This is a genomic window from Sessilibacter sp. MAH1, from assembly GCF_054658315.1.
On record NZ_BAAGIC010000003.1, the window covers coordinates 57672 to 115342 of the forward strand.

The window sequence follows — 57671 nt, forward strand, 5'->3', positions numbered from 1 at the left end:
GCTGCGGCAATTACTGAAATTCCGGGCAGTTCTCTGTGGTTTCAACTGGGTTGGGTTACCTACTCAAACCAAGCCAAAACCCAACAATTGGGTGTAAGTGAAGAAACACTTAACACTCACGGTGCAGTCAGCGAAGCCGTTGTTCAAGAAATGGCGGAGGGTGCATTAAGAGCTTCGGGTGCTGATTTTTCGGTGGCTGTTAGCGGTGTCGCGGGGCCAACCGGCGGCAGTAAAGAAAAACCCATAGGTACAGTTTGGATTGCCTGGAGCTCAAAAAGTAATCGTCAAACTGTTAGTAAACATTTTCAATTTAACGGTGGGCGAGCCGAAGTTCGCCGTCAAGCGACCATGGCCAGCTTGCGTGGTTTGATCGAAATGGTACCGGGTAATGGCTAATGAAAAATACTGTATAAATAAACAATAACTGTTTTCTTATACAGTATCATGTGATAATTTAAAGCAACTGAATTCAGCCGCTTGGGTTCACTTATCGGTGTCATATTTTGTAAGCTACGGCTTTTGATACTCTAACCTTAAAGAACCAACGCAGCTTATGAAACAAAAAAACGTTAAACCCACGAGGATATCAATGGACGCCAATAAAGAGAAAGCACTCGCCGCGGCTTTAAGCCAAATTGAACGACAGTTTGGTAAAGGCACGGTCATGCGCATGGGAGACCGTGAACATCATAATATTCCTTCGGTTTCTACAGGCTCTATTGGTTTAGATTCCGCGCTGGGTATTGGCGGTTTACCAAAGGGACGCATCGTTGAAATTTACGGCCCAGAATCTTCTGGTAAAACCACTTTAACGTTACAAGTCATCGCTGAAGCCCAAAAACAAGGCGGTACTTGTGCTTTCATTGATGCTGAGCACGCGCTGGATCCTATTTACGCTGAAAAGCTCGGGGTTAATGTTGACGATCTTATCGTTTCCCAGCCAGACACCGGTGAACAAGCTTTAGAAGTTGCCGACATGCTGGTTCGCTCCGGTGCTGTTGACGTTCTTGTGGTTGACTCTGTTGCGGCGTTAACGCCAAAGGCTGAAATCGAAGGTGAAATGGGTGATCATCACGTGGGTTTGCAGGCTCGTCTTATGTCGCAAGCCTTGCGTAAAATTACCGGTAATATCAAAAACGCTAACTGTTTGGCTATTTTCATCAACCAAATTCGTATGAAAATTGGTGTGATGTTCGGCTCTCCAGAAACTACCACCGGTGGTAATGCACTGAAGTTTTATGCCTCTATACGGTTAGATATTCGCCGAATCGGCTCGGTAAAAGAAGGCGAAGAAGTCATTGGTAGCGAAACCCGAGTAAAAGTGGTTAAAAACAAAGTTGCTCCGCCGTTTAAACAAGCAGAATTCCAAATCCTTTACGGTCAGGGTATTAACCTGTTGGGTGAAATAATCGACTATGGCGTAAAACTCGGTCTAATCGATAAGTCCGGCGCTTGGTACAGTTATCAAGGCGATAAGATTGGCCAGGGTAAAAATAACTCCATGCGCTTTTTGCGTGAAAATCCAGAGATTGCTAAAACCATTGAGTTACAAATTAGAGAAAAATTATTACCTGAGACAAGCAGAGAAGATGACGCCGTCGAGGTTGATGAAGAGTCTTCTGAAGTTGAAGAATAATATGAAGATTACTGATTGAGTCACCCATGAGTTAATCAGAGTATTTAATAGACTTTCATTAGTAAAAAGCCGACTTTAAATGTCGGCTTTTTTATTGATAAGAAACTCTAGGAACCTCTGATTAACTCATCCTTGATTTAATCAGAGGGAATAAATTGAAAATGTGATTTCCAATTTATTCACAATTTCAATCACTTGCCGTTCTTGAAATTGGCGACACATCCTTGTGTCGCGAGAAACTCTAGGTTAATCAGCGTCTCTCATAAGCAATCGAGCGTTTGAAAAATATGAAGTAGCATGTTTAATTTTGCAATTCGATTCAATCAAGGATAAGTTAGCCAGAAATTCCTATTGTATTAAATTGATTAATTGAGCATCGAATCTCGTGCCCAAAGACCTTAAGCAAACAACAGACTTACCTAAAAAGTTTACCGATTACGCAATTTATTTGTTATCGCGTCGTGATTACTCGACCTCGGAATTAACAAAAAAGCTGCACAATAAGTTTGCGACAGATGATGAGAGTGGGCAAACGACAGAAGACTTTTACAATGCCCTTCAGCATTGCCTCAACAAAGTTATCGAATATGGCTACGTCAATGATGAGCGCTACAGCGAAGCTTTTGTTCGTAGCAGTAGCACAAAATTTCGCGGGCCACTGCGTATTCGTAATGAGCTCAAGCAAAAGGGGCTCGCTAATCATCACATCGCCAGCGCATTAGAGACTGATACTATCGATTGGTTTGAGCTGGCGAAATTAGCGTTTGACCGAAAATTTGGACCAGATAGTAGGGAGCAAATTAAAACGGATCCAAAATTAAAAGCGAAATGTTACCGTTATTTGTCGTACAGAGGTTTTACCTCGGATCAAATCAGCTACGCATTAGATGCAACCGAATAAAATATGCTTTTTTGATATTAGTCGTCTTTAAATTATTGCATTTCGAATAAATAAGTTTTATTCCAATCGTTATTTTACAATCAATATAAAATTTCCCGTCTATAAAAAATATCGTATGTGCAAACATTATTTGCACGTATCTTTAAAATTCTGATAACAACCCGGTATAAAACCAGAGTCAGCCCTCTTTATAAAATTACTAATAATGCCTGAAATTTCCAAATAGAACCTCTGATTAACTCATGAGGGTTAATCAGAGGTTCCTAATTTAATAGGTATTAATGGTTAGTTTAGAGTTTGTACTTCATTAAAGACCCAATTTTTGATCTGTGACAAAAAATACAGTAGTTGGACTTTTAACTAGCCACAGTTACCGTTGTTCAGATATGAGTTTATTTTACAAATATGTTGGTTGCGTTCTTTGTTCAGGTTTTTGGGGTAAAAATATTTAAAGCTGACTAAAGTAATTAAAGTAATTAACGTGACCGGCATGACTATAGTGACATATATTTATTTGAATATTTTTAACTGATTGTAAAATGTGTGAGATTAATCGGAAGCGTATTGAGCTTGTAATAAATGAAGTTTGCCGCCGTAATTTAAGAATTATTTTTTAATGTTTTTAATAGGAAAAATGAACAAGTTAATAATTGTTAATGAAATATCACAAAATAAAATAAAGTTCATTTTTTAAAGTCGAAAATGTAAATTCCAGGGAGATAACAAAATCTCTGGAATATTTATTACAAATTGTTTTTGCTCGCAAGAACATTAAGACGCTAGGTCGGTCTTCGATGTAAGTAAAAAATATGTTGAGTTTTTATGGTAAAAAAACTCTCTCTAAGACTGGTTTTTTCTCCATGCTATAAAAAAGGCTAACCCATAACCCCTTATAACATGATGAGGATTTGGTAATTTAAATCACCGTAACTAATTGAAATTAAAGAAAAAATTAGACATAAGTTTTTCAATTTATTCCCTTCGATTTCATCGTGGAAGAGTAAATCAAAGGTTTCGGTAGTTTGTATATAACATTAAATAAGTGAACGTATTTTTGAACGTTAATTTAATTTGGTAAAAATTAGAAAATTAATAATATGTAACCGAAATTACATAAATTTATGTAAATGAACAGGCTTACAATCTAGGCTGTTATTCCTGTCAGTATTGAGGCTAATCAATGAGTAAATATACTGCGCGCCTTAATCAGCTAGGGTAATAAATCCTCAGTCGATCAATCTCACGAGCATTTAATTCACTTCTTAAGTCTAAATTTCAAATTTAATTTGAAATCAATGGACGCAGTTTTATATTTTTGAATGAATGTTTTTTTTGATGGCTAAGATTGGTTGATTACAATGTGAAGTAATGCTTTCGTATTAATAATAACTTTTATTTTTCATTATTGTGGTTTGTTTTATTTAAATTAAAAAATTCTTTGTGAATTGATTCAAAAAAAATATTTTATTAAGAATACAGAATGTTTTTTATAAATATAATGCGCAACCTAACTGTCAGACAGTTACAAATAGAAGTTTAAATTTTTTCTAACAAAGCATTCTTTTATTTTTGTTCATCTTGTTACTGTAAAGTATCGGTCATAAATTAGTCCTACACTCCGATACAAAAAATAAAACGGTAATAAGTATCTCTGTGCGCAAATAAATCTAAATTTATTTTGATTAAGTGGTCAAAATCGTTTCGGATAATAATAAATAGACTCAAGTTTTATTAAATTAATTAAATAGCTTTGGTCTGTATAAAAATTTAGTTGCACTAACTGTATTGTTTAGCCTTGTATAAAAAATAAATTAAGTCATTTTTAAATTAATCTATTTCAAACAAATAAATCACTACCTGAGTAATGTTTAGGGTTTTAGGGTGTTGCCTTAAATATTGTTTCTCAGCATTTTAATGTTTTACAAATATATTTAAGGAAGAAATATTATGTTAAATAATGTCTGTAATTCTATCGAAAAATTCTTGCCGGCTGTTTCTCGCGTTAAAAAATTTGACGCTGGGGTGAGTAAAATTATCGCGGATGAAATTAAAGAAGCAAATTTAGATTGGAAAAACTTCTCGTACAGTGAGTACGTTTCTGAAGGCGTGCATTCATTGTCTTTGTACAGCAGTAACGGTGACAGCAGTAATACACTTATTAAAGACTGTACACCTGAACCAACGGATGTTTTGGCCAAATTACCAAAAACTGCAAAAATCATTGAAGATCTAGGTCTTGATTTGATGTGGGTTCGTTTAAATTTATTGCGTCCAGGCGCTTGTTTGTGGGAACACCGCGACTATTCAGAGCTAGAAGACAAAAAACGTCTACGTCTACATTTACCTGTGCAAACCAATGACGAGGCGTTTTTAATTTTAGAAGGACGCAAAGTACACATGCATGAAGATGCCTTGTGGAAATTAAATCCGGCAGATTACATACATGGTGCAGTAAATAACGGTTCTGATCGTATTCATATTGTTTTCGACTGCTATGTAAACGAAAATCTAGAAAATATGGTTCGCCAAGAAGTTCTAGACGAAGCTTGGATTCGCGGCATGCAAACGCCTACCGACGACGATTTAAATACCAAATTAGTTTCTGCGTTACGTCTTTATCAACAAGACCGTAAAAAAGAAGCTGAAGAAACGTTATTACGCTCTTTCTATAATTACGACTTCACCGGCAAATCTTCGTTAGATCTTGTTCGTGAAATGTACTATTTAATGGGTGATAAAGACCAAGTTGGAGTGTGGGAAAATCGAATCACACGATTCTTAAAGCAAGAATCTTTTGAGTTTTTAACCCCGGCTAACTAAGTGCTGTTGAGAAATCTACACGATTAAGGAATTACAATGAGCACATCTACAGATAACGCTTCATCTAATCATTACGACGTTATCGTTCTTGGTGTTGGTGGCATGGGCAGTGCCACCATTTGTGAACTTGCAGAACGTGGTTTAAAAGTATTGGGTATTGATCGCTTTTCAATTCCTAACCAAATGGGTTCTTCCCATGGCGCCACGCGTATTATTCGTATGGCCTACTATCAAGAACCTTATTACGTAAAATTGGTTCAACAAGCCTATGATTTGTGGCGAAAATTGGAAGAAAAATCCGGTGAGCATTTGTTGGCAATTACCGGATCAATCGACGCCGGTTACGAAGACAGTGAGATTTTTTTAGGCTCTAAGCGATCTTGCGAAGAACACAATTTACCACACGAGATTTTAAATGCACGCCAAGTTGCGGAAAAATTTCCGGGTTACAACCTTCCTGATGATATCTACTCGGTTTATCAGCCAGATGGCGGTGTATTATTTGCCGAGAAGTGTATCGATGCCTTTATTCGTTTGGCGAAAGAAAACGGCGCTGAAATTCACGATCACGAGCAGGTATTAGATTTCGAATCTAACGACGGTTCGGTAAAAGTGATTACCGACAAAGGTGAATACTTTGCCAATCGTTTAGTAGTAACGGCTGGACCTTGGTTCTTAAAAATTCTAAAAGATTTGCCCAAGGTTGCAACACCTGAACGCCAAGTTGTTGGTTGGTTTGAGCCCAATGATCCCGAAGTGTTTTCGCCGAATCATTTCCCGGTGTTTAATTTAAAAGTTAACGAAGGTCATTATTACGGATTTCCGGTATTTGATCAGACGGGTTTTAAATTTGGTAAAGCGCATCACTTAAAAGAAGTGGTTGATCCCGATAACATGAATCGTGACGTCAGCGAAGCGGATGAGCAATTAACTCGTGAAGGTTTAGTGCGTTTCTTCCCGGAAGCTGCGGGTAAGCTATTGGATAAATCCACGTGCATTTACACCAATACGCCTGATGAGCATTTTGTGATTGATTTATTGCCGGGTACATCCAATGTGTATTTTGCTGGTGGTTTTTCAGGACACGGCTTTAAGTTTTGTTCGGTAATTGGCGATATTATGGCCGACTTGGCTCAGCATGGTAGTACTAAATACGACATCGATCTATTTAAACTAAGCCGCTTTGAGTAACTGTTTTTAGTTTAAAGAGTTAACTAAGCAAAAGATCACAAGCTTAGTTTTTTCTGCTTCAATACACATCGCAAAAGGGATGTTGCGATTGGTAAGGTGTAGTTCGGAAAAACATTTTGATCGTTAAATGTTATTTTTGAGCTTGATATAATGGCTAAAATTATGACTTTTAATTATCAACGTATAAAGCTGAACACGACCACTAAGTTTTCAGTACTGTTCTTTCCAGCTTTATTTGTACTTCTTTGGAGTACAGGTTTTATTGGTGCTAAATACGGTTTGCCTTATGTCGAACCGTTTACTTTTTTATTCATTCGTTTTGGTTTTGCGACCCTATTATTGTGCGCAATTGCTTTGGTAATGGCCTCGCCATGGCCGAATCGCCAACAGCAGGTGTTTAATATTTCGGTTTCGGGATTATTACTGCACGGTTTTTACCTAGGTGGAATTTTCACCGCGATTAGTTTAGGAATGTCTGCGGGCGTCGCTGCATTGATAGTGGGTTTACAGCCAATATGCTCGTGTTTGTTCGCACGTTATTTTTTAAACGAATCCATGTCGCGCTACCAATGGATAGGGTTATGCCTTGGTTTTTGTGGCGTTGGCTTTGTGGTTGCCGAAAAGATATTAGCGATTAATCTCGGTGAGAGTAGCAATCTGACAGCAGCGTTATTGGCCGTATTTGTGAGTTTAATGGGAATCTCATACGGTGTGATTTTTCAGAAGAAATATTGTACCGAAATGCATCCAATTACCGGTACAGCTCTGCAATACGCGACAACATGCATTGTTATGCTCATTTTGGCACTCTCGTTTGAGACAATGCAGGTACAATGGACGGGTGAATTTATTTTTGCTCTATTTTGGTTAGTATTTGTATTATCGTTTGGTTCTATCTTTATTTTAATTTATTTAATTCAAAACAGCTCAGTATCTAGCGTAACCAGCTTGTTTTATATGGTACCGCCTGTTACCGCCATAGAAGAATATTTAATTTACCATCAGCAACTATCAGATGCCGCTATTGCGGGTGTGCTCATTGTTGCTGTAGGTGTTTTTATTACCAATAAAAAATAAGCTAAGATATTTACAAACGCTACAGATTTATACGTTATTGTAGACATTTAACCGAATAGACCGATCAACCCGATTATTCATAAAAGATTTTAGAGACGTTATTATGGAATTAAAAAATAAATCCGCTTTGATTACCGGTTCAACCAGTGGTATCGGTCAAGGTATTGCTTTCGCGTTAGCGGCACAAGGCGTTAACATTATGCTTAACGGTTTTGGCGATGCAGAAGAAATTGAAAAACAGCGCCGTGCGATGGAAACCGAATACGGCGTAACCGTATTGTATTCCAATGCTGATATGACTAAACCCGAAGAAATTCGTGCAATGTGTGAAGTAGCCGTTGCGGAATTTGGTGGTGTCGATATTTTAGTAAATAACGCCGGTATTCAACACGTATCTCCAATTGATGAATTCCCAGAAGATAAATGGAATGCCATTATCGACATTAGCTTAAACTCTAACTTTCATACCTTAAAAGCCCTTGTGCCAAGCATGAAAGCAAAAGGTTGGGGCCGTATTATTAATACCTCATCGGTTCATGGTTTGGTGGCATCACCTTATAAATCTGCTTACAACTCTGCAAAACACGGTGTTATTGGATTAACCAAAACCGTTGCCTTGGAATTGGGCGAATTTGGTATTACCTGTAATGCCATTTGTCCGGGCAGTGTAAATACACCGCTCATGCACAAACAACTTCCCGGTTTAGCAAAAACCTACAACATGACCGAAGAAGAAGCCATTAAAAACGTATTGCTAAAAGCACACGCCATTAAACAACAAGTCAGCATTTCTGATATCGCCGACCTAGTTGTGTTTTTATGTGGTGATTCTGCGAAATTAATTACCGGCTCGTCATTAACAATTGACGGTGGCTGGACTGCGCAATAAAACTTAGGAAGACATTATTTTTATTGTGTTACTAAATGCTTTGCTAACTTAGTTATTCAAGTTGTGTTCGGGTTAAGGTTTTCTAATCTTAACCCGACGTATTCCTTTAAAAAATATAATTTACCGATTTCTGCACTTAATGGGTCTGTAGTTTTCTCTAAGTGTTCCTTTAGTACAATTCCAAAAGATTGAGTTGTTTTCGATTATTGGAGTAAGGATAAGGGTTTCATTTTCTACGGTTGATATTACTGATCCAAACGTAATAATTAACTCTTCACCATTAAATACTGCTTCATGTGATTCATCTATTAGATAAATTTTGTTATAACCCAAATGTGTATTTGAAGCGGGTAGAGTGTCATATTTATCAAAATATTGTTCTATACTTGTGGTCAATACTTGTGATTCCACAATAGTTTGGTCAATTTTTGCTCTTGTTGTGTAGTCTTGATAAGCAGGAAGGGCGACAGCCGCTAGTATGCCGATTATTGCCGTGACCATAAATAAACCAATAACAATAATAATCGCTACCAAGAAACCGCTGTTTTTATCGTTTGGCCCAGCTGGAATCCCTTCGTTATATTTGTCATCCCATTTTTTAGGATTGCATACTAAGAAATAGATAAATTCTACAAGAGCAATTAATCCCGGTATCCATAACCAGCAAAATAGCAGATAAAAAACACCCCACCATTGGCCTAAATAGAATCTGTGTGCACCAAAGCCGCCTAAGAAAAAAGCAAAGATAGCAGCCGTAACTTTATTCTTATACCGTTTTGATCGTTGTGATAACCCGCAATTTGGACACGTAGCAGCTGAAGCATGCATTTCTTTTCCGCAAGCATTGCAAGTTCTTGTTTCGTATGTATTTAAGTTAGAATTTGGTACCTGGTATGGCGATGTCATTGATGTTCCTATCGATATTGAATCAGCTGAAGTTGGATAATTTATAGTGTTTTCAGCGTTGTTGGAATCGCTTCTGCGGATAATTTATTATCAGTTAATATTTAAGGAACCTCTGATTAACTCATCCATGATTTAATCAGAGGACAGAAATTGAAAATGCGATTTCCAATTTCTTCACAATTTCAATTACTTACCGTTCTTGAAATTGGCGACACATCCTTGTGTCGCGAGAAACTCTTAGTTAATCAGAGTTTCCTTAAGTTTATATCGCGGGCTGGTTTTTTTATTCAATAAGTTGTTTTGTCGATTGAAAAATAAAGGGTTTTTCGAAGGAGGTAGGCGTGGAATTTAAAAAATATAGAGTAATTTATAAAAAAACAGGATTGTTATTCGAGATGTAGATCTATCACTTGATGGTTTTGATTTTAGTCATGTTTTTAAATTTATTTCTAGATAATTTCTGAGGCCAAATTATTAGAAAAGTTTAAGCCTTTAAGTTGGTTGTTTTCGATTAAATCTTTAAATGCTTGGTTACAATAGATACTTTCGTAATTATTAAACTGCGATTTAAAAATTAATAACGATTCAACTTTGTTTTTAAGAAAGCCCAGTTTAGTAACTTCAATAAAACCTGTCTCGTCAATATTGCGTTGGCTTTTACTGTTATCTACGTAACTTAAATCGGTTTTTAAATTTACGTGAAATAACCAATAGGGAATGTTTTCGCATAATATCGGTAGCCATTCGGCATACTGTTTTAACGGTTCTTTTAAATGTTTTATCGTTCATGATGAGTTGGTCGGTAAACCAACAGGTAATGTCAGGAATGGCGGTGATATTAGAGTCGCTGTCATTATAAAAACGGATATTTAAAGGCTTCCAGATTACTTGCCAAGATTCTAATTCTTGCTCGTGTTCATCTTGAAATGGGTAATAAGTACCGTGTTTTTCGTAGATTTCTTCCAGAGGAATATCGGCCACCAGAAATTTATGGCGATTAAAACTAAGTTGATAAGTCATGGTTTAAAGTGGAAGTACTTAAGCTGCGCTTTGATTTCGCAATTGCCACAAGGTGTAATCGGATTGCATTTTTGCCCACATCTCGGCACTGCCGGAGCCAACCGTTTCCAATCTTAATGCCATTTCTAAAGACAGCGATGCGCTGCCATTAATTACTTTATTTAATGCACTGCGGCTCACGCCAAGCTTTTTAGCAACATTGGCAATGGAATCGATTTTATTGCCGTCTTCATCTTCAATCAGAAAGGTTTTGATCAGCTCACCTGGGTGTGGTGGGTTGTGCATATTCATGGTTGGGCCTCAGTGATAGTCATCGTAATCAAGAACGTAAACATTGCCATCTTCAAAAATAAAAAATAATCGCCAATTTCCGTTAACTGAAATTGACCAATGATTTGCTAGGTCGCCGCTTAAGGGGTGTAAATTAAAGCCCGGCTGATCAATATCTTCTATACACATAGCGTTATTCAAAATTGCTAGGCGAATTCGTAAGCGATTGGCATGATCTTGACGAATTCCTTGGGTTTTTCCCAGTTCAAAGAATTTTTTTAAACCCTTGTGTTTGAATGATTTGATCATCCCGTCTCCTTACGTTTGCATATTGTAGCGCGATACGCTACAAGTTGAAAGCTGGATTATTTTGAGTTTGATTGTGCTGGGTCGGCAATAGTGGTGTGGTCGGGAGTACGATGGATTTAAGTTCGTAAGGAGTTTCTTAAATAAAAAACCGACACTAGGCCGGTTTTTTATTTTCTGCGTTTTTATCCATTAAAACTTATTGGCAAGCTTCGCAATCTGGGTCGTCCAGTGAGCAGGCTTTGGGTACTTCTGCGGCCTGTGGTTCTTGCGCGGGCTGGCTTGGTGAGGCGCTGGCGCCTGCCGGTGCTGTGCCCGAAGATACGGCGTTTAGGCTGCCAGTATTAACGGTAGATTTCTCGGTGGTGGTTGCCGCTAACGCACGTAGGTAGTAGGTGGTTTTTAGGCCACGGTACCAAGCCATGCGGTAGGTGATGTCGAGTTTTTTACCGCTAGCGCCGGCAATGTATAGGTTCAAGCTTTGGGCTTGGTCGATCCATTTTTGGCGACGGCTGGCAGAATCTACTAACCAACGCGGTTCTACTTCAAAGGCGTTGCGATACAGCGCTTTTAAGTCTTCTGGAATGCGATCAATGGCCTGTACCGAGCCTTCGTAGTATTTCAGGTCGTTAACCATTACGGTGTCCCACAAGCCACGTTCTTTTAGATCGCGAACAAGGTAGGGGTTAACCACGGTGAATTCGCCGGAAAGGTTCGATTTCACGTACAGGTTTTGATACGTCGGCTCAATGGATTGCGACACACCAGTAATGTTGGCGATGGTTGCTGTCGGAGCAATGGCCATAACGTTGGAGTTACGCATACCTTGGGTTTTTACGGTTTCGCGTAAGGTGTCCCAATCTAAGGTGGTGCTGGTATCGACTTCAATAAATTGTTCACCACGGGCGGCAATCAATTTTTGAATAGAGTCGATTGGCAAAATGCCTTGGCTCCACAATGAACCGTCGAAGGTGGAGTAGGTGCCACGTTCGGTTGCCAATTGGCTGGAGGCTTCAATGGCGTAATAGCTGATGGCTTCCATGCTGTTATCAGCAAATTCAACGGCTTCATCCGAGGCATACGACAATCGCATTTTGTAAAGCGCATCTTGGAAGCCCATAACACCCAAACCTACCGGGCGGTGTTTGAAGTTACTGTTCTGCGCGCTGTCTACCGAGTAGTAGTTGATATCGATAACGTTATCGAGCATGCGCACCGCGGTTTTTACGGTGGCTTTGAGTTTTTCGATATCGAGTTTGCCATCAACAATGTGTTGCGCAAGGTTCACAGAACCTAGGTTACACACGGCGATTTCTTCGTCGGCTTTTGTGTTTAGCGTAATTTCGGTACACAGGTTCGATGAGTGCACCACACCAACGTGTTGCTGCGGGCTGCGCAGGTTACATGGGTCTTTAAAGGTGATCCATGGGTGGCCGGTTTCGAACAACATGCCTAGCATTTTGCGCCATAAATCGAGAGCACGAACGGTTTTGCTGAGCTTGATTGCACCGGTTTGTGCTTTGGTTTCGTATGCGCAATAGGCGGTCTCGAAGGCTTCGCCGTAAAGGTCGTGCAAATCAGGTACGTCGTGTGGCGAGAACAGCGTCCATTCTTTGTCTTCGAAGACGCGCTTCATAAACAAATCGGGCACCCAGTTGGCGGTGTTCATGTCGTGGGTACGACGGCGATCGTCACCGGTGTTTTTGCGAAGCTCTAGGAATTCTTCTACGTCTAAATGCCAAGTTTCTAGGTAGGCACATACGGCACCTTTACGCTTACCACCTTGGTTAACGGCAACAGCGGTATCGTTAGCCACTTTTAAGAAAGGCACAACACCTTGTGATTTACCGTTGGTACCTTTGATGTAGGCGCCAAGCGAACGAACGGGTGTCCAGTCGTTACCCAAGCCACCGGCAAATTTAGACAACATGGCGTTATCGCGAATAGCACCGTAAATGCCGTGCAGATCATCGGGAACGGTGGTCAGGTAGCAAGACGATAACTGCGGACGCAAAGTCCCTGAGTTAAACAGTGTTGGTGTTGAACTCATGTAATCGAACGAGCTGAGGAGTTGATAGAACTCAATGGCACGTTCGTTTTTGTTTTCTTCTTCAATGGCAAGACCCATAGCCACACGCATAAAGAATACCTGGGGTAGTTCAATGCGCACGCCATCGCTGTGAATAAAGTAGCGATCGTAGAGGGTTTGCAGACCAAGATAGGTGAATTGGTCGTCGCGGTTGTGATCGAGCGCTTGACCCAGTTTTTCTAGGTCGAAATCCAATAGTTTTGGATTAAGCAACTCAAGCTCAATACCGGCTTTAATGTACGCAGGCAGAGCTTGGGCGTACAAACCTTCCATTTCGTGATGGGTCGCTTGCTGCGCAATTTTCAAGAATGAAAGGGCTTCGGCGCGAAGTTTGTCTAACAATAAACGCGCGGTTACAAAGCTGTAGTTGGGCTCGTTTTCGACCAGCGTACGGGCGGTAATAACCAAAGATGTGTTGACGTCTTCAAGGCTAACACCGCTGTAAAGATTGCGCATGGCACCTTTAAGAATGTCTTCCGGGTTTACTTCAGCAAGACCAGCACAGGCTTCTTCTACCAATGTGCGCACACGCACCATGTTAAGTGCCTGTTCGCTACCGTCTGGCATAACTACCATGATGGTGCCGTAAACGGCATCGGGTTGTGGCTCAGAGGTGGTAGCAGCTTTAGCCGCACGAAGACGTGCGTGCTCTTCACGATAAAGAACGTATGAGCGGGCGATTTTGTGTTCACCGGCGCGCATCAGCATCAGTTCTACTTGATCTTGAATGTCTTCGATGTGCATGGTGCCGCCAGAAGGCATACGTCGAGCGAAGGTTGCTGCAATTTGCGCCGTTAGTGATTTAACGGTTTCGCGAATGCGCGATGACGCCGCAGCGGTGCCACCTTCGACCGCTAAAAACGCCTTGGTCATGGCAACCGAGATTTTACTCTCATCAAAGGGTACTACCGTGCCATTGCGCTTGATTACGCGCATTTGCCCGGGTGCGGTAGCACTTACGTGGCTGGCTCGTTTTTCGGTGGGTGTAGGGGTTTTTGACGAGGTTTTATCGGTTCGGACTTCCGACTCGGTTCGCATGTATGTCTCCGTAGACTGTGTAGCTATTACTGCTTGTGGCTGTAGCTGAGGTATAGATTGAATATTTGTCGACAAGCAAATGGAACGAGCAACTCTTGTGCGGTTACCTAGTTCTGCTTGTTATTGCCAATGCTGTTAAAAACATTGTTAAACGATTTCTACGTATTGAAACTCAACATCTGCGAGTTTTATTTGTATGAATCTAGTCGAGTGCAAGGATGGCGTCATTTTTCTCACATTCAAACATCGTAAGCCGTAACAGAGAATCCCTAACAACCGTAAGTCTTTTGCTTACCTAAAAATTCAAAAGCCCTGATCTCAGAGGTATCAAGGCTTTTGGGCGATTCACGTGTTGGGTTGCCTATTATGTGGCGTTTTTGCGTGTTCGATCTGTAGTTTTTGCCTTAGAACCGGTGCAAATTCGGCACCTTTTGCGGTTATTTTCTGCGACTCTGTGTGTTAACAACATCTTGACAGGAAACCCAACATATAGGGGTTTCGAATTGGCTTTGATACAAGATAATGCGCTTTTGAGCTTTCTGCAAGTTGTGTGACTTGGTGGTTTTTTGTTGATAAGGTGTGGATAAATCAAAAAGTTAGTAATTGCTAACCATGTTTCGATTGATATAACTCTAATTCGTCAAAAACTACTAAAAAATCTGGTTTTATACTTTTTTACACTTAACAGGAGCAATTTTTAGAAGATGTTAACTGTTAGCCAATCTGACAGGTTTTTAATTGGTCAACCTACTCAAAAAAACGGTTAATCAAACAGGAATACAGTTTATTTGGGGAAACCAATGAGGTGTTGCAAATTCAATGAAAGTGGAATTTGCTGGCCAATGGCATAGTCGAGGTGACTTGGAAAACTGGCGAGCAATTTTGAGCCTGAGCCTAAATGCAAGGTGTACAAAGTCGATGTTCCGGCAAAAACCTTACCTGAAACCTGTCCTGCAATTTCGCTGTGTTCATCAAAAATAACATCATCGGGGCGAACCAAGAGATCAACTTCCCCGGAGTGAGGCCAATCATTCACTCCATTTTTGGCAATTAAGCCAAGTTCAGTTTCAATGTGATGCTCACGTAGCCTACCCGACAAAAACACGCCTTGGCCGATAAAGCTCGCCACAAAACGGCTGTTGGGTTGATGATAAAGATTGTAGGGCGAATCCCACTGGTGCAGCTTTCCGCCGTACATCACACCAATGACATCCGAAAACGCAAAGGCTTCTTCTTGGTCGTGGGTTACCATAATCGCAGTAATTTGCTGTTGCTTGAGAATGTTCCGTACCTCAAGCGCGAGTGTTCTGCGCAGTTCGACATCTAGGTTTGAGAAGGGCTCATCAAGTAGTAGCAATGATGGTTTTGCGGCCAGTGCGCGGGCCAATGCCACACGCTGTTGTTGACCACCGGACAATTCATGGGGAAATCGTTCGGCCAATTGTTGCAGCTGAACCAGCGCGAGCATTTCTTCACAGGTCGCCATCTGTTGAGCTTTGGGCTGTTTATGCAGGCCAAAAATAATGTTGTCTTTTACCGATAGGTGAGGGAAGAGCGCGTAGTCTTGGAACACTAAACCGATTTTGCGGTGCTCCGGCGCTAAGGTGGTTAGGGCGCTTGATAGCATCTGTTGTGATAAGCGAATTTCGCCGGCGTGGAGGTTATGAAATCCAGCAATGGCACGCAGTACCGTAGTTTTACCGCAGCCGCTTGGGCCTAATAAACAGGCTATTTCGCCTTCGTTTAGTGTCAGGTCGAGGTTTTCAACCACCTGTGTGTCTGAGGTTTTGCCTTGCGCTGGGTATTGGCAGGCGATGGACTTTAATTCTAAAAAACTCATCAGACAAAAGGCCTTCTAATCGAAATTCCAGACATGGCAGGATACTTCAAAGTCATGTTGCTATCATCCACCTTTTTCTTGCTTTTACCTATTATCAAGCTTTGAGCCAATTATTTGATTTACAACGATAATCTTTGGTCTTGCCTAACCAATGTATCCGTCTTTGACGGTTGCTGATGAGGATTATTAAAAAGCTATGGCTAAAAGGCCGTATTTTAAAAGAAGTGATTGTTAAAAACTTGATCGTTAAAAAACCATAGCATGGTCGATTAAATAACGGCCATTGATGTTGACCAAGACAATCTCGGCCACGTATTCACCTTGAGCTTTGGAGCAAAACTGTTTCCAGATAACAGCAGCAGAGTTGGGCCTTCTTAGTATTGCCAAAGGTTCGCGATGTAACCATTGGCCCTTCTCTGATTGATACTTGGTGCAAACTCTAAGCAGGTGTTCTGGCGTCACTATGGCTTTGGCTCGCTCGGTAAAATTGCGAACGTGTTTTGGATGGTCAATGTCGGTGGAGGCTCGCATAAGATTATCCATAATTGGATTAGCGATATCCCAAAGCTCTTGTTCGCTTTTCTCCATAAAGTTAACGGACATTTGGGCCTCCAGTTTTGTATGTTTTTAAAAGTTGTGTAAAAGAAAAAGGCCTGCATGGCAGACCTTTTTTAAGTTTGTTTACCGTTAAGCCTTTACCTGCGGTTAATAGCCTTTTTACGCTTGATTAACGAGGTATTCCATTAGGGCTTTTTGCGAGTGAAGGCGGTTTTCTGCCTCATCCCATACGACTGAGCTTTTGGCATCTAGCATGGTTTCGCTGATCTCCATACCGCGATAAGCAGGCAAACAATGCATAAACAGTGCGTCATCGTTGGCGAAAGTCATTAACTCTTCAGTAACTTTGTAGCTCGCAAAAATTTGCTGACGTTTACGCTTTTCTTCTTCTTGTCCCATAGAGGCCCAAGTATCGGTAACAACCAACGATGCGCCTTTTACCGCTTCGATAGGATCGCGCACAATATCAACGCGATCGCTGTTTTCAAGCAACATAGAGCGTGTTGGCTCGTAGCCTTCGGGACAGGCGATTTTAAGATGAAAGTCCCAAATTCTGGCCGCATTGATGTACGACTGGCACATATTGTTGCCGTCACCAACCCAAGTTACGGTTTTGCCTTGAATGCTGCCTCTGTGTTCGCGAAAGGTCTGCATGTCGGCAAGTAGCTGACATGGGTGGAAATCATCGGTCAAGGCGTTAATTACCGGTACTGACGAGTTGCGAGCAAAGGCTTCTAGCATGGCATGGTTAAAGGTTCGAACCATAATGATGTCGACCATGCTAGAGATCACGCGCGCGGTATCTTCAACCGGTTCACCGCGGCCCATTTGCGTATCGTTGGACGATAAGAAAATGGCGTGGCCGCCGAGCTGTGCCATACCGGCTTCAAAAGAAACGCGAGTTCGGGTTGATGATTTTTCAAAGATCATTCCTAACACTTTGCGTTTTAGTGTTTTTTTGCTGGTACCGGCTTTGTGTTGTGCTTTGAGTTCAATGCCTCGGTCGATAATCGAGTTCAATTCGTCAGTGGTTAAATCACTAAGCTGTAGAAAATGTTTCATAGTTACATCCCGGGTCTAGGCAGGCTTCCCTGCTGATGCTTAAGCTAAGATTTCTACCCGGCGGTACGCCTTTTAACGTTGCAATGGTGTTCGCAGCGAAATAAAGGGTTTTATCCAGTACGGATTATTGTCTGGATTCATGGCTTGCCAGTCGGTCTACTGGCTCAACTCTTCAATGGCAGAATTCAGCGCCTAAGCAATTTCTAAAGGCCTGTTGTTCAAAACAGGCCGTCTAATGGATTGAGTTACAGTGCTTTAATAATCTCAGCAAGAATTGAGACAGTTTGCTCAGCTTGGTCAAAGGTTGTCACCAGTGGCGGTAGTAATCGGATCACACTGCCGGAGGTTACGTTTACGATCAAACCCTTGTCTTTTGCTTGAGCAACAATGGTTGATGCCGGTTGACTCAATTCAATGCCAATCAATAAACCTTTGCCCCGAATTTCTTTCACCTGGCTTAGGCCGCTGAGCTCTTCGTTGAAGCGTTGTAAATAGAATTCACCCAGTTTTTCGGCATGGGCAAGCAAATCATCTTCAACAATGTGTTGAACAACGCGATCGGCAACGTGGGTACAAAACGGATTGCCGCCAAAGGTTGAGCCATGATTACCTGGTTGAAACACCTCAGCCGCTTTACCCTTAGCTAAACATGCGCCAATAGGTAAGCCGTTGCCCAAACCTTTCGCCGTAGTTACAACATCAGGGGTTATGCCGTTCCACTGGTAGCTAAAAAAGCGGCCGGTGCGGCCATTCCCGGTTTGAATTTCGTCCAAAATCAATAACAAATCGTGCTCATCACACAGACTTCTCAATTCATTGAGATAGTTATCTGCCGGAATATTAATGCCACCTTCGCCCTGAATAGGCTCAACCATAACGGCAACAACGCGTGGGTTGCATTTGATGATGGTTTTTAGGGTGGCAACGTCGTTGTAGGGCGCGTGAATAAAGCCCGATAAAAACGGCGCAAATCCGTCTTTGACCTTACTGTTACCGGTAGCCGTTAGCGTGGCCATGGTTCGACCATGAAAGCTGCCGTTAAAGGTGACGATAATTGGGTCTAGAACGCCTTTTTTGTTGGCGTACTTGCGCGCGATTTTAATAGCGGCTTCGTTAGCTTCTGCACCTGAGTTCGAAAAGAACACCTTGTCCATACCGGAAATTTCGCGTAAGCGTCGACCAAGCCGTTCCTGTGGTTCAATTTGAAACAGGTTAGAAATGTGTAGCAATGTGTTGGCTTGTTCGGTGATGGCTTCAGTGACGCCTGGGTGTTTGTGGCCGAGACCGCAAACTGCAATTCCACTGAGCGCATCGAGATATTGGTTACCTTCGTCGTCCCAAAGATAGCAGCCGTCGCCTTTTACGAGCTTGGCAATTCTTGGGCCGTAGGTATCCATTAACGCGCTTTGATCCATGGCGGTATTTTTGAACCTCAGATTAAGATTAGTATTTGACCCAATTGGGTCGTAGTTGCCGTTTTACATTCGATTGTTTGCACGAAAACGGCATTTTCCTCGCTTAAATCGCGAAAAACTGGCAATACTAGACGATTAAGAGCGCTTGGCAAAGCTCGACCTATGTCTAGAAACACATTTTCGTCATTCTTGTCGCGAAATCATTGAGATTACTCATCTAAGATGTCGATTTCGTGGCATACCGTGCCATATTCATCGACAAAATTTCATGTTCGGTAAAGGTAAACTGAAAACAAAGCTTAGCATTCAAGACAAGGCGCTCCTTTATTGTTGGTAGGGTTTCCAAGATCAGTCACATTTTTGTGATGAATAAGGCAGGTATTGAACTTGAAAGGCGTAATTGCAGGCTAAAAATCTCGATCTAACGTATTCAACCTCAACAACACGGATCTTGCTTGGCTTTGCGAGAGACTGATGTGTAGAATGCCGAACTAAGAGTCATTGCAAGTGACAACACTAATCATTTGATACCTCTACAGAGGAGAAGCTATCGTGGATATTATGGAGACCATTAAGTCTCAGATCGAAGAGAATCCAATTATTCTTTACATGAAAGGCTCACCAAGCGCGCCGCAGTGCGGTTTCTCAATGCGTGCTTCGCAAGCTTTGATGGAGTGCGGACAACGTTTTGCTTATGTCGATATTCTGAGCAATCCTGAAATTCGTACCAATCTTCCAACCTATGCTAACTGGCCAACCTTCCCACAGCTATGGGTTAAAGGTGAGCTTATTGGCGGCTGTGACATCATCACCGAGATGCATGAAAAAGGTGAGTTGAAATCATTGGTTGATGAGGCTGCTCCTCAAGCTGCTGAATAAAATCGACCCGTTTGTAGATTTACGCCTGAGCCATAATTTTTAAAACCCTGTTTTTACAGGAACTCTGTTTTTATAGGAAACTCTGATTAGTCCAGAGCTTCCAGCATCACAAGGACGTGTTGTCAATTTCAAAAATGGTAAGTCACTGAAGTTGTGAAGAAATTGGAAATCGTATTTGCAATTTCTGTCCTCTGATGAATTCATGGATGAGTTAATCAGAGGTTCTTATAGAATTATGGCTCGGTGTTTAAATGAGTAGGTTTTTCGTGGTTCATTTGAATATAAACTCTTTAATTGAACTCCGTCATTGAACCTATTATTTGTTAGAGCAAATCTTTCGTTGTTAACATTGAGTCAGTCTCGTGCTGCTACGCACGTCGATGGTTACTTCAACAATATCAATCTTTAGCCTCTGTGTTATCGTTTATTCAATCTATCGTATTTTGAATTAACCACATCAACTAGGGTTTATTGAGCATGCTTGAATCCTTAAAAATAGGATTGCTCAGTCCTTTTCAATCAATTGCAGATTCCGGCAGTCGAGTATTTTGGCTATTTTTACTGGCCAATGTGGTTATTGCTGTTGTTTTTCTGGCACTTCGTTTTCGTCAATTTCAAAAAGAATCCATCGCTCATCAAGAGTTTTCTTTTGGTCGGTATTTTGTGGGCTTCTTTTCTGCGGCACACTGGCGCACTAAATCCAGTCTTGTTGATGTAAGTTATTGGCTAACCAACAGCGTTATTAAATACACGGCATTAGTGCCGGTAGTATTTTCTTATGCAACCGGAACCCTTTGGGTTGATGATCATTTAAGAGCTTGGTTTGTTTCGCCAGGCTGGCAGGTAGCGCCTGGATTTTTAGCGCTTTTATATACGCTGGTATTTTTTATTATCGATGATTTAAGCCGATTTTTATTGCACCGGGCTTTGCATTTGTCGCCGATGTTATGGCGATTTCACAAGGTTCATCACAGTGCTACCAATTTAACGCCCATTACTTTGTATCGTGTACATCCGGTCGAAATGATGTTGTATTTTTTCCGTGCTTTGTTGGTTTATGTTGTTATTACCGGCGTTTTTTTATTTTTGTTTTCAGGCAAGCTAACGGGTGTAACTCTATTAGGCAGTAATGCTTGTATTGTTATTTTTAACTTAGTAGGCGCGAATTTGCGCCACAGTCATATTCCGTTGGGATTCGGTTTTTTCGAAAAATGGTTTATCAGCCCGTTGCAACATCAGGTTCATCATTCTAGTGAGCCTGAGCATTTTGATAAAAACTTTGGATCTGTTTTGGCAATATGGGATCGGTTTTTTAACAGTTGGTATTCAAGCCAGAATATCTCGAAAACCAAAGCCCTATCGTTTGGCTTAGGTGAAAACTCGCCATTGTTAACGGTGGAGTCTGATTTTATTTCTTCTCCACAGGCTAACGATTTTCCCCTGCAAAACGCCTATAAATCCGAATAAATTGTGATATTTAGCATATTCCTGATCGGCTTAGGTTTTTTTGAGCTGTTTTTACGCTTGAGCGTTTCACCGATTTTTAGGCAAGATTCGCCACTTTAATACAGCAGTTTTTAGAGCCGGCGGTGATGGTAGCGACGGTCATTTGGGGGAGGTTGGATACTTTAACAGCTCGGATTTCTCCGAGCTGAAAGAGCGGGTTAGGGATTTGCCCATTGGGAGCGGGATAACCCTATGCCTTGAGATTAAAAGACGTAAGTTACCGCAGTATAAACAAAGGTGGAGTCGTTTTTATCGTTGTTTTCCAATACGTCACCGGCGTTTAAGTACGCGCCGGTTAAATCCACTTTGATTTTTTTATTGCTAGAAGTCCACTGCCAGCGAGCTTCTAACTGAGTACCAATGTAAGTATCGGAGTTATCGGCGTTAGCTGGAATTCTCGCACCAGAGAAGGCATCGGTTTCTTCGGCAAGCCAAAATCCACGTAAACCCACTAAAACCTTGGTTTGTGACGTTGGTTTTAGATTGAGTTTAACTCCCGGAGTACTGATGTTGCTTCTGATGAACGGGCCAAACACAGCCGTTGGGCCGTAATCAAAACGGCGAGAACCAAATAAGGTATCAAAGCGTTCACTGTCTAGATCGTTAGGATCTTCGTCGCCACTGGCGTAGTCATAAATAAACGACAGCTTTGGTGAGTATTTAGCGTCAAAACTGTAGCCTGTTTCTAAGTGAACAAAGTAGGCTTGTTGATCTAAATCGGTGGTAGAACTTGATGAACTGCGTGTGTCGCCCCATTGATAAGCAACTTCTGCGTCGTAATACCATTCGCTGGTTTTGGCTTTAGTCCACCAGTGTGTGCCTACAGTGGTTAGGTCACGATTGTTGGTAGCTTGGTTGATGTCGTCATCTTCTTTAAGATCAAACACATACCATTCGTTGTTGATTTTGGTTGTTTTCGGCGAAAGATAAACACCCCAAAAATCGACCTCATCAAACGCTTGATCAGTTTTAGGATCGTTGTCTAATGGGTCGCCATCAATACGACGTTGTACTGGATTGGTGTAAAAAGCTCTAAACGCTAATTTAGAATTATTGTAATGCCAGTCAATACCATTGTAGCTGTTGATCGTATTGCGAGTACCGTTGCGAGAAACAAAACGACGGGTACCGATATCCATTGTAAAGCGACCGACGCGAACATAGCTTTCGATGTTTTTATCGGTATCGGCAAACAAATCGACTTTGGCGTAAAGCTGCAAAACATCCAGTGGGTTGTTGGTACTGGTGCTTAAAGGAGAGCCTTCGTCGGCGATATCGAACAACTCACGAGCGTCAATAAGCTCGCCAACAAGATTCACTTTACCGAGATCTGCATCGGCTTTTAGCAAGGTGCGTAGGAATAAGCCTTGGTCACTACCATCGGTACCGACACGAAACTGCTCATCGAGATGCTCAAATCTCAACCGAGATTCGCCTGAAATTTTTAACCACTCTGGTGTAATGGATTGCTCGGCTTGAGCATTAAAACCCATAGAGCATGCGATAATTGAAGATAATAAAAGTGAAGGTTTGAGATGTCGTTTCATAAGGGTTTCTTAATTATAAATTCGAATTTTCATATTTACGTTGCGGGTTAGGAGTATTTTAATTAAAAAACAATTTTAATTAAATCGTTGACACGGTTATGTCGTTAATTCGTTAACTTTATGGGCTTCGTTGAAAATAATACGCTTTTGGGTATGAGTTATTAGTCGCCTAACAAACTCTGTATGCAGTATTCATTGTGTCGTTTCTGTAAGCCCTTATCACGATCAAGGCTGTTAAGGTTATATAGGGGCCTCTGATTAAATCATGGTGTAGTTACCGGAGGTTTCTATGGCTTTTTTATCGATTAACTAACAGCTGTCCTTAACTACATTTTGCATAAATCCAACAATGTCTAATTCTAATATTACGTTTGATGTGTCGTTACATCGATTTTTTAAATGTTGTCTCTTTAGATAATTTTTTAAACCAAGTTGATCCTATTTAACAGCGTGTTTTCCCATTTGTTTGTTTACAACAGATCATTAAACGTTGACATTAGCGTGTTTTTATCAAGAAGACCTGTTCTCGGTCATCAACTCTTAATTACTCAACATCTAGGTGAAGTTCGGCTGAGTTAATTCGGCCAGCAAATAAGTGCTCACTCTTTTTGAAATTACTTTTTCATCATTCTCAAAGATAAGGTAAAAATATTCCATAACAATAAACCTTGATTCTTACCGGGTATTATTGGCAGGCAAGTGCTTTCAAATGAACCACAGCCAACTTTTATCGCGCATAGATTTTTAGCATGATTGCTGGCGACTATAGGAACCTCTGATTAAGTCACGGATGAGTTAATCAGAGGTTCCTATAGAAAACCCTGAGGTAATCAGGGATTCCTATGAAAATATAAATTAATGAACTTGATTTTACCTTTTTAGATGTCTGATTTAGAAATCACGTTATCAATATAGAGTTTTCTTAGACAGAGGTGGGTGTCATCAATTTCAAGAACGATGAATAATTGAAATTGCAACGTAATTGAAAGTCATGTTATTAATTTTTGTGCTTTGATTTAATTCGGGCGGAGTTATTCAGAAGTTTTGCTAAATAAAGCACGATTGCGTGATTTATTTAGTTATCTTTTTAAATCTCGAAAGGGTGTCCTAGTGAATTCGCCTTTGATTTAGTCTTAGGGTAGGTATTGATCGTGACATTCTAGGTTTCTTTTTCTTGTGAATTAAGGGTGCTTTATTACTCTGATATTCCAAAGAAGCGCCTTTAGATTTATGGTTAATTCGTCCTCAATTTCTGGAAAGATTTATCGGCATCAATTTTTTCTATAGTTACGCCTGATAGGAAAAAGATTTCACGGTGATAGTTTTTTGTTTGTGGTCATAGCTCAATATGAGCAGCTTGAGCTGCTTTTGAGTGGTGGGCAAAAATTTTAAATGTATTTTGAGTGTGCTTAATGTTCAGACGGAGATTTATTTGATTATAAGCGCATGTTCCTTAGCGGATGTTCTCTGTGCAGATTTTTAGGGTGATTTATGTTTCTTTGTTGATAAAAATAGGCAGTTTTTAAAAGATACAATTTTTAAGATGGCGTGGCTATTTTTTAAATTAAGAGTTTTTGTGAAATGCAATAGAATTTTGCAATTAGTATTCTATGAGCGTTATTTAAATTATTTAAAATGAGCGTTTTATTAGTTCGATAAATACAAATAAAATTTATTTTTACCCCAAAAGTTATAAGTAAAAAAGCGTTAAGAAGTTAAAATTTAAGTCTATTTATTCCCCGAATAATTTTTTTTCCCGCCATTTAATCAGCGATTTTTTCCTCTTTATTGATTAAATAAATGTACCGGTATGAATAAATTTATATTTGACGAGATTGCTTTGTTGTTTTGTTGATCGAAGTGGTGAAATTAGTACGAAATTGATCCATTATAAGTATAACTATTTAATTTATTTATATGTGTGTTGAGCTAGTTGATCGATTAAATCAATTTAACCGGTGAGATCAACGAACTTCATAAAACTGCGTTATTCTCTGGACGCTGCAAAAGTGAAAGAACCTAATCGATTTGATTATGACCGATAGGCAGTAGCTTATGGCAACGTTTTTAGCGTTGTTTTATGAATAAATCTTAATCTGACTACTTAGGATTTATTGGGTGTCTTTGGGTGTTTTAATTCGTGACTGAATTAAAATTCAGCACTCATAACCTACTGTTTCATTTTTGAGTAAATCATTATGAGATTAACAAGGATAATATCACTCATCTCGTCGTGACTTTTAAACTCTGCATGTTGACGGATTCAACGATGCAGAGTTCTAAAGGCGACTCCCACCGACTGATCGCACAGATCTTAGGGTTAAATGTATCGACAAAGGGCATTTTAGGGGGTCGCTGATTAAGCAACGTAATTTCCATTTTTTCACAATTTCAATCATTGCCGTTCTTGAGATTGGTGACTCATCCTTGTGTCGCGCGAAGTTTTACAATAAATCAGAGTTTTCGTTAAATAAATTCTGTGGACGAACTTTAATCGCCATCGTTATCGTTGAATCCAATCGGCAGTTCTAGGTTGGTAACTACCTTATTTTTTATGAGCGTTTTAACGGCATTAACTCTTTGCTGGATTTGTTTAAGCTCTTCGGCTTGTTCGGATAGATGTTCGGCAAGTGGCTTATCAAGATTGTGAGTGAGGTTAATCGCTTCTTCTAACCCTAACGCAATTTCCTGTGATAATTGCGGCATGCCTTTTTCAGACAAGTAGTTTTTGAGCCCACCGTTATTAAATAAATTCAATACTGCTGATAAGCTCGCTTGAATATTTTCTGCGGAATGCTTTGATCGCCAAGATTCTAAAAAGTAAAAATTCGCCTGTGTATAGTTGTTTGTACTACCAATAGGTGAGCCAATTTTTTGATTGGCAACTTCTTCAAGAGTCAATAACACGCTGTCAAATATGTTTCCAATTGAGGTATCGGCATTCCACGTTTCACTGCCATCCCCAATAAAACTTGGTTCGTATGATGTCCAAGAGCTTTCAATTTTTACGGCATTTGTTTGGATATTTTGCGCTACAAGTTTTGTCAGTTGGCAGTGTTTTGTTCGCAGTTCTGGCTGATTCGAGAGTTCTGAAAAGCGCTCGTCATACAATAGATATTCCAAGGCGCTGATGCCTTGTGTTACAACACTTGCACCCTGTAGGTTTTCTTCGGTGATTTCTTGTTTGAATAATCCCAATGTTTTTGACGCCACAAGGTTTTTCTTGTCTGGCCAAAATTGAAGTTTCCAATCAATACGTTCGTCAGTCACTGGGCCGAAATGAATCGCTTTTGCTGCTTGCCAAGCGTTCATTGTGTTTTGCCACTGTGCTTGAATATCTGCTTGTTGTTGCTCAGAAATACCTGCGTCGCAGGTCCAATTTTCTGTGGATTTTGCGAGACTTTCGGTTTGAAGCGTAAATTCGTGATAAGTGGGTTTGATAAATTGATTGTTCATTGAATTTATCAGTAACTGATCAGGATTTACCGCTGTATCGCTACAGGCGACGAGAGCAATTACTGAAGACGCGATAAAAATTCGATTGAGTTGCTTCATAGTGTTTCAGAGTCAATAAGGGTAATTCATTAAATTCTCGGCGGAATCATTTTTGGTAGAGCCATTTTTGGTAGAGTCTCTGTTGGAAGAGCTACTATCAAATTTCTCTAGAAAAATTCGTACCGCCGTTAGGTTTTGAGTTGCGCTTAACTACAGGAAACTCTGATTAACCTAGAGTTTCTCGCGACACAAGGATGTGTCGCCAATTTCAAGAACGGTAAGTGATTGAAATTGTGAAGAAATTGGAAATCACATTTTCAATTTCTGCCCTCTGATTAAATCAAGGATGAGTTAATCAGAGGTTCCTACAAACTGTTTAAAAACGCTAATAACTGTTTTCTTTCGTTGGCCGGTAAGTTCACAAAAGCCTGTTGGCTAGTTTGAGCTTCGCCGCCGTGCCAAACGATGGCTTCGGTGAGATTTCTGGCTCTACCGTCGTGGAGGAAACCAAACTCACTGTTTACCGTGCTGGTTAAGCCAATTCCCCACAGTGGAGCTGTTCGCCATTCAGTGCCACTAGCATTAAATTCACTGCGATGGTCGGCCAGACCTTCTCCCATGTCATGCAACAACAAATCGGTAAAAGGGTAAATAGTTTGGTTACTAAGCCAAGGCATATCGGGTACTTCTGGGGTTTGCCAGGATACCTTGTGACAATCGGCGCAGCCGATGGTTTGGAATATTTCAGCGCCCGCGGTTATCGTGGCTTCGTCGTTAATTCTTCGTAAAGGAACAGCAAGATTGGCGGTGTAGAAGGTTACTCGATCTAAGATTTTATCGCTGACTTCTGGTGCCCCACCGTTAATCGCCGATGTGCAGTCGGTTTGAGATTGTGTGCAGTCGTCGTGAGCAACAATTGAGCTGGTTAAACCCATGTCGCCGGAAAACGCAGATGCATTTTGCTGTTTCAGATTAGGTTGTCCGGCTTTCCAGCCGAATCGTCCTAAATCTTGGGACTGCGTCGCTAGATTCCAAACGGTGTTTGCTTTACCTGAGATACCATCTTTGTCTAGGTCATCTGGATCGGCGTTTGCCAGAATTTGTTCATTCGATAAAGCCGCGAGATAACCCAAACCAATCATCGCTGGTGCAATACGAACAGACGTTTGTAGGTTGTCGAGAGGCGCGTCGTAAATGGCGTTTTCGATAACAGCGATGGGTTTTCTGAGTTCAACTTTTTCATCACCCGATAATGTCTGCGTTTGATATTGGTATTTAAAACTCAGTTTTGCTTCGGGCTCTAATCCTGGAATCGCCATGTCTTGTAACTGTTCACCAAGAATCGGATGAGTAAGCACCGAGTGTTTTGGATCAGATGATGGGCCAATACTTAATCGAACCAAGAGTGATACGTGATTATCGTCATCACTTGCCGGTAAATGGCCGCGACCGTCTTTAATATGGCAATTTTGGCAGGCATTGGTATTAAAGTAAGGACCTAAGCCATCGCGTGCGGTTGTTGAGGAAGGTGCGGTAACCCAAGGATTTCTAAAAAAGCTGTTGCCGACGCTGAAATTGAGCCGCTCGGTAAGCGGCATACTAGCGGATGGTAATGAGAATGCATTGGTGGTGGTGTTTGCCACGGCATTGGCGCCGCCAATATTTTCTGGAATTTCAACGATGACACGTTGTTTTGTTGTTTGTTGATTGTCTTGAGGTGAAAAAATATCGCATGCCGAAACAATCGTCATTACAGCAATGCTAACACCTAGGGTAGTTGTGCGACGGATTACGCTACTCATGTTCTTGCCTTGATTTGTTCATCTGCAAATTCAGATTGTTCGCTATTTTACAGATTTTCCGTTGATGCGAATCAATATCATATGAAAGAAATTCTAAATAATAAATTTATTCTTTCTGAGTTGCTACACGGCTGCATAGATTTCTAGATTTGTGCCACTGGTCCGTAGTGAGGCGCGCTGCTTTGGTGTACCTGCGATTTTGCTACAGGAGCCTCTGATTAACGCATGAGTGAATCAATAAGAGCGCAAAAATTAAAAATACGATTTGCAATTTCTTAATAATTTCAATGGCTTATTGTTGTTTGGCGTCAAGGAGCATCCTTATTTCCTCTGGAAGCTCCGTTTGAGTTTTTGGTATACGTTAAATTGAGTGGATTGCGATGGGGTTACCGAATTTCGCCTAATTCACAAGCACAACCTTTATGCTTATCAATTAGGCGATTCGGAGAAGATTATTCAGCGGCTAAATCGGGGTTTAAATTGTCAATACCAAGCGTCGCTGCGACCTGTTCAATTAAGGCAGTCTCTTGTGCTAAAGACGCAATGGCGTTGTTGATTAATGCCACACCGCGATCGTTGCCTTCGGCAATCATTTGATCAAACTTCATCGGTGATGTTTTATCTTCCGCCGCGTTAACCATGGCTTGAAACTTCGCTTGAGTATCGGAGAGTTGATGTTGCATCTTTTGGGCGAGGTCTGGATTTTTCTGGGCGACAAGTTCCGCAAGCGAATCTGTAGAAAAGAGCTGTCCGGTCGAACGTTGATATTCGCCGGTGTAAACATTCACGATGGCTTTTGCGTTGTCGAAGTAACCGTTGTGCGTATTGTCGCTGAAGCAATCGTTCTCATCTTCAGGCGAGTTGGCCTCAAGGGCAACTCGCATTCGGTCACCAGCTAATTCTCCAAATGCCAAAGATCCCATGCCGAACAGAATTCGTGACAAGGCTTCATTGGTGGATAAACTTACAAATGCGGCTCTGTAATTATCTTGTTTGGGCGCCCATTGCTCTTCTAAATAAGCGATGTCAGAGACCAAAAGATTTGTCGCTGCTAAAAGATAATCACGTCGGCGATCACAATTGCCATTGGTACAGGCGTCACCAATTATAAAGTCAGTGTAAGGCCGCTCGCCCGCACCCAATTCAGTACCGTATAAATCTTGACCCCACAGCAAAAACTCTATGGCGTGATAGCCGGTTGCAACATTCGCCTCAGAGCCGCCAAACTCGTTTAATTGCTCAAGAAGTTCCGGAGATAACACCGATAGATCGTATTCTTTGGCACCTAACGTTAATGACTTCGAAGCAATGATGTTGGCCGTAGCGCCCGAATTACCTAGCTCGCCAAGATACGAGTCATCGACGTAATCAATAAATCCTTCGTCCAACGGCCAAGAATTTAGACGCAGGTCTTTCTCATCGACAACGGAATGTCCAAATCGAAAGGCTTCAGATTGTTGGTACGGACGTCTGGCTGCGATCCATGCTTTTTGGGCAGCGACTAATTTGTCATGGGATGGATCTGCTAAAAAAGTCTCGATGGAATTCTGTAATTGTTGGGCCGTTAAGAGAGTGTCTTCATAAATAGTATGGGCAAGATCGGCATAACCATTCACAACATCTTTTTCTGTAACTGCCTCTGTGGCAGCGGAAACGCTAACTAAAGAGATAAGACTCAAGCCTACTAACATATTTCTCATAACAGTCCTCAAATAGAGCTTGGATCCGTCTATTTCCAAAAACTCGGTAAAACCTATTGGCTAATTTTTTACGAAAATTCAGACACGATAATAAAGTTAGTAATAATTATTATCAAATAGAAGCGTTACTACTGGGAGTTTTACCAGCTAATTGGCTGATTTTTAGTGTAAAAAGTAAACGATCGTAAAATTGATTTTCGATTGCTGGAGTGTCTGTGGAATAAAAGACACAATAGTCCAAACCAAAGTGATTAAAAAGATTGTTCGTGCATTTTCTTGACCTAAAACAGGGCAAATAGATGCATCAATTGTTTAGAAGGGTTAATTTCGACCGAGTGTATTCGTAATTGGTTCAATATTGAAATATATAGACTGGCTTTTTATGAATAAAAATAATTACAAATTATGCATATCACTGAGTCGACAAAACGTATATGTATCTTAAGAAAATTACGCTAACAATATTGGATCTATTTAAAAGGACTGTTTGCCATATTTTGTAAAAACACCCATTGTGAGTGTTTGAGAGTTTATGAAATAGAGCGAGTTTGTAATTAACAATAAATCTTATTCAAATAAATGGAATTGCCTAAGACTACTTTATTTATTGAATTAGCTACGGATGTGTATTTTTGAACAGACATTTTTGACAAGCAATTTTACGGTGGAAAGTGCGTAAATTGCTTAAGTTTGTTCCGGTGGCTTGATTGATCTGAATAATCAAGTTTGCGTATTTATGAATTAACGATATTGAGAATAACCTGCCAATCTATCAAAAGTTAAAAACATTGTTCACGGAATACTATTTTTTGATTGCGTTTTAAGTTTATTCTTAATGCAAACAAATGGACGGTAACAATGAGTGTAACCTTATCAAATTGAATTGTATGGATCAAAGAGAGTTGTATGGTATTTAGTAACAAAGTTACTGATTTGACTGTCTCGAATGTCGTTTGGTTCTGTGTTAGTGAAGTTTATTTTCAAATGTAAGTTTTCATTATTAGAGCAGCTTTTATCGCATCGCTAAAACCATGCAAGTAGGGCTTTAATTGCATCGACCATGATTGAATTTTATCGAGACTGTATTTTTTTAAATCTTGAAATTACATCGTGTTAAACAGAGTAAAAAATTACAGGTAGTTATTCTGTTTTAGCTGGTCTCAGATATCAATGACAATAATTGTTAAAAATATAACGCTAAGAAGCCGTTATTTTTAGGTACGGAATTTAGTATTTGTTGATCATTTGTTGAAATATGCCGTCGCTCAAGATGTGGTAAAAGTCGCATTATTTTGAGTAATTGAATGTAAGAGTGTTATCGGCAAAATTCGATGCGCACCGTATTGAAATATAATTTTAACTAATATTCAAATTAATATAAAAAAATATCTTCTAAGTAGTTAGTGTTTTAAAAAGTAGTGCTTCTTTAATCATATGTTGTGTGGCAGTGGTATAGAATTATTGACTAATCAACTTTCACTAGCAATTTGCAATGTAATAAAAATTACAAGTTTAGAGTTATTGATATGACAGATACGGACAGGTCCGAAGGGAATAACCTGAAAATTGGATTGTTAGAAGACGATGTTGCTCAGGCGGAGTTGCTTAAGCAATGGTTGTCGAATGATGGATATCAGGTTTTTCATGCCGATAGAGTGAGCAGCTTTATTGAATTAATGGAAAATCAACCATTAGATATGGCAATTTTAGACTGGCAATTGCCTGATGCAACCGGGCTTGATGCATTGCGATGGATTCGTGAGCATCAGTCATTGGAGTTGCCTGTTATTTTTTCTACCCAACGTGACAGTGAAGACGACGTTGTTGAAGCTTTGAAGGCCGGAGCTGACGATTATTTGATTAAACCGCCTCGCCAAGGCGAGATGTTAGCTCGTGTTGCGGCAATTAGCCGACGTGCAGGTCTGAAAACCGATGATCATTTTATTCGTCTGGCGCACGTCACGATTGATACGCGTAACAAACAAGTTTTTGTGGATGATCAAGAAGTAAAAATGACTCGCAAAGATTATCAATTGGCCGTGTGTGTCATCCGTAATCAAGGTAAGTTACTGTCGAGAGAGTTTTTGTTAAAAGAGGTTTGGGGAGTTGATGCAAATCTCAATACGCGTACCGTGGATATGCACATCAGTCGTATGCGCAGGAACTTGAAAATAGAACCTTCTTGCGGCTTTTGTATAAAAACTGTTTATCAACACGGATATCGATTAGAAAAAGTAGAGGCATAGTGCCTCTACTTTGATACGTAATTTATCGTTAGTTTTTTTAACCGCAGTTTTTCAATGGCAGTGTTTGTTGGCTGGTTTTTATTGGCTAGTTTTTATTGATATTTCATAGCATTTTAATTTCCGTAGTTTTTGTAAGGAAAAGAGTTGGGTTAGCTAAAATTTTTTGATTGAAATTACTCCTTTCCGCATGTGTGTTTACACACAATTCTTATTTTCAAACAGATAGTTATCAATTCCCCAGCGTGCTTATCATAATGTAATGAATTTTTTGCTTAACGATTTTAAAAATCGTAGATTTAACGACGTTTTTATCAGATTTTTGCTTAAACGTTGATATTTTAAATCGAGAAAATACGGTCATTAAAGTCTGTGGTGCAATGTTTAAGGTGTTATTTCTTATAGGGTGAAAACATACAAAGAGGCTGGGTCATTGAGTGCCGTATTTTAAGTGTTTAGTCTTCAAGCTAGGGTGATAGTGGGTTGGTCTGCGGTCGGCGGGAAATTTCTGGTGGACTCCTCCAGAACTTAATCAAAGGGCAGAAATAGTCGGTGCGATACTCAATTTCTTCACAATTTCAATCACTTGCCTTTCTTGAAATGGGTGGTCTATCCATCTGTCACAGATAACTCTAGGTTAATTAGCATTGCCTGTTCTGAATCAAGGGACACAAATTGCAAGTGTCATCTAATATCGCTGTGTAATTTCAGTGACTTATTTTGTAGTTAAATACCTATTTCGAAATATCTAGGTTTGTCGCTGCTCATAAACTGTTAGAATGGCAGTTGCTTATGAGCTGAATATTTTTATTGTGAATACAGATGTATTGGTCATTTAAATAACGCTCTGTCGTTGTAAAGACCAGAAGTTGGAGAGGGTAGAGGTCGTTAGTGGTTGTGTTTAAAACTCCGCTTTTGAATAAATTTGCGGGAGGGTTACGCAAAGATTCTGGGCTGTCTTCTTATTATATCTTGCGGCTAATACGTGCGAACCAGTGCGAATCTATAAAAATAATTGCTTCACGTTAGGGAGTTAAATTTGATAATGCGGAATGTATTTTTGACCAGCATTTTAACGTTGGCTTTTGTGTCAATGTCGGCTAAAGCTGAAAAAGATTGGTTATACAGCGTAAGACCGGGGGATAACCTTTGGAATTTGTGCGCTCAATACACCACCCGTGCAGATTGTTGGTTGAAACTGGGTAATTACAACTCCGTCATCTATCCCCGGCAGCTCCCTCCCGGTCTAATTATTCGCTTTCCAATCTCGTGGCTGAAGGATGTTCCCAAAACAACTACGTTAAGTTATTACTCTGGTGAGGTTTGGAGCTACACCGATGACCCCAATGATCTATCGATTATCGAATTGGGTGAAAAGTTGGCTTTGGGAACAACGGTTATTACTGGGGAAAATAGCTATGCAACCTTGCGTTTTGATGACGGTACTTTGCTGCAAATAGAGCCAAACAGTAAGCTTTTGATCGAGTCTCAATCAGGATATTCTCCAACTGACTCGTATCGATCAGAAATCTTTTTAAATTCGGGTGCTGTTAAAACTCGCGTTCCTGAAAGACAACCGAAAAGCCGCTTTCAAATTCGTACACCTTCGGCGATTGCCGCGGTAAGAGGTACGGAATATCGATTGGTATCAAGATCTGCCGATTCTGATCAAGAAGATAAAAATATTTCCATTACTGAAGTGACTGAAGGTGTTGTTGCGGTGAGTGCCAACACTTCTGAGGTTGATGTCAAAAAAGGTTTTTCCGTTAAAACCGAACAAGGTAAGGCTCCGTCTGCGCCCAAGCCCTTATTAGTTGCGCCGTCTTGGCATGAGTTGGTAAAAACCGTACAAACTGTGCCTGTGAGCTTGGCATGGGTTGATGTTGCCGATGCTACTGCCTACAAGTTAGATGTCTTAAAAGATAATGACCAAGGTGAGGTTATTGAGAGTATTGAGCTTGCTGGTGTGCAGTACACTGATGCGGCTCTTGCATATTCCGAAGGCTGTTTTCGATTTCAGTTGAAGGCTATTGATCAAGAAGGAATTCAGGGGCTGCCGCAAAATATTCGTGTGTGTTTAACAGAGAAGGTTGATGCACCGGTGGTTGCTCGCGCAAAATCAGTGGCAAAACCCGAAAACGATATTGTTCTTCAATGGCAGGGCTCTGAGCAAGCGCAGAGCTACATTGTTGAGGTTTCTCGCACGGCAGATTTTATCGAGGTTACCGAATCCTATGTGGTGACTGAGCCAAATTTAATGCTTACCTGGCACAGTGATTATGATCAGGGTTTTTATTATCGTATTAAAGCGGTTTCCGGTGATGGCATTAACAGCGAATTTTCGCAGACCGGCCAATTGGTCATTGACCGCCTACCAGGAAAAGCATTAACGGCGTGGTCTGTTTTTTGGGTTTTAATTCTTGCGCTTTAAACCTTCCAATATTCTGCTAGAACGCCTGCTCTTTGCAGGCGCTATGTCATTTTTTGCCATAGTGATCTCAATATGGCGATGGGGTTATTCCGTCGATCAAGCCATCTACGATGCGCTCATAACTACATTTCCTGTGCAGCCCGATCCAGAATTACTCATTGTCGCTATTGATGAACGGAGTTTGCTGGAGTTAGGTCGCTGGCCTTGGCCGAGGCGCGCCCACGCTCAACTGGTGGATCGCCTTCACGAGGCCGGTGCTAAGGCAATTGCCTTTGATGTTGTCTTTCCCGAGAGCGATCAATTTGACGTTGGTGGTGATGCTGCTTTTGCCGAATCTATAAAAAGAATGGGTAAGGTAGCGTTATCTGTACATATGGAACAAACCTATTTGGGTGGTCAAGTATTGGAGATTCTTCCGACTCCCGAATTAGCTTCCGCAACCGAATATTTGGGGCATGTGCATGTTGAATACGATGTTGACGGCGTTTGTCGGGCTGTTTTTTTAAAAGAGGGCTTAGGCCAAGCCTATTGGCCGCATTTAATGCAAGTACTGTTAAATATGGTTGAAGAATCCGACGGTGGCTCATTGCCAGGATTGACCGGCGGTTCAGGGAGCTCTTCCTCTTTTATTATTGAAAGAGATTTTTATAATTTAATTCCGTTATCTGGGCCGCCACCGGCCATTGAAACGGTATCGTTTACGGATGTCATTCAAGGACGTGTGCCGGCTCGAAATTTAAAAGATAAGATTATTATTGTGGGTGCAACCGCAAGAGGGTTGGGCGATATCGTTGCTACGTCATACGGAACTATGGACGGTGTTGAGTTTAATGCTAACGTATTTAACAGTCTGCGATCACGTACCACAATTACACCTGTGTCTGCGGGTATTCATTGGTTTTTGTCGGGTCTAAGTGTTTTTTTATTGATTGTCTTAGCGGCTAAGTCGACACCGCGACAGTATTTAATCTTAACGGTTTTTTATGTTGTTGGTTTCTTAGGGGTAATTTGTACGGCCATTTTTACGGTGCGAATTTGGTTTGCACCACTGAGTGTTATTATTCCTCTATTATTGTTTTATCCCTTGTGGAGTTGGCGACGATTAGAGCAGGCAATTGGTTTTTTACGACGTGAATTGATCCGAGTTCAAACTGAGAAAACACCTATCCATAAAACGCAACGACCTCTAACACAGCGTCTTCAATTTGTTGCGAGTATTGTTGGTATCCAGCAGTGGCACATCGAATCACCGGAGTCTGATTTCTCGACAACAACTAACGGAGAAGACATCGCTGGCGATGACACTTACGATGGCGATCGTCACGTTAAACCCATTATCGTTTCTGAAGGTAATACTTTTCATAAAGTAAGAGTTTCGTGGCAAGAACCATCAACTCTTGAGCGTCACAAGGCCGCTTTATGGCGAAGTGCCATTGATCATAATTCCAACTTTTTAGCATCTAAAAGTCCTAAGCCTGCCGAGTTAGTTACTGCAACAATTTCGAGTTTGAGAGAGGCTACCCATCAATCCGAGGTAAATAGGTTATTTACCAATCGGTGCTTAGATCTGTTACAAGATGCCATTGTGGTGGCGAATATTTATGGCGATTTAATTTTCCAAAATCATCTGGCGTCTTCGTTGTTTTCAAACATAGTGGGTGAGTCGTCAACGATCCTAGATTTACTTAAACCGCTAAAAATTGATCAGCCCTGGTTGGAGTTGATTCGCAAATCTGTTTTGAATGGAGAGGTCATTTCGGTAGAGGCCTCTTTTGTTGATACCGAACGCGAGTTTTTTTGCCAATTGTCTGCAATGTCTTGGCAAAGTGATCAGATCGATACGCTACTATTCACCTTCACAGACATTACCGCTATCAAAGAAAACGAGAAAGCTCGTAATGAGGCGTTACACTTTTTATCCCATGACTTGCGATCTCCAGTCGTTTCTATCTTGGCGCTTATACAGCAATATCGAAATTCGCTAGGCAGCCAAAACCCAAGTGGTGTTAAGTCAGTAGACAGTCTATTGGATGACATTCAAGCCTATGCCGAAAAAAATCTCGCTTTTGCTGAAAGCTTTTTGCAGCTAGCACGAGCCGAAATTAGCAGTGATGCCAATTTTAACTTGTGTGACCTCCATGCGGTAATTGATAACGCTACCTTAATGATTCGTCATTTTGCCCAAAGTAAACAGATCAAAATATCCGTGGAGCGAACCATGGATGATCTATGGGTGTGGGGTGATGGCGAGTTATTGGAAAGGCTTTTGATTAACCTGTTGAGTAATGCCATTAAATACAGCCCGGAGAATTCAAACGTTGTTTTAAGAGTGTCGATAGCCCGTGACCAAGTGTTTGTAAAAGTTATTGACGAAGGAATTGGTATAAAACAGGATGAGTTAGAAAATGTCTTCAAAAAATTTCGCCGGGCTTCTAATACAAACACAGTTATTGGCGCTGGCTTAGGTTTACATTTTGTTGATATTGTCGCAAAAAAACACGGTGGGCATGTTAGTGTCACTAGCGAAATAAATCGCGGTAGCACATTTACGGTAGCGCTGCCTCTCTATCAAGACGAATTAGAATAATTGCTTGTTTGGTTATTCACTTTAAGCGTATCTCTGTCTTACCAATCCCGAAAGTGCTTCAATTTTTAGCAAAGATAAAATCTGGTCTCCCGCAGTTTTTGGCTAACCTTCCGGAGTGCTTGATAGAATCGCTGACAATTAGATTCGTTCAGAAATTGAAAATGCGATTTCCGCTTAGATTACTGATTCAACCATCTGGCGCGGTTGGCAATCTGCTTTTATGTCTCTAGAATTTTTAGGCGAAGAGAAGTTCTTTCAAATCCCATTAAGGGAACCTCTGATTAACTCATCCATGATTTAATCAGAGGACAGAAATTGAAAATGCGATTTCCAATTTCTTCACAATTTCAATCACTTACAGTTCTTGAAATTGGCGACACATCCTTGTGTCGCGAGAAACTCTGGTTAATCAGAGTTTCCTAAGATTTATTGCTCTGAAACTTGTAAGTTATTGTAAATATTTCAAGCAAATTAAGGGCGCAATCTAAAATTCGATAATTTGATATGGATATTTCTTGATATGTTTTAATTTTTTACGGTGTTTTACAACTTATTGCGAAATAAATACATGACACTGATGAAGATATAAACGAAAATAGCACCATCTAAGCAATACTTTCTAATAACTAACTGTTGGTCTGATCTTTGTATTCCTTAAAACTGTACCTGCTTTGTTTGGTTGCCTACTTTATTGATCGACTCGGTACGTCTGAGTCTGTAAATAGTGGTGATCGAGTCCAGAGCTGGCAAAAATAATTTTATTGCACTTGTTCGTAACTTAACCTAAAGGCATAAAGTGCACATGGCCTTAGATCGAGTTCGATTATTTTTGTAATTAACACAGATTTGGTTTTTAAAAACTATACAAAAAGTAAGTCAATCAACCGTTTTTCAACCCGTTATTTTCAGTAACGCGTGAGATTAAATTAATTAAAAGAGTAAGATTTCAGGAGTGATTTGTGATCAAGAAACATTTTTTAGCAAACTCAATTAAAGCTGCTATTGCTTCTACCGTTTTTGCGACCGCTGCGGTTTATGCCGATGACTACAACGAAGGCCTTACCTTCACCCCAGGCTTAGGTTACTATTTCTTCGACTCAAGCAACGAATTAGAAGACGATAGCTTGTACTCGATTTCAGTGGGATACCAGTTTAATAATCCTTGGGCAATCGAATTTGTTTATTTAAATGCCGATACCGAATCAGACATTCCGTTTATTGGCGATGTTGACGTCGATCAGTTCCGTCTTGACGGGTTGTATCATTTTGCGCGCAATGGCAACTGGCAACCATACTTGGCTGGCGGTATTGGTGACATCGATTTCGATGCAACTCGCTTTAATGTTTCTGAAGACGATACAACTCTAAACTTCGGTGGCGGTGTTAAATACTATCTTACCGATGCAATCGCGCTTCGCCCGGACGTACGTGTAATTCACGGTATTGATGAAAACTTCCAAGATGTTGCCTTTACACTTGGGCTTAATTTCTTGTTAGGTGGCTCATCAAGTTCTAGCAAAGTTGCTAAACCAGCACCGGTTCAACCAGAGCCTCAAGAAGCTGCTGCGCCAGCAGACAGCGATAACGATGGTGTAATTGATACTCGTGACCAATGTCCAAATACTCCGGCAGGCGTTCGAGTTGACTCCATTGGTTGTGCGTTAGATTCTGATAACGATGGCGTTGCTGACTATAAAGATGCTTGCCCAGACACCGAAGCTTCTGCAAAAGTTGATGCGCGTGGTTGTTATATCGAGTTAACAGAAGATAAAACCGTAGATTTAAGCGTACGATTTGCAAACAATTCAGCAGTGGTTGAGCCAGAGTTTTACTCTGAAATTGAAACTGTTGCAAAATTTATGCGTGAGTACGCGACCAGTGACGTAGTCATCGAAGGTCATACTGATGATCGTGGTTCCGCTGCCTATAACCAACAATTATCTGAGCGTCGAGCCAAAGCTGTTGCTGAGGTATTGGTTTCACAATTTAACATCAATGCTAATCGCGTTTCGGCAGTAGGTTACGGTGAAGCTCGTCCAATTGCTCCTAATGACGATGCAAACAATCGTGCTTTAAACCGTCGTGTAGTTGCTGTTGTAAAAGCTTCGGTAACAACTCGCGTTAAAAAATAATGATCTGAAGTCGTTGAATAAATCCGCTTCGGCGGATTTATTCAGTATTAAGTCTGTAAATTGAAAAACAGTCGTTTTTAAATTCTTATAAATTCCACTTGAAATATATTAAAGCGCTCGTTTATATCGACCTTTTGTATGTTCTATCTGCCTTATTTTTATTCTCTTTTACACAACACATGAGTTCGCTGCTATGAGCATTGAAGAAATTATCGAAAAATTTCCCGGTTTTGTTATTGCATACGGATTAAAGATTGTCTTAGCCATTGTTATATTTGTGGTGGGTAAATGGATTGTTAAATCCGTTGTTGGCCTGATCGCTAAAACCATGGAAAAACGCTCGACGGATGTTACTTTAACGAGCTTTTTGCGGAGTATCTTATATTACCTAGGAATGACGGTCGTTATTATTGCGGCCTTGAGTCAAGTAGGTATTCAAACTGCGTCTTTAGTAGCGGTAATCGGTGCTGCGGGACTTGCAATTGGTTTGGCTTTGCAGGGATCTTTGGCGAACTTTGCCGCTGGTGTAATGTTGATTTTATTTAAACCTTGTAAGTCTGGTGACTTTGTTGAAGCCGGTGGCGCGACAGGTACTATCAAAGAGATTGGTATTTTCGCTACGACCCTGTTAACGCCCGATAATAAAACCATTATTGTGCCTAATTCTGGAATTACCGGCGGCAATATTACTAATTTCTCTACTCAGCCTATTCGTCGTGTAGACCTTGTTTTTGGCGTTAGTTACGGATCTGATATCAAGCAGGTTAAACAAGTTCTTACCGATATTGTTAATGCAGAATCACGAATTTTAACCGATAAAGTTGTAACCATTGCAGTATCGCAATTGGCGGATTCTTCCGTTAATTTTGTGGTAAGACCTTGGGTTAATTCTGCAGATTACTGGGGTGTTTACTTTGATATTACCGAAACGGTTAAAATGAAATTCGATGAGCTTGGAATTGAAATTCCGTTCCCACAAATGGATGTTCATTTGTCAAAATCGGAATAAGATCTTAGAAGAAGCTCTGATTAACTGGTCTCGGTTTAATTAGAGCTTTTCGGATACAAAAAGGCGTGTTTGAAACACGCCTTTTTTTGTTTGGCAATACGAAGAAAGCGTTTATTAGCTGTTCATTTCCATAGCTGATTGCAAGTAATTTTGAATGCCAACTTTGTCAATAAGACCTAGTTGAGTTTCTAGCCAATCAACATGCTCTTCTTCATCTTCTAGAATGGCTTCGAACAAATCACGAGTCACGTAATCTTGAACCGATTCACAGTAAGCGATACCTTCACGAAGATCGGGAATTGCGATTAATTCTAATTTTAAATCGCATTCCAACATTTCTTTGGTATTTTCACCAATCATTAATTTGCCAAGATCTTGAAGGTTTGGGATGCCTTCTAAAAACAAAATACGCTCAATTAGCTTGTCTGCGTGTTTCATTTCGTCGATAGACTCTTCGTATTCTTTCTCAGCTAATTCTTTTAGGCCCCAATCTTTGTACATACGAGAATGCAAAAAGTATTGGTTGATAGCTACTAATTCGTTATAAAGAACTTTGTTTAAATACTCAATAACTTTAGCGTCACCTTTCATGGGGATCTCCTCGTGGAAAATTCGGGCTTTTAAGCGATAATTTTTTGATTATAAGCAAATCGAGACAATATTTTCTTAGTGTGGGGAGAAAATAAACTTCTGTCAACATAAGTGTTTGATTTGTATTGATAAACCTAAATCAAAATCTTTTTCAATTGCCCTTGAGAAAAGTTAGTGTTACTAAGTTGAAATACGGCTAATTCGCATTAAAGAAATTTTTATAGGAAATTCTAGCTTGATCAGGATTATTAAAAATAAAAATACTACCTCTCAAAATTGTAGTTAGATTTAATGACTTGTTAATTTTTCGGAATATTTTTAAATAGAAGTAGGCTTAGATTTTTGTTGAGTAAAAGCAGTATTTATTTTCGTATGATCATGAGTTTTCTAATGTTTTTATGTGTGAATGATTTTTCGAGAGAAATAAATTCTCATTTTTAACAGGCGAAAGCTGAATTTAATGTCTATTTATTTTTCTGAAAGTATTTTTAAAAAAATTGTTTTTTTTTATTTTTAAGAGAGCTTTGATTAACTGATGCTTGTCACTTGGAGACCCTTAATAGAATTTTAGGGTAATTTACTTTTGAACGAATGGAATTTTTACTCGTCGCAAGTCGGCAGGAGAGATTGGTTTATATTCTGAATTAAGTGTTAAGTGTTGGCTATTAGGCCAGAGAGACTAAAGCGATGCAATTGATGAGTTCGGTATAAAACTCATCAATTGGTTAGGAACAAGCATAGAGGATTAAAAAAGCGAGCAATAGAGCAATTTCTGATCTGAGTGTTTTGTGATCAGGCAGCGCTATAACAATCGGCTGCGTTCATGTTGCTAACTGCGTTCTCGGCTAGAGTTTTGTTGACTAGGTCGCGTGTTTGGGCTGCGCATTTTCCGCACTGAGTCATTGCGCCCAGCTGTTGTCTAATTCCACGAAGATTAGATGCACCTGAACAGACTGCTTCACGAATTTGTGAGTCTGTAATTCCTTTGCAGATACAAACGTACATGAATCTTAAACCTCAAAAAATCAAATCAAGTTGTCGCTAACAGAAAGCCGTGTTCAGAGTAAATTTTGGGAGCAGATGTATAAAAATAAGTACCTACCCAGTGAGGAGGTACTTGGGTATCTGTTCCTCAACGAATAGCTAGAGTTTATACGAACGAGAATTATTGTCAATAATAGGTGGTAATGATTTTTATTTAGAGGGTTGGTGTTTTGGCCTGTTTTGAGCTGTTCAAATAATTTTCAATTATGGCGATAATTTTACGTAATACCTAAAAATTTTTTATAACTCGTTGATTTATAAGGTTTATTTTTCAAGTTTAAGGCTATAGTTACTATATAAAAAATCTATAGGACTGAAGAGATATGAAGTGTATGATAGTCACCTACTATTGGTTGGCTCAGTTGTTATTAAATTCTTCTGGCTAACTATGGTCTCGGCTAATTTGAAAAATGGCCATTTTTATCAGGGCTTCGCCTTAACATTGCGAGCTCCTAAACATTTGTTTTCCATCAATGCAAGATTTGACCAAGGGAGATTTCTCATGGGCGTTTTAGTAGGCAAACCCGCACCAGATTTTACTGCAGCAGCTGTCCTAGGTACTGGAGAAATCGTTGACGATTTCAACCTTTCAGCAACCATCAAAGGCAAGAAAGCTGTTATTTTCTTTTACCCTCTAGACTTCACTTTCGTATGTCCTTCTGAGCTTCTAGCTCACAACAACCGTGTTGAAGAGTTCCAAAAGCGCGGTGTTGAGCTAATCGGTGTTTCTATCGATAGCCACTGGACTCACAACGCATGGCGTAATACCCCAGTAGAAAATGGCGGTATTGGTGAAGTAGCTTACACTTTGGTTGCTGATATCAACCACGCAATCTGTAAAGCGTACGACGTAGAATCAGAAGGTGGCGTTGCTTACCGTGGTTCTTTCTTGATCGACGAAGACGGTCTTGTTCGTCACCAAGTTGTTAACGACCTTCCATTAGGCCGTAACGTTGACGAAATGCTACGTATGGTTGACGCACTTAAATTCCACCAAGAGCACGGCGAAGTATGTCCTGCTGGTTGGAAAGAAGGTGATGCAGGTATGAAAGACAGCCCAGAAGGTGTTGCTTCTTACTTGTCTGAAAACGCTTCTAAGCTTTAATTTTAAGCTTGTTGCACAAAAAACCCGGCTCTAAGCCGGGTTTTTTTATGTTTGTTTAAACGAGGAAGCTGAATTTACAACGGCCAGCCGCCAAGTTCTTTCCATCGATTTACAATCAAACAAAACAGTTCGGCTGTTTTTTCTGCATCGTATGCGGCCGAGTGTGCGGAGCGATTGCAAAAGTCAATTCCGGCAGTTTGGCAGGCTTTTGCAAGCACGGTTTGGCCAAAAGCTAGCCCCGACAATGTCGCGGTATCAAAGCATGAAAATGGATGAAACGGGCTTCGTTTCAAGTCGCTACGTTCAGCCGCGGCATTAACGAATCCAAGATCAAAGTGAGCATTGTGACCAACAATCACGGCGCGAGTACAGTCGTTATCTTTAACTGCCTTGCGAACGTGTTTGAACAGTTCGGTCATTGCGTAGCTCTCGGGCTCCGATGCTCGATCTGGATCTTCCAGATTAATCCCCGTGAAGTCGAGTGCTGACTGCTCAATATTAGCTCCTTCAAACGGCTCTATGTGATACTGGTAAGTTGATCCCGGAATAAGCAATCCAGAAGCATCCATTTTTACCGGAACGGCAGCAATTTCTAATAACGCGTCCCTTTGAGCATCAAATCCACCTGTCTCAACGTCAACGATAACCGGCAGAAAACCTCTGAATCGGTGTTTTAGGGTTAGTGTGTTTTGATCTTCATTATCGTGTGACTCTGTCACAAAATATCCTTAAACCAAGAAATGGCACGTACAATAAAATAAAAAATTAGGTGTTTAGTTTTTTGTGAAGGTCGCTTTTAGCCAATGCGTTTCCAATTCAATGTTTCCCCGGCAAGCAGAGGTATTACCCGGCTGGTAGACGTTAGTGGTAACGACTCAGGAACCGTCCAAGGCGCTTTTTGCAGGGTGATGGTTTCTTTATTTCTGGGCAATCCATAAAAGTCGGCACCATTAAAGCTCGCGAACGCTTCTAGCTTATCGAGCGCTTGAGCATCTTCAAATGCTTGCGCATAAAGCTCTATAGCTGTGTACGCGGTGTAGCAACCAGCGCAACCACAGCTTGCTTCTTTCGCTGTCTGCGCGTGAGGTGCAGAATCCGTACCCAAAAAGAAACGCGTATTGCCGCTGGTAGCCGCTTTAATTAAGGCTGCCTGATGCGTATTTCTTTTTAAGACCGGGAGACAGTAGTAATGAGGTTTTACTCCGCCCACTAACAAGTGATTACGGTTGAATAGTAGATGATGCGCTGTAATTGTAGCAGCAATGTTGTCGCTGCTGCTTTCTACAAATTGAGCTGCATCTGCGGTAGTAATGTGTTCAAAAACGATTCTCAGCTCTGGGAAAGAAGCCGTAAGAGTTTTCAGTGTCGCATCAATAAAGGCTTTTTCGCGGTCGAAAATATCAATATGAGCACTTGTAACTTCGCCGTGTATCAAAAGAAGTAAGCCTTGACGCTGCATTTCTTCAATAACTCGATAAATGTTCTTGATATTGGTAACGCCGGAAGCTGAATTAGTCGTTGCGCCCGCAGGGTATAGTTTGCATGCGACTACGCCGGCCTTTTTCGCCTCAATCATGTCAGCTGGTGTGGTGTTATCGGTAAGATACACGGTCATTAGTGGTTGAAACGAGTAATCGCTCGGAACATGGCTGCTAATTCTTTGAGCATAGGCGACAGCGTGTTCGGCAGTAGTAATTGGTGGTACCAAGTTGGGCATTACAATAGCGCGAGCAAAAGTTTGAGCTGCATCTTTTACGGTTTGGGCGAGCGCTTCACCATCCCTTAAATGAATATGCCAATCATCCGGTTTGGTAATTGTAAGCGTTGTTAACTCACTCATTGCGGTTGAGACTTCCTAGCAGTTTAGAATTCATCGGATGATAACAGGAAACCGTATGTCGCGCTAAACAACGCATTGGGTAATTTTGACCTCAGTAGGTTTATTTCTATACACAATTAACTGGTCAATAACTGTCGCATCTTTTAAAGCAGTCCATACTTATGGATATGCTCCTACCAAAAAATCGAAAACTAAAGGTTAGTTCAGAAACGTGCGACTTTTCATTAAACGAACTCTTCTTAAAATTTACCTCTGCGTAATTTTGTTCGTAACGATCGTATTTCATGCTGCTTTTGCAGGTGCTGTGAGTTTTCGTCCAGCGCTTGAATCCAGTGAATGGTATGTACGAAGCTCCATATACGAATGCCGGATGTCGCAGATTATCCCAAATTTTGGGGAAGCGGTTATTACTCATCGCGCGGGTCTTGCAGTAAGTTTCCAGCTGTTCTCTGATTTACCAAAAATGAAAGCCGGCCGAGCAGCGATTCGAGTCACTAGTCCGTTTTGGAAGCCTGGTGGAGAGGTAACGCCTTTAGGTTTTGTTGATGTTTCCGAAGGTAAAACTACGCTCGATTTAGACGCGCAATTAACCAATAGAGTCATTGAGTCGTTATATCAAGGATTACAAGTAGAGGTAATTCGCCGCTCTCGATTCGATCCGGAGACATCGGTCGTAGTAAGTGTCTCGAACGTTAATTTCCGTGGAGCCTACGATAAGTATTTGGAGTGTTTAGCAACATTGCTCCCGGTAAATTTCGAACAGGTCGAACGAATCTCAATTAGTTTCGCCAGCGGTAAAAACTCGTTAGATTCTGAGTCGGAAGAAAAAATACAAAGAATTCTCACATTTGTTAATGCACAAACTGGCGTTCAATCAATTTACATTGATGGTCATACCGACAGCTTTGGGACTCGTGCAGAAAATCTCGAAATTTCTAAGCGCCGCGCCGAGATTGTAAAAAACTCCCTAGTGAGAGGTGGTGTTGATGAGTCAAAAATTTGGGTGCGGTGGCATGGCGAGCGATACCCCGTCGCATCGAATCGAACTCCATCGGGTAGGGCCGAAAATAGACGTGTAACCATTCGTTTAAGTAAAAATCCGCTTCCAGAAATTGCTTTCGATGGTATTGATGAAAATACCATGGAAGGAGAAAAGATGATGATCGAGGACAAGAATAACGACGAAAAAATGATGGAAGAAAAAAAACCTCTGTAGTTGAGACGTTATTTTAATCTTTTAAGCAATATAAAAAGGCTTTGAATTCGAATTTTCATTAGACCAAAGTCTAAAGGGGCGGTACCGATATAATTGGCTAGCTCAATTAATTGTTATTGTGTTCTATTTTTTCTGCAATTAATTTTAGGGATGTCTGATTTACATACCCTTGTTTTAATTGCGCGTAACAACCAAAACGCTGATTTTTAATTTTCTACAATTTCAATTACTTATCATCGTTGATAGTAGCGATACAGTTTTCACATTGGCAAACTCCCGGTTAATCGCTATTTTATTTTGCTACGAATCATTTACGTTAATTGAAAGGTAGCGTTTTATTATAAGTTGCAATTTATTTGCTGATGTAATCGACAGCCAGCTTTTAATAATTAGTAACTATTGTTCCAGACTGGTTTTACGCAGAGTTATCTCTCTTAGCTGCATTTGAGTGATTAATTTTGGAGAGCTCAAAAAATTTTAAATATTTGCCATGGGCATTTGTATTATTTATCAAGCGTAATAGGTTATTTGAGCTAGAATCCACCTAAAGTTTATTCATGTTGTGCTGTATTCCAGTCATTAGGAATAGATGTTTTATAAGCCTTTTAAAAACTTAAGCAATTGATTATAAACGCTGGGAATTGTGCTAAATTCCCGTTACAATGCGCGCCGCCCAAAATAAGGGTTCCGTAAAGTAATTCAGGAGTACCCATGTCTGCAGTTAAAAAAGTCGTACTTGCTTATTCAGGAGGTCTAGACACCTCTGTTATCGCTAAATGGCTTCAAGAAACCTATCAGTGTGAAGTTGTTACTTTTACTGCAGATATCGGCCAAGGCGAAGAAGTTGAGCCTGCACGTGCCAAAGCAAAAGCCCTTGGTATTAAAGAAATTTATATCGATGATCTGCGCGAAGAATTTGTTCGCGATTTCGTTTTCCCAATGTTTCGCGCTAACACCATCTATGAAGGCGAATACCTATTAGGTACATCTATCGCCCGTCCCTTAATTACCAAGCGTATGATCGAAATCGCTAATGAGACCGGTGCTGACGCTGTTGCTCATGGTGCTACCGGCAAAGGTAATGATCAGGTGCGTTTTGAGTTGGGTGCTTACGCGTTAAAACCCGGTGTTAAAGTTATTGCGCCGTGGCGTGAGTGGGATTTAACTTCCCGCGAAAAGCTAATGGATTATTGCGAGCAGCACCAAATCCCTGTGGATTTTGCTAAAAACAAGAAAAAGTCTCCTTATTCTATGGATGCTAACTTACTTCATATTTCCTATGAAGGAGGCATTCTAGAAGACCCATGGGCCGAAGCTGAAGCCGATATGTGGCGCTGGAGTGTTGCTCCTGAGCAAGCTCCTGATAAGCCGACCTACGTAGAATTGACCTTTGAAAAAGGTGATATCGTCGCCGTAGACGGCGAGAGAATGTCACCTGCGACTGTTTTGGCGACGCTTAATAAAATTGGCGGCGCAAATGGTGTTGGCCGATTAGATATTGTTGAAAACCGATATGTAGGAATGAAGTCTCGCGGATGTTACGAAACTCCGGGAGGCACAATCATGTTAAAAGCGCATAGGGCCATAGAGTCTATTACGCTAGACCGTGAAGTAGCTCATCTTAAAGACAGCCTCATGCCAAAATACGCCGAAATGATTTATAACGGTTATTGGTGGAGTCCTGAACGAAAAATGCTTCAAACCGCCATCGATCAATCACAACAGGTTGTAAATGGCGATGTTCGAATCAAATTGTACAAAGGTTATGTCGAAGTTGTAGGCCGCAGATCTGCTGACAGCTTGTTTGATGAAAAAATAGCAACTTTTGAAGACGATGCTGGTGCATACAATCAAAAAGATGCCGAAGGCTTTATCAAACTGAATGCATTAAGAATGAGAATTGCGGCCAATAAAGGCAGAAACAACTTTTAATTTTGTTTGTAAGGCAGCAACTACCATACCGTGTATTTGCTGCCCTACACAAAATGTCATCACATAAAAACAGACGTAAGCGCCAGATTTTAGTTGTATTTGCGTTTACCGAGGCAACTGGAGTTTGTGTTGGATTGGTAATAGAAAATCCAGCAAGCTTTATAGATTGTCCGTTACTTGCTGTATCAGATTAAGTATGTTGCCCTTAACAATTGGGCAATTAGCACTAATCCAAAAAATTATTGGTCGGTAGGTTTTTCCCACTTTTGGATCAAAGCTTAATAGACGATGTTTGCGCTATATTATCGCACCATCGAAAAAGGGCTATTTCTGCATACTTAAAACGGTATTAGTTGAGCTTCGAAAGCAATTGTTTTTTTAATATTCGCGCTATTTATCTGAGCTTAGAGACATGCCCCCAGCAAGAGTTCTGCTTTTGTTGGGTTTTGCTTAAGCTAAAGTTCTAACAGCTTGATGAGAGTCAAGCTAGAGTTCATTAGCCTCTCTAATATACCGCTGAATATATAAGTGCACTTTAGGGTAGAAAAAAGCACATTAAATATCCGGTTATTCAGGTATTTATCCGAATTAAAAATTCTAAATATTCATTAATTAGTCTAGGACGTCGCTATGGGAAGTCATTCTGTTGCAGTTGAGCAGCCGGCGTACGATTTTAAAATCGTACGTCAGTTCGCTGTTATGACCGTCATCTGGGGCGTGGTCGGTATGGCAGTCGGTGTACTGATCGCGTCTCAATTGGTTTGGCCTGAGCTGAACGATATATTTCAGCCGTATACACATTTTGGTCGTTTAAGACCGCTTCACACCAATGCGGTTATTTTTGCATTTGGTGGATGTGCACTGTTTGCCACTTCCTATTACGTTGTTCAACGTACGTGCCAGACCAAATTGTTTGGTGGAATTTTAATTCCGTTTACATTCTGGGGTTGGCAATTAGTTATCGTTCTTGCAGCAATTACCTTGCCAATGGGCATGACTTCTGCGAAAGAATACGCCGAGCTAGAATGGCCAATCGATATTTTGATCGCTTTGGTATGGGTTTCTTACGCGATCATATTCTTTGGTACTATTGCAACGCGTAAAACCTCGCACATCTATGTAGCGAACTGGTTCTACGGTGCATTCATTATTACCATCGCAGTGCTTCATATCGTTAACAGCGCGTTTATTCCTGTTACCTTGACTAAGTCCTACTCTGCCTACGCAGGTGCGATGGATGCGATGGTTCAGTGGTGGTACGGTCACAACGCAGTAGGTTTCTTCCTAACCGCTGGCTTCTTGGGCATGATGTATTACTTCGTACCCAAACAAGCGGGTCGTCCTGTTTATTCTTACCAGCTTTCAATTGTTCACTTCTGGGCGTTGATTTCACTGTACATTTGGGCTGGTGCTCACCATCTTCACTACTCAGCATTACCAGACTGGGCTCAAAGCTTGGGTATGGTTATGTCTTTGATTCTATTAGCTCCATCTTGGGGTGGTATGATCAACGGTATCATGACCTTATCAGGCGCATGGCATAAATTGCGTACCGATCCAACCCTACGTTTCCTAGTGGTTTCCCTTTCTTTCTACGGTATGTCGACCTTCGAAGGTCCGATGATGTCGATCAAAACTGTGAACGCACTTTCGCACGATACTGACTGGACCATTGGTCACGTACATTCTGGTGCATTAGGCTGGGTTGCGATGATTTCTATTGGTGCGGTTTACCACTTACTTCCTGTTTTAACTAACCGCAAAGAAATGTGGAGCGTTAAATTGGTTAACACCCATTTCTGGTTGGCGACCGTTGGTACTGTTTTGTACATCGCTTCCATGTGGGTAAACGGTATTACTCAAGGTTTGATGTGGCGTGCATTTAACTCTGATGGCTCATTGACTTACAGCTTTGTTGAATCTGTAGCGGCGAGTTATCCAGGTTATACCGTACGTGTTATTGGTGGTGCTATGTTCTTGCTGGGCATGTTAATCATGACCTATAACATGTTTAGAACTCTAGGTGCTGAGCAACCTGAAGCAAGCCAAGTTGAAGACGATTCTTCAATGCCACAAACCCAAACGGCTTAAGTCTGGAGTTATAACACATGAAAAATCATGACATAGTCGAAAAGAATATCTTCTTGATGGTGATTTTAGTTGTTGTCGCCATCAGCTTCGGGGGATTGGTGGAAATTGTTCCGCAATTCTTCCTTAAGCAAACTACTGAACCAGTAGCTGGATTAAAACCATGGCCTGCTCTACAACTAGAAGGCCGTGATATTTACATCCGCGAAGGTTGCCATGTTTGTCATACGCAAATGGTTCGTCCTCTTCGTGCAGAAGTAGAGCGCTACGGCCACTACTCAGTAGCGGGCGAGTCGGTTTATGAGCATCCATTCTTGTGGGGTTCTAAGCGTACGGGCCCAGACTTGGCTCGTGTTGGTCAACGCTACTCAGACGACTGGCACAAAGCTCACTTGTATAACCCTCGTAACGTAGTGCCTAAGTCCAATATGCCAGCATTCCCATGGTTGTTTGACAACCATTTAGATGGCGAACACACGGCTGCAAAAATGGAAGCTTTACGTAAAGTTGGTGTTCCTTACACAGATGAAGATATTGCTGGTGCTAAAGCAGCGGTAGAAGGTGTTACTGAGATCGATGCTCTAGTGGCCTACCTTCAAAATATCGGAATTTTGTTGAAACAAAAACGTTAATCAACATACGACTGTTATCGGAAAAATTATGGATATCAATGCGCTTCGTAGCATTTCAACAATACTAGTAATGATTGCATTTGCTGGTGTGTGTTGGTGGGCTTTTTCACCAAAACGCAAAAAGCAATTTGAAGAAGCTTCAAACCTAGTTTTTTCCGATGACGTCAACACAAAAAATAATCCTGAGGGTGAAGCTGGTCAGCCAGAGTCTGGGGAAGAGAGGCATAAATAGTTATGAGTACTTTCTGGAGTTTATGGATCATCGTTTTAACGTTGACCAATTTAGTTCTAGTTTTGTGGGTATTGTTAGCGAACAAGAAAGTTGCCGTTCGCGATGACGCAGACCCTGAAAATAAAACCACCGGCCACGTGTATGACGGTATCGAAGAATACGATAACCCGTTGCCAAAGTGGTGGTTCCAAATGTTTATTCTAACCATGGTTTTTGCTGTGTTTTATCTTGCAGCTTACCCAGGTTTAGGTTCGTGGAAGGGTCTTTTAGGTTGGACCTCTGTAAATCAACTTGAAGCTGAGCAAGAAAAAGCGCTTGAAAGCTATAAAGAGAGTTATGGTGTTTACAACGAGATGTCGATTGAAGAGTTGGCACAAGATCCTCGTGCAAACAAAATGGGTGCTCGCTTGTTTGCGAACAACTGTGCAGTTTGTCACGGTGCAGATGCTGGTGGTAACTTTGGATTTCCGAACTTAACCGATCACGATTGGTTGTACGGCGGTACACCAGACGCTATCAAAGCAACTCTAACAAATGGCCGTCGTGCTGCTATGCCAGCCTGGGGTAGTATCTTAGGTGAAGAGAAAATTGCTCAAGTTACCGAATACGTTTTGAGTGTTTCTGGCCGCGAGCATGACGCAGCGCAAGCTGAAGTTGGTTCTAAATTATTCTTGCAAAACTGCGCAATCTGTCATGGCGCCGATGCTAAAGGCCAACATATCACCGGTGCTCCAAACTTAACCGACGATATTTGGTTGTACGATGGTTCTCCTGCGGGTATTCGCCAAACTTTACGTAATGGCCGTAACGGTGTTATGCCTGCGCAAGGCGATAAACTACGTGAAGATAAAATTCATTTGCTAACGGCTTATGTTTATTCACTGTCACAAGATTTTGAATAAGCTGACATAAGTTACTCTTATGAATATCGAAATAGGCTGCTTCTGTTACAGAGCGGCCTATTTTTTTGTCTGAAAATAGGCAAGATTTGAAAATAATCAAATATATTTGAGATAGTGCAAACCAAGTTAAATTTTTTATTTTAGAATAACACGAAGTTTAGGAATTTATTTGTTTTATATTTATAAAATAGATAAGTGATACAGAAAACTCTCGCTTGAGAGAGTGATATTAAGAGCGTGATAATAACTACAATTGAGACCTTAAAATAACTTTTAGTTGGTTTTTTAAAGCTCAGAAATTGAAAGCGCAATTTCCAATTTCTTCACAACTTCAATCATTTTAAGTTAATCGAAGTTGGCGATGCATCTTTGTATCGCGTGAAACTCGTAAATACTCAGAGTTTCCCATTCTAAATAATGTAATTAAATATCCGTGAAGAGTTAGGTGCCCCCGTGTTAGACAAAATACCCACAAAAGAAATTTCTGACCCCGATCATTCGGATAAAAAATATTCCGACCTATATCAGGCTGCAAATAAGATCTACGTACGTAAGATCAGTGGATTTTATCAAAATATTCGAAAGTACACGGGACTGCCGCTTCTTCTCGGTTTCGTCATTCTTCCTTGGTTAATGATCGATGGTCGCCCTGCGGTTTTATTTGATTTACCAGAGCGTAAATTTCATATTTTGTGGATGACCTTTTGGCCACAAGACGGAATGTTTTTGGCGTGGCTATTAATTATTTCGGCATTTACCCTATTTACGGTTACCGTTTTGGTTGGACGCGTTTGGTGCGGATTTACCTGTCCACAAACGGTGTGGACCATGTTGTTTATGTGGGCCGAGCGAATTTGTGAAGGCGACCGAAACAAACGAATTAAATTGGATAGTCAACCTTGGAACACCAATAAAGTAATCCGTAAATCGTCCAAACATCTTTTATGGATCGCAATTGCGTTTATAACTGGCGTAACCTTTATTGGTTATTTTACGCCGGTACGTGAGTTGCTGTTGGGTTTTGTTCCTAGTGTTAATGATAATGGTAGCGTCGGCTGGAATATTCATCCTGCAGCGGCATTCTGGACACTCTTTTTCGCTGGTATGACCTATTTGAACGCGGGTTGGATGCGTGAGCAAGTGTGTAAATTCATGTGTCCTTACGCGCGTTTCCAATCGGTCATGTACGATAAAGACACCTTAGCGGTACACTACAACGCCAGTCGCGGTGAAAGTCGTGGTGCACGCAAACCCGGTGACGATTACAAAGCCGAAGGTAAGGGTGATTGTATCGATTGCTCTTGGTGTGTTCAGGTTTGCCCGGTTGATATCGATATTCGTGACGGCCTTCAATACGAATGTATCAACTGCGGTTTATGTGTGGACGCCTGCGATTCGGTAATGGATAAAATGAATTATCCTCGTGGACTGATCAGCTTTACCTCGCAGGATGCTCTGGAAACCGGTCATACCAACTTTTTTAGACCGAGACTGTTCGGCTACAGCTTTGCGGTGGTTGCAATGTTCGCCGCGTTTGTCTACGCCCTGTCTGATCGCGAGCCTTTGTCTTTTAACGTTGAACGCGACCGAGGTGTAAGAATGTATCGTGTTAGCGGTGACGACATTGTGAATGTGTACACCTTAAAAATCAGCAATATGGATCGAATTGATCATTATTACGATATTGGTGTTATCGGTGCAGAAGGTTTTGAATTAACGCACAAACCGGTATTTTTAGAAGAGGGCGAAGTGTTTACCGTGCCTGTTAGAGTCTCAATTCCAAGAGCGCAGTTGGAGACTACAAAAACAGAAATTTATTTAACGGTTACCGCGCGTGAAGATGAAAAGTTAACGGCAAAAAACAAAACATCGTTTATTGGTCCAGAAACTCATTAAAAAATAGAAAGCCTCAAATAGATATCTATTTGAGGCTTTTTTTAAACCGTATTAAAAGCTCGTGTGTTTTCAAATAGATAAAAAATAGCTGGCTAAGCCGACTTTTTATATTTTTCTAAGCAATACTTTTCTAGATGGCAATCTTCTGGATAATGGTTTTCTCTATCGTGTTTAAAAAGCTCTGAATAACTCAAAGGTTTCTAGAGTTTATCGTGACGCAAGTATATGACGTCAATTTTAGGCGCGGTAAGAGATTACAATTATGATGAAATTGAAAATTGCGTTTTCAATTTCTATCTCTCAATTAAATCACGAACGAGTAAATGAGTGGTTTTTTGTCAGGGATTTCATTAACAGATTTTAGAAACATTTTTTAACGAAATTTTAATGGAATTATTTTGGCGAACTTACTGAATTTTGTATCACGCCGTGATAATGAATAGCTAAGGATTTCATAAGATAAAAGCGATCTTTTTATTAGCTTTTTTCTATCAAGTCGCCGATTTTTTGAGTGTGTATTTCAGGTATGTTTCGCCGATTAACACCTGATTTTTTATCTGTTAACCCTGTTATTTAAACCCTTAGCGCGGTGGCTAGGTTTTTATCTTCCATTGCCAAAGAAATAACGAGAAAGATTCACGCTATTTCGTAGGTTCATCTCTAATTTTACTTTACAATGCTGGCCCCAATATCAATCAAGTCATAACAGCTGGCGGAAATTCATGGCGGCACAACCCGAAAAATCGAGTAACCCTTGGTACAAAGAAAGCTGGGCGTGGTTCTTATTAATACCCTTAATCGCTTCGGTTATTCTTTCAAGCATTATGGTTACCACAGCCTTTAAATATGGCGACGATGTTATAACCGATGACTACTACAAAAAGGGTCGGTTAATTAACCAAAGTCTTGAGCAGGTAGAACACGCCTACGAGATGGGTGTTACCGCGCGTATTGCATTTGACTTCTTAACAGGCGAAGTCAACATAGTCATGACCAAAGACTCTGGCGACGAACTGCCTTCAGTCTTATATCTGTATCTAGATCATCCGGTTGATGAAAACCTTGATCAGGTTCTAGAAATGAAAAAATTTGCGCCATTTAACTATCGCGCAGATTTGGATCGACCTCTCAAAAATCGCTGGTACTTGCGTTTGTTGCCAACGAACATTCCTTTGGCTCTGGTTGATCCTGAAGATTTAAAAGCTCAAGAAAACGAAGCGTTTGAACGTTGGCGGCTAAATGGTGAGGTTAATTTTGCCTTCCAGACCGACGTGAAGTTAATCGGGCAGGCTCCAGAACTTAAATAGCTTCGGATGAGACATTTACCATGAATTCTGCCGGGAACAGTCCGTGCTATCACTGTGGTTTATCGGTTGTAGACACCAACGAATTCGTCACAACCCTTGATGGCCAACGCCGGTGTTTTTGTTGCCCAGGTTGTCAGGCGGTCGCCGAGGCGATTCATGGTAATGGTCTTGCAAATTTCTATCAATTTCGCTCAGAGCTCAATCAAAAGCCAGATTCAGCGTCATCCATAAATTATCAAGCTTATGATTTGCCGCAATTGCAGGAAGAATTTGTCTTTCCCTGTGATGTCGCGGACGACTCATCAGAGCCCTTCGTTCAAGCACGTTTTCATATTTCTGGAATCACTTGCGCCGCATGCGTTTGGCTGATTGAACACAGACTCAATGCGTTTGATGGTGTTCATAAAGTCAGTGTTAATGCAGCAACGGAGCAGCTTGTGTTGCAGTGGCAACTGAGCAAAGTGAAGCTCAGTGAAATCATGTCTGCCGTTGCCAGCATTGGCTATGTGTTAACTCCGGCCAGTGAAGATCAACAGCTGCTTATTCGCCAGCGCGAGAAACGCAAGGCTTTAATGCGCCTCAGTGTCGCAGGCTTTGGCATGATGCAAGTCGGCATGGTGGCGGTCGGGCTCTATGCTGGAGCTTCCGAAGAATGGCTGGTGTATTTGCGCTGGGTAAGTTTAATTATCGCAACTCCCGTGGTGTTTTTCAGTGCGCGACCTTTCTTTGAGGCGGCGTTTCGGGCCTTAAAACAAAAGCATCTGGTTATGGATGTCCCCGTTGCTATCGCAATTGGATTTGCGTATCTAGCCAGTATTTGGGCGACTATTCGAGCAACAGGCGAGGTCTACTTCGATTCTGTATCGATGTTTACCTTTTTATTGTTACTCGGTCGTTATCTGGAAATGCGCGCTCGCCATACCAACAGTTTGGGAAACGCAAAATTCACTCAGCTATTGCCACTGACCGCAAATCGAATAAATCGCGAAGATGTTGGTCAATCGCGACAGACCGTGGCATTGCGCAGTTTAGTCGTCGGCGATTGGGTAGCCGTTGGTGCCGGTGAATCCATTCCTTGTGATGGTGTTGTGGTCGATGGCGAAAGTCATGTTGATGAGTCTTTACTTACTGGGGAGTCATCGCCAGTAAAGAAATCTGCCGACGATCTGGTTGTAGCCGGTAGTGTGAATAATGAATCTTCGCTGATTGTTCAAGTAACGGCGGTGGGTCAAAAAACCAAATTATCAGCCATCGAACGTTTGGTTGAAAACGCCTCTTTAAACAAGCCACAGCAAATTGCGTTAGCCGACAAACTATCGTCGTATTTTGTTGCGGCTGTGCTCTTAATGTCGGCAATCATTGGCGGGTTTTGGTGGTTACACGAGCCATCCGAGGCGCTTTGGATTGTACTTTCTGTATTAGTGGTTACCTGTCCCTGCGCGTTGTCGCTCGCGACTCCGACTGCTCACGCCAGTGCGTTATCGCGCTTAAGGGCTGCGGGTTTGTTGGTGTTAAACAGTAATTGTCTCGCTGCCTTGGCAAAGGTCAACTTTGTGGCCTTCGATAAAACCGGTACCCTAACTTTAGGCAAGCCCAGCGTAAGTGAGTGCCTACCTAAAAATGGGCAGGCAGAAGACGCTCTAGAAATTATTGCCTCCTTAGAAGTTGACTCTAGGCATCCAATTGCCGAGGCGTTCAAACCTTGGAGCAACAAACGTGTTGCCAGTCAGGTGCAAGTTAGCACCGGTAAGGGCGTATCGGGAATGGTGGATAACGCCCGTTACTTTTTTGGTAACCTGACCTTTTGTCGGCAGATAATGCTAGAAATGAGCGAAGAGCACTCCCCAATTATTGAGATTCAAGCGCCAGACGACCGTCAATGGTTGTTGTTGATTCGCCAAGAGCCACAAACACAGAATTTCTCTCAAATTGCTTGGGTACGCCTAGAAGATCAAATTCGTCCTAGTGCCAAGCCGGCCATAAACGCCTGTCGCCAAAATCACATGCAAGTGATGTTGCTTAGCGGCGATACCTCAAACCTTGTCAGCCAAGTAGCCAAAGAGTTAAGCATTGACGATGTCCACGGCGGAGTTTCTCCGGAACAAAAACTGGACTGTATTTCTGAGCAGCAACAGCGCCAAGGTATTGTCATGATGGTTGGCGACGGTATCAATGATGTACCCGTGCTGTCTGGTGCCGATGTATCGGTCGCCATGGCGCAAGCCACCGATCTCGCTCAAACCAAAGCCGATTGTATTTTACTGAATGGCGATCTAACGTTAATTCCGCAGGCTATTCAGTTTGCAAAACGGCTGCAAACAACGATCAAACAAAACCTGGGTTGGGCGTTGGCTTACAATGGTTTAGCATTGCCACTGGCGGCGTTTGGCTATATTCCGCCTTGGGCGGCGGCGATTGGTATGAGCTTGAGTTCGCTCATTGTTGTAATAAACGCTTCTAGATTATCTAAAGGCCCGTTGGTAAATCATCATGCCTAGGTTTTACTTGTCCAGTAAAATACTCGAAAATCATCTAAT

General features: G+C 41.1%; 42 protein-coding genes (1 of these 42 only partly in view). 24 read left to right on the forward strand and 18 right to left on the reverse strand.

Features of this window, described 5'->3' with window-relative positions; genetic code table 11:
- From ACYQ28_RS03775 to ACYQ28_RS03805, 7 genes are all read left to right on the forward strand, one after another.
- Window positions 1-396, forward strand: the 3' portion of a protein-coding gene (locus ACYQ28_RS03775; protein ID WP_460048469.1) for a CinA family protein. It extends 102 nt beyond the left edge of the window; only the last 396 of its 498 coding nucleotides appear in the window; the start codon falls outside the window, past its left edge; the stop codon is at window positions 394-396.
- A 193-nt stretch (window positions 397-589) separates the two neighbouring features.
- Complete coding sequence (gene recA / locus ACYQ28_RS03780) at window positions 590-1636, forward strand: recombinase RecA (RefSeq protein ID WP_460048468.1); 1047 nt, start codon at window positions 590-592, stop codon at window positions 1634-1636.
- Between the two features lie 385 nt (window positions 1637-2021).
- The gene (locus tag ACYQ28_RS03785; RefSeq protein WP_460048466.1) at window positions 2022-2537 is read left to right on the forward strand and encodes a regulatory protein RecX; all 516 of its coding nucleotides are present in this window, start codon (window positions 2022-2024) and stop codon (window positions 2535-2537) included.
- A gap of 1947 nt (window positions 2538-4484) precedes the next feature.
- Window positions 4485-5357, forward strand: a complete 873-nt coding sequence (locus tag ACYQ28_RS03790) for an aspartyl/asparaginyl beta-hydroxylase domain-containing protein (RefSeq protein WP_460048464.1) — start codon at window positions 4485-4487, stop codon at window positions 5355-5357.
- Between the two features lie 36 nt (window positions 5358-5393).
- Window positions 5394-6548 carry an N-methyl-L-tryptophan oxidase gene (gene solA / locus ACYQ28_RS03795; RefSeq protein ID WP_460048462.1) on the forward strand — a complete coding sequence of 385 codons (1155 nt, stop codon included), beginning with the start codon at window positions 5394-5396 and terminating at the stop codon, window positions 6546-6548.
- Between the two features lie 162 nt (window positions 6549-6710).
- Window positions 6711-7625 carry a DMT family transporter gene (locus ACYQ28_RS03800; protein ID WP_460048460.1) on the forward strand — a complete coding sequence of 305 codons (915 nt, stop codon included), beginning with the start codon at window positions 6711-6713 and terminating at the stop codon, window positions 7623-7625.
- 103 nt (window positions 7626-7728) lie between these two features.
- Window positions 7729-8514, forward strand: coding sequence for a 3-hydroxybutyrate dehydrogenase (locus ACYQ28_RS03805; RefSeq protein ID WP_460048458.1), 786 nt, complete (start codon window positions 7729-7731; stop codon window positions 8512-8514).
- Window positions 8515-8634: 120 nt separating this feature from the next.
- On the opposite strand, the gene ACYQ28_RS03810 is transcribed toward ACYQ28_RS03805, so the two are convergent.
- The 10 genes from ACYQ28_RS03810 to ACYQ28_RS03855 form a co-directional block, all read right to left on the reverse strand.
- Window positions 8635-9420: an NINE protein gene (locus ACYQ28_RS03810; RefSeq protein ID WP_460048456.1), complete on the reverse strand. Its 786-nt coding sequence runs from the start codon at window positions 9418-9420 to the stop codon at window positions 8635-8637.
- Between the two features lie 449 nt (window positions 9421-9869).
- Window positions 9870-10202, reverse strand: coding sequence for an imm11 family protein (locus ACYQ28_RS03815; RefSeq protein WP_460164690.1), 333 nt, complete (start codon window positions 10200-10202; stop codon window positions 9870-9872).
- The gene (locus ACYQ28_RS03820; RefSeq protein ID WP_460048455.1) at window positions 10084-10440 is read right to left on the reverse strand and encodes a hypothetical protein; all 357 of its coding nucleotides are present in this window, start codon (window positions 10438-10440) and stop codon (window positions 10084-10086) included. Before ACYQ28_RS03820 ends, ACYQ28_RS03815 begins: the two co-directional genes overlap by 119 nt.
- Before the next feature lie 18 nt (window positions 10441-10458).
- The gene (locus ACYQ28_RS03825) at window positions 10459-10731 is read right to left on the reverse strand and encodes a HigA family addiction module antitoxin (protein WP_460048453.1); all 273 of its coding nucleotides are present in this window, start codon (window positions 10729-10731) and stop codon (window positions 10459-10461) included.
- Between the two features lie 9 nt (window positions 10732-10740).
- Complete coding sequence (locus ACYQ28_RS03830; protein WP_460048452.1) at window positions 10741-11019, reverse strand: type II toxin-antitoxin system RelE/ParE family toxin; 279 nt, start codon at window positions 11017-11019, stop codon at window positions 10741-10743.
- 196 nt (window positions 11020-11215) lie between these two features.
- A complete protein-coding gene (locus ACYQ28_RS03835) occupies window positions 11216-14143 on the reverse strand; it encodes a ribonucleoside-diphosphate reductase subunit alpha (protein WP_460048450.1) in 2928 nt (975 codons plus the stop codon).
- Window positions 14144-14927: 784 nt separating this feature from the next.
- Window positions 14928-15983 carry an ABC transporter ATP-binding protein gene (locus ACYQ28_RS03840; protein WP_460048449.1) on the reverse strand — a complete coding sequence of 352 codons (1056 nt, stop codon included), beginning with the start codon at window positions 15981-15983 and terminating at the stop codon, window positions 14928-14930.
- 246 nt (window positions 15984-16229) lie between these two features.
- The gene (locus ACYQ28_RS03845; RefSeq protein ID WP_460048447.1) at window positions 16230-16586 is read right to left on the reverse strand and encodes a hypothetical protein; all 357 of its coding nucleotides are present in this window, start codon (window positions 16584-16586) and stop codon (window positions 16230-16232) included.
- Between the two features lie 114 nt (window positions 16587-16700).
- Window positions 16701-17603, reverse strand: coding sequence for an ornithine carbamoyltransferase (argF, locus tag ACYQ28_RS03850; RefSeq protein ID WP_460048446.1), 903 nt, complete (start codon window positions 17601-17603; stop codon window positions 16701-16703).
- 245 nt (window positions 17604-17848) lie between these two features.
- Window positions 17849-19018: an acetylornithine/succinylornithine family transaminase gene (locus ACYQ28_RS03855; RefSeq protein WP_460048445.1), complete on the reverse strand. Its 1170-nt coding sequence runs from the start codon at window positions 19016-19018 to the stop codon at window positions 17849-17851.
- Between the two features lie 552 nt (window positions 19019-19570).
- On the opposite strand from ACYQ28_RS03855, the gene grxD reads away from it, so the two are divergent.
- Both grxD and ACYQ28_RS03865 read left to right on the forward strand, forming a co-directional pair.
- On the forward strand, window positions 19571-19897 hold the full coding sequence (gene grxD, locus ACYQ28_RS03860; protein WP_460048444.1) for a Grx4 family monothiol glutaredoxin: 327 nt from the start codon (window positions 19571-19573) through the stop codon (window positions 19895-19897).
- 477 nt (window positions 19898-20374) lie between these two features.
- Entirely contained in the window at window positions 20375-21364 is a 990-nt protein-coding gene (locus ACYQ28_RS03865) for a sterol desaturase family protein (RefSeq protein ID WP_460048442.1), read from the forward strand.
- A 242-nt stretch (window positions 21365-21606) separates the two neighbouring features.
- On the opposite strand, the gene ACYQ28_RS03870 is transcribed toward ACYQ28_RS03865, so the two are convergent.
- The 4 genes from ACYQ28_RS03870 to ACYQ28_RS03885 all read right to left on the reverse strand — a co-directional run bounded on the left by ACYQ28_RS03870 (window position 21607) and on the right by ACYQ28_RS03885 (window position 29947).
- On the reverse strand, window positions 21607-22950 hold the full coding sequence (locus ACYQ28_RS03870; RefSeq protein WP_460048441.1) for an alginate export family protein: 1344 nt from the start codon (window positions 22948-22950) through the stop codon (window positions 21607-21609).
- A 2490-nt stretch (window positions 22951-25440) separates the two neighbouring features.
- Complete coding sequence (locus ACYQ28_RS03875; RefSeq protein WP_460048439.1) at window positions 25441-26505, reverse strand: imelysin family protein; 1065 nt, start codon at window positions 26503-26505, stop codon at window positions 25441-25443.
- A 305-nt stretch (window positions 26506-26810) separates the two neighbouring features.
- Window positions 26811-28247, reverse strand: a complete 1437-nt coding sequence (locus tag ACYQ28_RS03880) for a di-heme oxidoreductase family protein (RefSeq protein ID WP_460048438.1) — start codon at window positions 28245-28247, stop codon at window positions 26811-26813.
- A gap of 452 nt (window positions 28248-28699) precedes the next feature.
- Window positions 28700-29947: an imelysin family protein gene (locus tag ACYQ28_RS03885; protein WP_460048436.1), complete on the reverse strand. Its 1248-nt coding sequence runs from the start codon at window positions 29945-29947 to the stop codon at window positions 28700-28702.
- 1526 nt (window positions 29948-31473) lie between these two features.
- On the opposite strand from ACYQ28_RS03885, the gene ACYQ28_RS03890 reads away from it, so the two are divergent.
- The 5 genes from ACYQ28_RS03890 to ACYQ28_RS03910 all read left to right on the forward strand — a co-directional run bounded on the left by ACYQ28_RS03890 (window position 31474) and on the right by ACYQ28_RS03910 (window position 40349).
- Complete coding sequence (locus ACYQ28_RS03890) at window positions 31474-32193, forward strand: response regulator transcription factor (protein WP_460048434.1); 720 nt, start codon at window positions 31474-31476, stop codon at window positions 32191-32193.
- A gap of 1057 nt (window positions 32194-33250) precedes the next feature.
- The gene (locus ACYQ28_RS03895) at window positions 33251-34621 is read left to right on the forward strand and encodes a FecR family protein (protein ID WP_460048433.1); all 1371 of its coding nucleotides are present in this window, start codon (window positions 33251-33253) and stop codon (window positions 34619-34621) included.
- Complete coding sequence (locus ACYQ28_RS03900) at window positions 34611-37208, forward strand: CHASE2 domain-containing protein (protein ID WP_460048432.1); 2598 nt, start codon at window positions 34611-34613, stop codon at window positions 37206-37208. Before ACYQ28_RS03895 ends, ACYQ28_RS03900 begins: the two co-directional genes overlap by 11 nt.
- Before the next feature lie 959 nt (window positions 37209-38167).
- Window positions 38168-39340, forward strand: a complete 1173-nt coding sequence (locus ACYQ28_RS03905) for an OmpA family protein (RefSeq protein WP_460048430.1) — start codon at window positions 38168-38170, stop codon at window positions 39338-39340.
- A gap of 193 nt (window positions 39341-39533) precedes the next feature.
- Complete coding sequence (locus tag ACYQ28_RS03910) at window positions 39534-40349, forward strand: mechanosensitive ion channel family protein (RefSeq protein WP_460048429.1); 816 nt, start codon at window positions 39534-39536, stop codon at window positions 40347-40349.
- A gap of 114 nt (window positions 40350-40463) precedes the next feature.
- Here the strand turns inward: ACYQ28_RS03910 and bfr are convergent, their stop codons facing one another.
- Entirely contained in the window at window positions 40464-40940 is a 477-nt protein-coding gene (gene bfr, locus ACYQ28_RS03915; protein ID WP_460048428.1) for a bacterioferritin, read from the reverse strand.
- Between the two features lie 792 nt (window positions 40941-41732).
- Window positions 41733-41945 carry a (2Fe-2S)-binding protein gene (locus tag ACYQ28_RS03920; RefSeq protein WP_460048426.1) on the reverse strand — a complete coding sequence of 71 codons (213 nt, stop codon included), beginning with the start codon at window positions 41943-41945 and terminating at the stop codon, window positions 41733-41735.
- 541 nt (window positions 41946-42486) lie between these two features.
- On the opposite strand from ACYQ28_RS03920, the gene ACYQ28_RS03925 reads away from it, so the two are divergent.
- A complete protein-coding gene (locus tag ACYQ28_RS03925) occupies window positions 42487-43089 on the forward strand; it encodes a peroxiredoxin C (protein WP_460048424.1) in 603 nt (200 codons plus the stop codon).
- Between the two features lie 74 nt (window positions 43090-43163).
- Here ACYQ28_RS03925 and rnt read toward each other — a convergent pair whose 3' ends face one another.
- The gene (gene rnt, locus ACYQ28_RS03930; protein ID WP_460048423.1) at window positions 43164-43808 is read right to left on the reverse strand and encodes a ribonuclease T; all 645 of its coding nucleotides are present in this window, start codon (window positions 43806-43808) and stop codon (window positions 43164-43166) included.
- 77 nt (window positions 43809-43885) lie between these two features.
- Window positions 43886-44929 (reverse strand): dihydroorotase, encoded by a 1044-nt coding sequence (pyrC, locus tag ACYQ28_RS03935; protein ID WP_460048422.1) that lies wholly within the window; start codon window positions 44927-44929, stop codon window positions 43886-43888.
- Between the two features lie 304 nt (window positions 44930-45233).
- Between pyrC and ACYQ28_RS03940 the strand changes: the two genes are divergently transcribed.
- The 9 genes from ACYQ28_RS03940 to ACYQ28_RS03980 all read left to right on the forward strand — a co-directional run bounded on the left by ACYQ28_RS03940 (window position 45234) and on the right by ACYQ28_RS03980 (window position 57632).
- Complete coding sequence (locus tag ACYQ28_RS03940) at window positions 45234-46145, forward strand: OmpA family protein (RefSeq protein ID WP_460164691.1); 912 nt, start codon at window positions 45234-45236, stop codon at window positions 46143-46145.
- A 711-nt stretch (window positions 46146-46856) separates the two neighbouring features.
- Window positions 46857-48077 carry an argininosuccinate synthase gene (locus tag ACYQ28_RS03945; protein ID WP_460048418.1) on the forward strand — a complete coding sequence of 407 codons (1221 nt, stop codon included), beginning with the start codon at window positions 46857-46859 and terminating at the stop codon, window positions 48075-48077.
- Between the two features lie 630 nt (window positions 48078-48707).
- The gene (ccoN, locus tag ACYQ28_RS03950) at window positions 48708-50168 is read left to right on the forward strand and encodes a cytochrome-c oxidase, cbb3-type subunit I (protein ID WP_460048417.1); all 1461 of its coding nucleotides are present in this window, start codon (window positions 48708-48710) and stop codon (window positions 50166-50168) included.
- 17 nt (window positions 50169-50185) lie between these two features.
- Window positions 50186-50797 (forward strand): cytochrome-c oxidase, cbb3-type subunit II, encoded by a 612-nt coding sequence (ccoO, locus tag ACYQ28_RS03955; protein WP_460048415.1) that lies wholly within the window; start codon window positions 50186-50188, stop codon window positions 50795-50797.
- Between the two features lie 28 nt (window positions 50798-50825).
- Window positions 50826-51029, forward strand: a complete 204-nt coding sequence (locus ACYQ28_RS03960) for a cbb3-type cytochrome oxidase subunit 3 (RefSeq protein WP_460048414.1) — start codon at window positions 50826-50828, stop codon at window positions 51027-51029.
- Between the two features lie 2 nt (window positions 51030-51031).
- Window positions 51032-51931: a cytochrome-c oxidase, cbb3-type subunit III gene (ccoP, locus tag ACYQ28_RS03965; RefSeq protein ID WP_460048413.1), complete on the forward strand. Its 900-nt coding sequence runs from the start codon at window positions 51032-51034 to the stop codon at window positions 51929-51931.
- A gap of 453 nt (window positions 51932-52384) precedes the next feature.
- Complete coding sequence (gene ccoG / locus ACYQ28_RS03970; protein WP_460048412.1) at window positions 52385-53827, forward strand: cytochrome c oxidase accessory protein CcoG; 1443 nt, start codon at window positions 52385-52387, stop codon at window positions 53825-53827.
- A gap of 722 nt (window positions 53828-54549) precedes the next feature.
- Window positions 54550-55134: a FixH family protein gene (locus tag ACYQ28_RS03975; RefSeq protein ID WP_460048411.1), complete on the forward strand. Its 585-nt coding sequence runs from the start codon at window positions 54550-54552 to the stop codon at window positions 55132-55134.
- A 20-nt stretch (window positions 55135-55154) separates the two neighbouring features.
- Window positions 55155-57632 carry a heavy metal translocating P-type ATPase gene (locus ACYQ28_RS03980; protein WP_460048410.1) on the forward strand — a complete coding sequence of 826 codons (2478 nt, stop codon included), beginning with the start codon at window positions 55155-55157 and terminating at the stop codon, window positions 57630-57632.
- The last annotated feature ends 39 nt before the right edge of the window (window positions 57633-57671 follow it).

Coding starts and splice junctions, on each gene's coding strand:
- recA (WP_460048468.1), top strand. CDS start 590: ATGGACGCCAATAAAGAGAAAGCACTCGCCGCGGCTTTAAGCCAAATT.
- ACYQ28_RS03790 (WP_460048464.1), top strand. CDS start 4,485: ATGTTAAATAATGTCTGTAATTCTATCGAAAAATTCTTGCCGGCTGTT.
- solA (WP_460048462.1), top strand. CDS start 5,394: ATGAGCACATCTACAGATAACGCTTCATCTAATCATTACGACGTTATC.
- ACYQ28_RS03800 (WP_460048460.1), top strand. CDS start 6,711: ATGACTTTTAATTATCAACGTATAAAGCTGAACACGACCACTAAGTTT.
- ACYQ28_RS03805 (WP_460048458.1), top strand. CDS start 7,729: ATGGAATTAAAAAATAAATCCGCTTTGATTACCGGTTCAACCAGTGGT.
- ACYQ28_RS03810 (WP_460048456.1), bottom strand. CDS start 9,420: ATGACATCGCCATACCAGGTACCAAATTCTAACTTAAATACATACGAA.
- ACYQ28_RS03820 (WP_460048455.1), bottom strand. CDS start 10,440: ATGACTTATCAACTTAGTTTTAATCGCCATAAATTTCTGGTGGCCGAT.
- ACYQ28_RS03825 (WP_460048453.1), bottom strand. CDS start 10,731: ATGAATATGCACAACCCACCACACCCAGGTGAGCTGATCAAAACCTTT.
- ACYQ28_RS03830 (WP_460048452.1), bottom strand. CDS start 11,019: ATGATCAAATCATTCAAACACAAGGGTTTAAAAAAATTCTTTGAACTG.
- ACYQ28_RS03835 (WP_460048450.1), bottom strand. CDS start 14,143: ATGCGAACCGAGTCGGAAGTCCGAACCGATAAAACCTCGTCAAAAACC.
- ACYQ28_RS03840 (WP_460048449.1), bottom strand. CDS start 15,983: ATGAGTTTTTTAGAATTAAAGTCCATCGCCTGCCAATACCCAGCGCAA.
- ACYQ28_RS03845 (WP_460048447.1), bottom strand. CDS start 16,586: ATGTCCGTTAACTTTATGGAGAAAAGCGAACAAGAGCTTTGGGATATC.
- argF (WP_460048446.1), bottom strand. CDS start 17,603: ATGAAACATTTTCTACAGCTTAGTGATTTAACCACTGACGAATTGAAC.
- ACYQ28_RS03855 (WP_460048445.1), bottom strand. CDS start 19,018: ATGGATCAAAGCGCGTTAATGGATACCTACGGCCCAAGAATTGCCAAG.
- ACYQ28_RS03865 (WP_460048442.1), top strand. CDS start 20,375: ATGCTTGAATCCTTAAAAATAGGATTGCTCAGTCCTTTTCAATCAATT.
- ACYQ28_RS03870 (WP_460048441.1), bottom strand. CDS start 22,950: ATGAAACGACATCTCAAACCTTCACTTTTATTATCTTCAATTATCGCA.
- ACYQ28_RS03875 (WP_460048439.1), bottom strand. CDS start 26,505: ATGAAGCAACTCAATCGAATTTTTATCGCGTCTTCAGTAATTGCTCTC.
- ACYQ28_RS03880 (WP_460048438.1), bottom strand. CDS start 28,247: ATGAGTAGCGTAATCCGTCGCACAACTACCCTAGGTGTTAGCATTGCT.
- ACYQ28_RS03885 (WP_460048436.1), bottom strand. CDS start 29,947: ATGAGAAATATGTTAGTAGGCTTGAGTCTTATCTCTTTAGTTAGCGTT.
- ACYQ28_RS03890 (WP_460048434.1), top strand. CDS start 31,474: ATGACAGATACGGACAGGTCCGAAGGGAATAACCTGAAAATTGGATTG.
- ACYQ28_RS03910 (WP_460048429.1), top strand. CDS start 39,534: ATGAGCATTGAAGAAATTATCGAAAAATTTCCCGGTTTTGTTATTGCA.
- bfr (WP_460048428.1), bottom strand. CDS start 40,940: ATGAAAGGTGACGCTAAAGTTATTGAGTATTTAAACAAAGTTCTTTAT.
- ACYQ28_RS03920 (WP_460048426.1), bottom strand. CDS start 41,945: ATGTACGTTTGTATCTGCAAAGGAATTACAGACTCACAAATTCGTGAA.
- ACYQ28_RS03925 (WP_460048424.1), top strand. CDS start 42,487: ATGGGCGTTTTAGTAGGCAAACCCGCACCAGATTTTACTGCAGCAGCT.
- pyrC (WP_460048422.1), bottom strand. CDS start 44,929: ATGAGTGAGTTAACAACGCTTACAATTACCAAACCGGATGATTGGCAT.
- ACYQ28_RS03945 (WP_460048418.1), top strand. CDS start 46,857: ATGTCTGCAGTTAAAAAAGTCGTACTTGCTTATTCAGGAGGTCTAGAC.
- ccoN (WP_460048417.1), top strand. CDS start 48,708: ATGGGAAGTCATTCTGTTGCAGTTGAGCAGCCGGCGTACGATTTTAAA.
- ccoO (WP_460048415.1), top strand. CDS start 50,186: ATGAAAAATCATGACATAGTCGAAAAGAATATCTTCTTGATGGTGATT.
- ACYQ28_RS03960 (WP_460048414.1), top strand. CDS start 50,826: ATGGATATCAATGCGCTTCGTAGCATTTCAACAATACTAGTAATGATT.
- ccoP (WP_460048413.1), top strand. CDS start 51,032: ATGAGTACTTTCTGGAGTTTATGGATCATCGTTTTAACGTTGACCAAT.
- ACYQ28_RS03975 (WP_460048411.1), top strand. CDS start 54,550: ATGGCGGCACAACCCGAAAAATCGAGTAACCCTTGGTACAAAGAAAGC.
- ACYQ28_RS03980 (WP_460048410.1), top strand. CDS start 55,155: ATGAATTCTGCCGGGAACAGTCCGTGCTATCACTGTGGTTTATCGGTT.